Consider the following 56,317-nt stretch of genomic DNA (forward strand, 5'->3'; position numbering starts at 1 on the left):
GCTAGGATTGCGGCGGGCTGACCATAGTGGCTTCGCCCGCCGGTCTCCAGTGGCGACCGCACGCGGGGCGACGACACAACGTTTATGGCTGGACAGGCTGGCGCTTTTTGGCGGAGCGGCGCTCGCCTGCCGATTCCTGGCTTGTCGCGCGCAGCGCCTCCAGGCCGACGCCGCCGAGCGCGGCCGCGCCGCGGGCGTAAGCGATATTGTCGAGGAACTGCCGGGCGCAATTCTCCCAGGTGAAGGTCAGCGCATGCGCCCGCGCCGCCTCGCGACTAATGTCCAGCGCGGCGAGCGCCGCCGACCGCAAATCTTCGTCCAGCGCGCCAGCGCCGCTCGCACCGACGACGTCGAGCGGACCCATGACCGGATAGGCCGCGACCGGCAGGCCGCAGGCCATGGCTTCGAGCAGCACAATGCCGAATGTGTCGGTGCGGCTCGGAAAGACGAAAACGTCCGACGAGGCGTAAAGCGCCGCAAGTTCGGCGCTCGATTTCAGGCCAAGGAACCGGGCCTGCGGAAATCGCGCTTCGAGCCCGGCGCGCGCTGGCCCGTCGCCGGCGACGAGCTTTGTTCCCGGCAGATCGAGCGACAGAAAGGCCTCGATGTTTTTCTCGACGGCGAGTCGCCCGGCGTAAAGGAAAATCGGCCGCTGAAAGGGGAGCGGCGCTGCCGCATCGGGCGTGAACAGCGCGTGGTCGACGCCGCGCGACCAGCGCAAAATCCGCCGAAATCCGCGCTCCGACAATTCGCGGGAAAGGCTCGGCGTCGACACCATGACGCCAGCGCCGGCATTGTGGAAGCGGCGCAAAGCCGCATAGGAAAGCCCGATGGGCAGTCCGAAGCGCGCCTGAATATATTCGGGGAAGCGCGTGTGAAAGCTCGTTGTGAAGCAGCGGCGCGCCCGCAGCAGCACGGCGCGGGTCACAAGTCCGATGGGGCCTTCCGTCGCAATATGGACGTGATCATAGCCATCCTCGAGCCGCCGCCGAACGGCGCGCGGCGAGGCAAGCGCCAGCGCGATTTCGGGATAGGTCGGCATCGGCAGCGAGTTGAAGTCGCGCGGCGTCAGAAAGTCGATTTCGGCGCCCAGCGCGTGGGCTGACTGCGCCATGGTTTCAAGCGATCGGACGACGCCATTCACCTGCGGACGCCAGGCGTCCGTCGCCACCAATATTCTCATCAGGCCGCCACAGCTCTCTCGTTTTGCGAGGCCTTGGCGCTTTCTGCGGCCTCCGCCGCCTCGCGTTCAGCCGCGGTATTATGCCAGCGCAAAATCTCGAATGCGCCGTCCTGATGTTCGGCGATCGCGGTGCAGCTTTCGACGAAGTCCCCGGTATTGACATAAAGCTTGCCGGCGATGGTCTTGATCGTCGCGTGATGGATATGACCGCAGATCACGCCGTCGACATTGCGCCGCGCGGCCTCGGAGGCCAAAGCGTTCTCGAAATCGCCGATGAAATTGACGGCGTTCTTGACCTTCAGCTTCGCCCAGGCGGAAAGCGACCAATAGCCGACGCCGAACATCCGGCGCGCACGGTTGAACCAAGTGTTGACGACAATCGCAAAATCATAGGCCCAGTCGCCAAAGAAGGCGAGCCAGCGGGCGTTGCGCACGACAATGTCGAACTGGTCGCCGTGAATGACGAGCATGGTCTTGCCGTCGGCGGTCTCATGCAGCGCGTCGTCGACGACTTCGACGCCGCCGAAATTGAGCCCGGTGTAATCGCGCGCGAATTCGTCGTGATTGCCCGGCACATAGATGACGCGCGCGCCTTTTCTCGCCTTGCGTAGGAGCTTCTGGACGACGTCATTATGGGCCTGCGGCCAGTACCAGCCGTTCTTCAGACGCCAGCCGTCGACGATATCGCCGACGAGGTAGAATGTGTCGGCGTCGTTATGTTTGAGGAAATCGACCAGCAGTTCGGCCTGGGCGCCGCGCGCGCCCAGATGCAGATCGGACAAAAAAAGCGTCCGATAGCGCTTGACTGCATGTTCATTTGCCGGATCCGACATCTGCGCTGTGTTGGAGCGCACCGCTTGGGAGACCTTCACCCTGGCGTTTCTGTCGAGCATGAGCTGTTCGCCTCTCGCCTTCGCCGCTTGGCCTGATTGACCAGATTCGCATCACAGCCAGATGACATGGCCAGATGACATGGCCGTCTCGGGTTCGAGCAAACGCAAGGTCGGGGAAAGTGGGGAAGGGTTCGCCGTTCGATATTTCGAACGCAGTCGGCTATCTTGCCGATCGATTCTGAAACGTATGGGCGCGGCTGAAGCGCTGGGGATGATGGGCGTCGAAGGTCAGGACAAGCAAAAAATGTTGGAGGCGGGCGCGCTGGCGCTTTCTGGGCAGCTCGGCGCGACCGTGCAGCGCCTGCGCAAGGCCTATAATTTGTCGCTTTCCGAACTCTCTCAGCAGTCTGGAGTCGCCAAGTCCATCATTAGCCAGATCGAACGCAATGAAACCAATCCGACGCTCGCCACCATCTGGCGTCTCGCGCAGGCGCTCGATGTCTCGATCGAGCGGGTTTTGCAGACGACGGAAGACGGACCCTTCCTCGAGAAAACCAGTAAGGCCGACACGCCCATCCTGGTGTCCGACGACGGCAAATGCCGGCTCGAGATCATCGGCTGGATCAAGACGGTCGAGTGGCTGCAGTGCTATGAATTCGCCGCCGCGCCTGGCGGCGTATTGGAATCCGAGGCCCATCAGCGCGGCTCGGTCGAGAGCCTGTCCGTGCGCGACGGCGAGCTTGAGGTCGAGGTCGCCGGAGTAAAATCGAGCGTGAAAGCAGGCGAAACCCTGCGCTATCGCTGCGACCGGCCGCACATTATCCGCAACCTCGGCAAAACGCCGGCACAGGCGACGATGGTGTGCATTCTGAAGGCGGCGGCGATGGAATGACTCGCCGCCGCAGGGCGTGAAAGCGCCAGCGGCGGCCGATGACGCGCTCCGTGCGTCAGGAGTGCAATTCGCCGACGTGCTTTTGCGAATAAAGCTGGACGCCGAGCTGCTTGATCAACTCAAGCTGCGTCTCGAGGAAGTCGATGTGCTTTTCCTCGCTCTTCACCACGCCTTCGAAAAGCTGCTCGGAAACGCGATCGTTGATCGAGAGACAATAGGCCGCAGCTTCGAGATACAGGTCGCGGGCGCCAAGTTCGGTCTCGAGGTCCGCCTTGATGATCTCCTCGACGGATTGGCCGATGCGCAGCGGATCGAGCACCTGCATATTCGGGAAGCCTTCGAGGAAGAGGATACGCTCGGCGAAATGATCCGCGTGATGCATCTCCTCAATCGACTCTTCGCGCCATTTCTTGGCGAGCTCGAGGAACCCCCAATTGTGGAAAATGCGGAAATGCAGCCAGTATTGATTGACCGCGGTCAATTCTGCGCGCAACCCGCGATTGAGATAGTCGATGACCTTCGCGTCACCGCGCATGTCCGCATCCTTTCCATGAAAATAGACTTACGCCGCCAATTCGTCGGCGCGACAGCCTTCACAATCGCCGCTCCCCGAGCACTCATCCAATCCTCTCGCGGCGTGCTGGTCGACGATGGCGACAATGCTGCGCACGCAGCGCCCGCATTTCGCCTCGCAGCCCATATGCCGGAACACAGCTGAAACCGAAGGCCGGTCACCGCGTGGCCCAAGCGTATCGCGCACATCGCGGTCCGACAGGACGTTGCACGAACAGACGATCATTACTTAGCCCAGTTTGGAAAGGTTGCAAACTACTTTCTGGAAAGGTTGCAAATTTCCTTCTTTGGAAAGATTGCAAACTACCTTTCGTATCAGTAGGTTACAACACCTCCTATCGTTTGCCAACTCTCGCGTGTCGCCTTTCGGACAGACCCGCGCCGATGAACTTTGATTGGCAAGGACCATGCCGGTTTATCAAATACATTTTGGACGGATCGGTCTCCCGGCAAGTGTCAAAACATGAGCCGCGAACGACGTCCGCGGCTCATGTTGTTTTGGTTAATCCTTTCTTACCAGTGACGGTGTCCCCGGCCTCCGCCGCCCCAACCGTAGCCAGGTCCAGCCCAGCCATAGCCGGTCCGCCACCAGCAAAAGAAGCGCGGCCAGGGCCGGCTTGACTGGCACCGATAGGGTTTTGACGGCTGCCGCTCTCGTGGAGCATCCTCATTTTGAGCTGAAGCTTGCGTTCATCAGAAGGTTATGATGTCCAAACTCCTGGGGGCGATCGATCAGGGCACGACGAGCACCCGCTTTATCGTCATGCGCAGTCACGGCGGGATCGTCGCCCAGGCGCAGCGCGAGCACCGGCAAATCTATCCCCGCCCCGGCTGGGTCGAACATGACGCCGCCGAGATTTGGCGCAACGCGCAGGCGGTGATCGAGACGGCGCTGGCCGAGGCCAAGGTCTCGGCCGGCGACCTCTCGGCCGTCGGCGTCACCAATCAGCGTGAGACGACCCTCTTGTGGGATGCGGCGACCGGCGCGCCGCTTCATCACGCGATCGTCTGGATGGATACGCGCACGCAAGCCGCCGTCGACCGGATCGCGGCGCAAGGTCTGGGCGATCTGGTCCGCGCAAAGACGGGACTGCCGCTCGCGACCTATTTTTCCGCGCTCAAGCTCGCCTGGCTTCTCGACGAGATCCCCGGCGCGCGCGAAAGGGCGGCGCAGGGCGCGGCGCTGTTCGGCACGATCGATTCCTGGCTCATCTGGAATCTGACCGGCGGCGCCAGCGGCGGCCGTCATCTCATCGACGCGACCAACGCCTCGCGCACGCAGCTGATGACTCTCGAAACCCTGCAATGGGATCAAGAACTGCTGCGGATCTTCGACATTCCCGGAGCCTGCCTGCCGAAAATATGCTCGTCGAGCGAAGTTTATGGGGAATGCGTCGGCGCGCTCGCCGGCGTTCCGCTCGCCGGCGCGCTCGGCGACCAGCACGCCGCGCTGCTCGGGCAAGCCTGCGTCAATGTTGGCGACGCCAAGAACACCTATGGCACCGGCTGTTTTCTGCTGATGAACGTCGGCGAGACGCCGCGCATCTCGACCAAGGGCCTGCTGACGACGCTCGCCTATCAGCTTGGAGACGCTAAACCCTGCTATGCGCTGGAAGGCTCGATCGCGATCGCCGGCGCTCTGGTGCAGTGGCTACGCGACAATCTCGGCATCATAAAAGAGAGCCGCGAGATCGAGACGCTGGCGAGAAGCGTGCCGGACAATGGCGACGTCTATTTCGTGCCGGCGTTCTCCGGTCTGTTTGCGCCGCGATGGCGGGGCGACGCCCGCGGGATCATCGCCGGGCTGACGCGATTCTCCAACAAGGGCCATATCGCGCGCGCGGCGCTCGAAGCCGCGGCGTTTCAGACCCGGGAAGTGCTGGCGGCGATGATCGCCGACGCGGGCGTCGAGATCAGCGCGCTCAAGGTCGACGGCGGCATGGCGGGGAGCGATTTGTTGATGCAGTTTCAGGCCGACCTCATCGACGCGCCGGTCGTCCGCCCCAGCCAGCTGGAGTTGACGGCGGTCGGCGCCGCCTATGCGGCGGGCCTCGCCGTCGGAGTTTACAAAAGCCTGGATGACATCGCCGCGCACACGCGAGAATCACGTCGCTTTGCGCCCCAAATGACGCCGCAGGAGCGGGCGCGGCTGATCGCATCCTGGGAAAAGGCCGTCGAGCGCTCGCTCGGCTGGGCGATCTGACATGTTCAAGCCCTGCGCGCGCTATTCGAAATCGACGCTCAAACCGTGCTTTTCGAACTGTTTTTCGACCGCGTCGAGGATTTTCTGCAGCTCCTCGATGCCGATCGACGTTTCATCGTCGGGCGCGTCCCAATGTTCGAGGTCGTCGAGACGCACGATGAAATCGGCGTCTTCTTCTGCGTCGCCGTCCGGCGGCGCGGCGGGAATGGTGAGCGTTTTCCCGGCGCGGCGCACGCGAATCGCGCCCTCCGTCACCTCGACCTGATAGCCGCCTGCGCGTCGCGCCATCGCTCCCTCCGCCTCGCAGCTCTCATGCGTCGATAAGTCCGGCGTGAGCGGCGGCCTTGCGCATGAGGGTGGGCAATCCTTCTTTACCCAGATTGGCGCGCGCCGCCCAGCGGCAATCCGAGGGCGCCGCTTCGCCGCGCGTATGCGCGACGAACACCGTCGCCTCCAGCGCGAAATGCGTGAAAACATGAGTCACCGGCGCGTCCAGCGCGCGCCACCGCGCCGCGCAAGGCGCGAAACGCGAGAATTCCGCGGCGGCGACATCCTGCGTCAAAGGCGTCGAAGGGAAGGCGTTCATGCCGCCGAGGAGCCCGCGCGGCGGCCGGCGCAGGAGCAACGCCTCGTCGCCGCGCCGCAGGATGAAGATCGCGCCGCGGCGCTTGGGCTTGGGCCGCGTGGCCTCCCGCGCCGGGTAGTCGCTCTGCGCGCCCAAACGCCGCGCCGCGCAATCGGGCGACAGCGGACAGGCGGGACAGTCCGGCGTTCGAGGCGCGCAAACAAGCGCGCCAAGCTCCATCAGCGCCTGGACGGAATCGCCGGAACGCGCGGGGCTCATGAGCGCCGCGGCCTTTTCGCGAACGAGCGGCGCAACCTTGCGCGGCGGCGTCTCGATCGCGTGAAGACGCGCGATCACGCGCTCGACATTGCCGTCGACGGCGACGCAGGGCTGATCGAAAGCGATGGCGGCGATCGCCGCCGCCGTGTAGGGACCGACTCCGGGAAGCCGGCGCAGCGCCGCTTCCTCGCGCGGAAAGCGCCCCTGATAGGCTTCGACGACCGCACGCGCGCAGGCGTGCAGATTGCGCGCCCGGGCGTAGTAGCCGAGCCCCGCCCATTGCGCCAGAACGTCATCGAGCGGCGCGCGCGCCAGATCCTCGATCGCCGGCCAGCGCGCCAGAAACGCCGCATAGCGCTGTTTCACCGTCGCGACGGTCGTCTGCTGCAACATGATTTCGGAAAGCCAGACCCGATAGGGGTCCGGCGCTTCGCCGGCCCGCGCGCGCCAGGGCAGTTCGCGCCGATGGGCGTCGTACCAGGCGAGCAGCGCCGCGCCCGGTTTGGTCGATCTCGCGCGAGGCTTTATCATGAGAGCGATTGATAGAGGGCGAAGCCTCGCCCCGGCAAGGAGGGCGGCGTCGCCGCAAGTCCGATGAGCGTATCTATCCGCGCCAAAGGCTTCAAAGCGCGCTCGCTCGCGGATTACGTTGCGCGCGAACTCGACCCGCTCATCGCCGCGCGCGGCTTTGGCGAAGCCTCGCTGCTGTTATGCTGGCGCGAGATCGTCGGGGCGCGAATCGCGCGAATCTGCGCGCCCGCCTCGCTGCAGTGGCCGCCGCAGCGGCGGGCGAAGCCGGCCGACCCCTCGCCGGGCAAGCGCCGCGAAAGGACCCCGCGCGAGCCGGCGACTCTCGTGCTGCGGGTGGACCCCGGCTTCGGGCTTGAGGCGCAGCATCTCGCGCCGACCATTATCGATCGGGTCAATGCGCATCTCGGCTGGCGCTGCGTCGCGCGGATCGCGCTGCGACAGGAAGCCCTAATTCCCACAGCTGCGTCTCGGCCAAGCCTTGCCCGGGCGCCCAAGCCCGACGCGGCGGCGCGCGCGCGCGCCATCGAGGCGGCCGAGGGCGTCGCCGAGGAAGGCCTGCGCGACGCGCTCATCCGGCTCGGCGAACGCGCGCTCGCCGGCCCAGGCGGCGCGCCCGGCGACGCTTGACGGTGCCCTTGCCAAGGCTTGCAATCGCGAACGCTTGCTTTTAGGTTCGCGCCGCTAAACGCCGCCATAGCTCAGTTGGTTAGAGCACCAGATTGTGGATCTGGGGGTCCCCCGTTCGAGCCGGGGTGGCGGTACCATGTTCTTTAGCCCAGCAATGTTGCGACCCGATTCCGACATGATCCGGTCGCCGCGGAGGCTTCAAGGCAGGCCGACACGCGACACACAGCCGTCGATGTCCCGACAATCGCTGATCTCGGTGGCGAACTTCGCCTTTCCTTACAAAGGCGTGGCGGGAGCCTTTTTCGGCTCCGACCTGATTACGGCCGCGATCCAACGCGCCGATTGAGGCTGACGGGCGCTCTCGCGCTCATAAAAGCCTACAGCAGACTGCCCTCCGAGATCGCCCGAAGGCCAAAGCCCAGGGCGATGATCCCCCATCCTTTGAACAGCAAATCGATGCCGAGGAAGGTGCCGATCGCCCAAAGCCCGGTGAACGGCCAGCCGGTCACCAACAGCGCGCCCAGCAGCAGCGCGACGCCGCCCTGCAGGAGATACATCCACAGACCGTCGATCTGGGAGGTCAGCGCAAAACCGATGACGAGTATGCCTTCGGCAATGAAATAGAAGGCGATGAGAAGCGTGATCGCTTCGGCGCTGATCGCCGGGCGCGTCAGCAGCATGATTCCGACGATCGCCAGAAGAACCGCCCAGAGGACGTGGACGAAGAAGTCTGTCCACAGGCCCGCGGCCGAAAAGGCGAAGATGAGAACCGACACCGCGCTGACGATGAGCAGCGCGCCAAGAAAGCCGACCGCGATGAACGTCGCCATTCTGGCTCGGATGATCGCGAGGATTCCCAGTGCCCCGATCAATATTCCCAAGGCGATGACCCAGCCCCAGTGAACGGCGAGGACATCGGGGGCGCCTGAAACGAAAGAGTCAAACTGTCGCTGCATCTAAGGCTTCCATGGTAAGATGACGAAAGCCGGATCTTTGCCGATTAGGCGCAAATAGCAAGCCGATAATTGTGACCGAACGATTTGACGGTTCGCGGCGTTCTGGTCCGCGCCGAAATCTTCCAATAGCGCGGACTTTGGCCGCCCTCGTCTCGGTCGCAACCCGCCCGCCGCCGCGTCCGACATGCCCATGCAGCCAGGCCAATAGCCGACCTAGCGGGACCCCTCGCGCCTTGCTGGCGAGTGATCATCGACGACCTCCTGCACACGCCGATTCAAAGCGCTGCGGTTACCTGCTTCTCACTCGCGACTATATTCTCCCGCACGGCGTTGAGCGCGCGAGCGCGCATGAGCTTTTGCTTGGCGCGCCGAATGAGAGCAAAGAGCCGTGCCACGCCATTTCGACCCCGCGCTGATCAACGAACCTTTCGACGATCCGGGTCTTTACGTCGATCTCGTTTTCGAAAAGCGGGCGCTGCTGTTCGATCTTGGCGATCTTGGACGGCTTTCACCCCGCAAGATGCTGCGAATCAGCGACGTCTTCGTCACGCATCTGCATATGGATCACTTCGCGGGCTTCGATCAGCTGCTGCGGCGGCTGCTTGGGCGGGAAATGACGCTCGGCGTTTACGGACCGGCGGGCGTCATCGACGCGGTGGAGCATAAGCTCAAGGCCTATTCCTGGAACCTCATCGGCGGCTACGAGGGCAATCTGACATTCCGGGTGACCGAAATGAACGAATCCGGGCGCGCTGCTTCCGCTTCATTTTCAGGTCGAACGCAGTTTGCGCGTCGCGACGAAGAGAGAAGCCAATCGAGCGAGGGACTGCTGCTGAAAGAGTCCGGAATACAGGTTCGCGCCACGACGCTGGATCACGGGCTGCCCGTGCTGGCTTTCGCGCTGGAGGAGCGCGCGCATATCAACATTTGGCGCAACCAGCTGGACGCATTGGGGCTCGCCGTGGGCCCATGGCTGCGGGCGTTCAAAGAGGCGACGCTTCGCGGCGCCGATGACGCGGACCTCATCAAGGTCGCCTGGGCTGACGCGGAAGACAAGAAACCCGACGCCCTGCCCTTCGGAATGCTCAAGAAGGAGATCATGAAGATCTCCTCGGGCCGCAAGATCGCCTATGTCGTCGATTGCGCCTACACCGAGCGCAACATCGAACGAATCGTAAAGCTCGCGGACGGCGCGGACACGCTCTTCATCGAAGGAGGATTTTTGGAGCGCGACTCTGCCGCCGCGTCCAAGCGGCGACATCTGACGGCGCGTCAGGCAGGAACGATCGCGCGCCGCGCCGGCGTGAAGCGGCTCGTGACCTTCCATTACTCGCCTCGCTACAAGGGCGAGGGCGCGGAGCTTGCGCGCGAAGCGCAGGACGCGTTTCTTAACGCTGAATGTTCGGGAGCGGGAAGCGGTCCATGAAGCTTATTCGATCGGCGGGTTTTTTCCTTTTTGCAGCGCTGTTGTTTTCAGTCGCCGCCGTCGGCGCCGAGAGGAGCCGTTCCGTCATTCCGCTGACCTTGACCCAGGATGAATATCTTGGCGGGCGCATCTACCTGCCCGTCCGTATCGGCAACGTCTTGGGGACCATGCGCCTTGACACGGGGGCGTCAAGCACGCGCCTCAGGCTGGCGCCCTGGAACAAGGACCTGCCGGTTCTGGGCGCAAGTCTCTCCACCGGGGCGTCAGGCGCGACAATGCGCTGTGACGATGTCGAAGCGCAGAATGTCGAACTCGTCGCCGATCAGGGAAACAACGTCGCGCGAGCGAAATATCAACTCACGCGATGTCCGCCTGGCGACGCTGACGACCTCTTGGGGCTGGATTTTTTCAAAGGCGCGCGATTCAGCCTCGATATCGATCGCCGCGAACTCGTCTTTTTCGGAGACGCGACGGCGAGCGGTCGCCCCAAGCCGTTTCGGCGGCTGGGACCCGATGGGCGTCTTGTCGGCATCAACCTGCGCTTGGGCAAGACGGCGGCGGTAGGCCTGTTCGACTCGGGCGCGGAAGTCTCGGCCGTCGATCAGCAGTTCATACGCAAGCACAAGCGGCTGTTCACGGCCGTCAAGGCCAAAGCCCGGGCAAGCGGCGTCGGCGGAAAACGCATTTCCTTAAAAGTTTATAAGATCAAGTCGCTTGACCTGGGCGAAGGCGGCGTCCTGCGCGACCTCTATGCGATCTCCTATGACTTCGGGGCCTTGCGCGCCGCGCTTGGCCGCGATGTTTCTTTCCTGATCGGCTACAATCTCATCCGTAGATTTGCCTGGGACTTTGATTTTCGCGCGCCGGATTCGCCGACTTGGGACGCGAAGCTGAAATAGACGATCGCGCGGGCGCCGCGCGAGCGCAGCGCAGCCGATATTGCGGCGCGTCGCAGCGGCGAGCGCGTCTAGAAGTTCACTTTCGACGCGAGATAGAATGTGCGGCCAGGAGAGGGATATCCGTCAGCGAGCACATAATAGTCATCGAAAGCGTTGCGCACGCCGGCGGAGAATTTGATGTTGTCGCCCGGCGTATAATCGGCGTTGAAGTTCGTGAGGCAAAAGGCGCCCGTCCGATAATACCAATTGCCATTTGTTATGGACGTCCAGCGATCGCCGGCGACTTCAATGCTTGGCGTCAAGGTCAGCTGGGGAATGGGACGGTAGCCGGCTTAGAGAAACATCTTGAGGTCGGGCACCCCCGTCGGCTGAAAATTGACGATCGACGGCGAATTGACCCGGCGCCGAATCAGCGTGACGTTGCCGCCGAGCGAGAAATCCTCGCGCACGAAGTAATCGGCCGAGATTTCCGCGCCCCAGAATCTGCCGCCGCGGACGTTCTGAGATTGCGTGACGTTCACGCCGAACTGCGGCGCCGGCACGCTTTGGATGAGATTGTCGACGAGGCTGTAGAAGACGTCGATCGACACCCGGCTGCCGGGCGCAAAGAGGCTTGACCAGCCGAGATCAAAATTGGTGGCGCGCTCCGGCTTGAGCGTGGGATTGGACGTCGCGCCGCCAAAGCGCGTGCTGAAACGCTCGAAGAGCGTGGGATAGCGCGTCCGGCTCGAGCCGTTGAAGTAGACGCGGTCGGTATCGTTGTAGCGCCAGATGGCCGCGCCTTGATAGTTCGGCGCCTGCACGTCGATGGGCCGATAGTCGATAACGCCCTGGGGAACGGCGAAGCCTTGCGCCTGGCGCAGATGCCGCCAGTCGTAGCTAAAGCCCGTAACGACATCGATGTCCTGCCTCGGGTGGAACGTGTTCTCGACGGCCGCCGAATAGGTGTCCTCGATGCTCGAAATCACCGGCTGGGTGAAGCAGGGGACGCTGGTCACGCAGCCCGAGCGCGCGCCGCGAAAATTCTGCCCGAAATTCTCCTGCCATTCGGAATGATTGTCGAGGCGATAGAAGAACAGCGCTTTCAGCGTGTCGATATCGCCGATCTGCGTGCCGGCCTCGGCTTCGGCGCCGAGCGCATAATCGGCATAAGCGCTGTTGAAGGATCGAGGCAGCGACTGCTTGATGAAAGAGGGATCGTCATAGGAGACGAGCGAATTGTCGAATTTGCTCCAATAGCCGCGCGTCTTCACATAGGAGGAATCGCCGAGCTGAGTCTTCGACAGGAAATAAAGGTTCTGGACCCGCCAGTAGGGCCATCGCCAGAAGCGCTGCGTGGAGATGGGATCGGTCGTATGAAGCGGCGCGCCCTTTTGGCCCTCTTGGCGGCTGAAGGTTAGGGAATATTCGTCGGTCGCGTTGGGCGTCACGCCCACGCGCGCATTGATATTATAGTCTTGCGTATGGGATTGATCGCGAAATCCCCATCCTTGAGCGAGAGTCGAGCGATAGCTCGCGGGCAGCATCCAGCCGTCGTAGTTCTGGAAAGTGCCGCTGAGCTGCGCGTAATACATGTCCTTTTTCGTGCCGACGAAGCCGTAGGTCATCGGCCCGAGGAATGTGCCGTCGCGACCGAATTCGAATCGCGTGCGCCACTCGGCTTCGATCTCTCGAGTCGGTCTGCGCGTCACCAGATTGATCTGGCCGCCCATGCCGCCCGGACCGTCGAGCACCGAGACATAGCCCTTGGCGATTTGCACTTCAGCGATGTCGGCGGTCAGAAAGCGCGCGAAATCGAGTCTGTTGTCGACCGGCAGGTAAACGCGAACGCCGTCGACGGTGAGCGGCACCTGCCAGCGATCGAAACCGCGCACATAGATATTCTGCTCATTGCGGGAATTGCCGGAAATCTGACTATTGACGCCCGGCGCGATATTGACCGCGCTGTCGAGCGTCGGCCGCGCGAAGGTCTCCATCTGTCTGTTGGTGATGGTGTAGCCGCCGAAGGCGTCGGTGTGCTGACGGGGCGTCGGACCATTGTCGGTTTTTTCCGACGGGACCCACGCGAGGGGCGGAGCGCCTACCCCGCCGACGCCGGCGCCGGGTTGAGCGACCCTGGTCGGGACTCCAAGACGACGTTCCCCGACTTTAATCTGGCCGAGCTCGAAAGCCTTTGGCGCGCGCACCTCGATCGGCGGCAGCGGCGTCTGCGCGTTCATAGGAGTTGATAGCGAGAGAAGAACGCCGCCTGAAATCGCCGTCGTCGTCAGCAGCCTGGTCATCATTGCCCCCGTGAACTTCAGAGAGAGTTGAGGAAAGCGAGCAGCGCATCGCGCTGGGGTTCGGGAAGATTGCGGAAGGCGTCGGCGGAGGATTGCGCTTCGCCGCCGTGCCAGAGGATCGCCTCTGTGAGCGTGCGCGCCCTGCCGTCATGCAGAAAATCGGCGCCGTCTCCGCCTTTGCCGGCGAGGCCCAATCCCCAGAGCGGCGGCGTGCGCCAGTCTCTTGGACCAGCTTCGAAGTCGTCGCGGCCGTCGGCGAGCCCGTCGCCCATGTCGTGCAGCAGAAGGTCGGTGTAGGGATGAATCTCGACGCCGGTGAGCGCGGGCTGCAGCGAGAAGTCCGCAACATGCAGCGCGTCGCGATGGCAGTTCGAGCAGCCGATCTCATGGAACAGAACGTCGCCGTCCTTGACGCGCGGGTCGTCGAGATTGCGCCTGGTCGGCGGCGCAAGCGCGCGGATGTAGGTCACGACCGCGTCGAGCTGGGCGTCGGTCAATTCCGGCGTCGAAGCGCCACGACGGCATTCGCTGCGAGTCTGCGCGCAGCTCTCGACAGGAAACAGCGACGAGGTGACGCCGATGTCTTCGACGAAGGCGTTGGCGATCTGCTGCTTGAGATTTGGCTGATTGGCTTTGAGTCCGAAGCGGCCGAGCGTTCTCTGGCCGGTCTCGACGCTGAAGACGAAATTCGGTCTTCCCTTGCCCGCGAGAATTTCGGCGTCGGCGACCGCCTCGAGCAGACCCAGGCCGAAAACCGGCGGCGCGTTGCGCAGCGACGTCTTCGTCTCGGGCCCGAGCGGACCGTAAGCGAGATTGCGGAAGAAGAGCGTCGGCCGACGAAGCCTTACTGTCGCGCCATCGGAGAGCGCCACATCGAATTCGGCATATTCGACGATGGCCTGGCCTTCGCCGGCGACACCCGGCACGCCTTCGGGATTGAGCTGAGCGCCGTACTCAGGATGAACGCGCGGTCCGCCATGCGCGTCCTTTCCCTCGACGCTCAGCCTCGCCGCCATCGTGCGCGCGACGCCATTTTCGCGGTCAGGCGCGGCGCCGCGACCATTCTTGACGTGGCAGGCGATGCAGGAAAGTCGATTATAGAGCGGACCGAGACCGATAAAGTCGGGATGATCCTGCGAAGGCCCGATGACCCAGGCTTGGCGGAAGATGCCGCTGCCCTTGCGAAAGCTTGCGGCATGTTCGCCGTCCAGTCCCTCAATCGGCTGGGTGAAGGCTTCGCTCGCAGGGCCGTTCGTCTCGTAACGCGCGGCGCCCGCGAGCAGCACTGCGCATAGAAGGACGCCGAAGCGCTTCATGGCGCCGGCTCCAGGCTTTTGACGAGGTCACGCGCCTGCCGCCGCGCCGCGCCGATCTCCTCGCGCCATTGTGCGATTTGCTGCGGATCGATCGCGTCGCGACGTGCGAAGCGTTCAAGGAAGGCGGTTGCGCCCGCGTCGCTTTCGGACGCCGGAATGAAGCCGGCGAGTCGCTTCGCTTCGCCGAGGACCGCAATGGCTTTCGCATTGCCGGCGAATTTTTTCTCGGCGTCGTGAATCTTGCGCCACAGTTCGGCGCTCTCGGCATGGTCTTCGACGATCGCCAGATCGAAGAGCAGCGCGATCAGCGGCGGGCGCCGGCGGCCGACCTCCGAGTCATAATCCAGTATCGTCGACGCCGGCAGCGCAAAGGGATTCGCAAAGCCCTGCGGCGCGCTCTGATAGGCGTCGGGTCGCGCCGGATGCCGGCGGCTGTCGCGCTCCATCATCAATTGCTGGCCTTCTTTCGACAACAGGAAGTCGATGAAGGCCTGCGCGCCGGCGACATGCTTGGAGGCGGCGGTCATCGCGACATGGGCGGGCAGAAACGCCGTGCGCTGGGGATAGATCATCTCGACCGCCGCGCCATTGGCTTTGGCGATCTCGGCGAAGAAATCGATCGTCAGCGCGAGCGCCGCTCTGCCTTCGCGCACAGAGGCCGTCGGCGCGAATCCGGAATCGAGCAGCGTCGCCTCGCCGGCCATCTCGCTGAGGAGACGCCAACCTGCGTCCCAACCTTCGCTTTGCAAAAGGATGTCATAGAGCGCAGGCGAGAAGCCGACCTTTGAGGCAATCGGCATGGCGAGCTGGCGCGCATATTCGGGCGACGCGAGGTCGCGCCAGCGTCGCGGCGCGGAAAGGCCGGCCGCCGCCAGCGCGCTTGAGTTCGCGACGATCCCATAGCCGGCGACGTCATAAGCTTCATAGAGGCCACCAGGATCGGACAATTGCTGCTGGCCGAGCCGGCCGGGAAGCGCGGCGCGGTCGACCGTTATCTTGCGAAAGGCGCTCCGGTCGCGAAGACGCGCGAAATTCGCCGGCGCCGGAGCCCAATAGACGTCCGCGCCGCCCTGTTCGGTCTTGGCGAGTTCGGCAAGCGCGTCGCGGGACTGCTTCCAGACGAATCGGACGTGGCTTTGCGGGTGGCTGCGCTCGAACTCCCGCTCGTAACGGGTCGTCAGTTCTTCGGGAAAGCTTGTGACGACGACGATCGCCTCATTGTCCGACGCGCTGGACTGCGCCGCGCTGAGAATGCTGAAAAGGCTTGCGAATGCAGCGACGGCGACAGCGCGGATCATGTGATCGAGAACCGTTATGTAGTTAGCTTACATACTGCTTGACTACAAACGAGCGTTATAAAAGTCAACATCCGAACTTTAAGCAGCGCATGATCAGTATATGTGCAAACGCCATAGGCCTATCGGTAATTGATATATTATCTGAGAACATATCGCTTCTTGATAAAATTGTGATGTTTTTCAATAGGATAAACTGAGTCAGTCCAGCGGTGTGCCCGTCGTTGGCGGCTTTTGTCCGTTTTTGTCGACTTCAATACAAGATGCGCGAAACGAGGATTCTCCCGTCGCCCGGCCCGCCGCCCGATTCCCTGCAAAACAAAGGCGTGCGACTTGGCGCGTGATTTGCTGAAATGGCGCGGGAGGGCGCCCCATGCCAGGCTTTTCAGCACAAGAATTCCTCTCCGACTGCAGTGAGCATTTCGTCATCATCCTCGGCACCAACGAGATCGCGTCCGCCGTCGCGGCGCGATTGACATGGGAGCGGCGCCGCGTGGTTCTCAGCCATGACGCACACCCGCCGGTCATCCGACGGGGGATGGCCTTTCACGACGCGCTTTATGGAGATCGCGCCGAAGTCGACGGCGTCGTCGCCGACCTGACGCAAACGACGCTGGATGTGGTCGACGTCTTGTCCCGGCCGGGACGCGTCGCCGTTTCGCCTCTGCCCTTGACGGACCTCATCACTCTGCGCGCCCCCGACGTTCTGATCGACGCCCGCATGCAAAAGCACCGCGTTACGCCGGATCTGCGCGGGATCGCGGGTCTCGTGATCGGGATGGGTCCAAACTTCAGGGCGGGCTGGAACTGCGACGTGGCGATCGAGACTCATCCGGCGCATACGGGCGAATTGCTCGAAAACGGCGCCACGCTGCCTTCAGACGGCGTCGCTCGCGTTCTCGGCGGCGTCGGCAAGGAGCGCTTCATCTATGCGGCGCGCGACGGCGTCTGGCGGACGCCGCTCGACATCGGCGCTCGGGTTTTCAGGGATTATCTACTCGGTCGACTCGACGGCCTTCCCATCCAGGCGCCGATGGACGGATTCCTGCGGGGGATCGCGCGCGACGGGGCGCATGCGGCGCTGGGCGTCAAGCTCGTGGAAATCGATCCGCGCGGACGCGCCTCGAACTGGACCGGAACGGACGAACGCGGCCGCGCCATTGCCGAGGCGGTGGTCAGAGCGATCGCTCAGTCGCCGGCGCGGGGAGGACGGAGACCATCGCGCGCTAAAGTAACGCTCCACTAACCGAACATTCATCTTAGCCGCGGTTGCCTCCGGCCGTCTTGCCCTGTATCCGGGCGATGAGGCGGGACGCAGGACATGGCCGAAGGCAAGATCGATGCTTCACTGGCGCTGCGGAGCGAGGGCCGACTCCTCGTTGGGCGCGACCGCGTGAAGCTTCTCGAGGCCGTCGCCCTTCACGGCAGCATTACGAAGGCCGCCAAGGCCGTCGGCTTCAGCTACAAGGCCGCATGGGACGCGGTGAACGCGATCAACAATCTTTTGCCGACGCCCGCCTTCATCACCAAGGCTGGAGGCCGCAGCGGCGGCGGCGCCGAGGTGACGGAGGAAGGGCGTCGGCTGATCGCCACCTTCCACCGCCTCGAAGAGAAACTTGCGCGCATCTCCGAGACGATCGCCGAAGAGGGTCTCGCGGGCGCCGAGGATTTTCTGCTGTGGACCACGGGCATGACAATTTCCGCGCGCAATGTTTTTCGCGCCGAAGTGACTCAGGTCAAGAAGTGGCCGGTCGACGTCGAAGTGACCCTGCGCGTGTCGGAAAAGGATACGATCCTGGCGATCGTCACCAATGAATCAGCCGAGCGACTGGGCCTTTCTTGCGGCCGCAAGGCGCTGGCGCTGATCAAGGCGTCCTTCGTCAATCTGGCGCCCGCCGGCGACGCGGCGCCGCCGCAGCGCAATTGCTTCCGCGGCGTGGTCACGCAGCGGGTCGACGCCGAACGCAATAGCGAAATCCTGCTTGACGTCGGATTCGGCAAGACCATGACCGCGGTGACGCCGCGCCACCTCGTTGAAGATATGGGACTGAAGGAAGGGGACGCCGCGCTGGCGACCTTCGACGCTGCGGACGTCATTCTGGCGGTGGAATAGCGGGTCTGCGGCGGCGCAAGCTCCAACTGGATGCCGGCTCAATTCCGCAATAGTCTCTCGTCGGCGCTTTTTTCAGAAGGCGTGGACTCGAAGGAGCATCCTATGAAGCCAGTTTATTTCATTGCCGCGGCCGCATTGTCCTTTTACGCAACGAACGGGCTCGCCGAAGCGAAGAAGCCGACGTCCAAGTGGACGTGCGAGGATTTCCTAGCGGTCGACGACCAATTTCAGCCCAAGGTGATCTACTGGTCCTCTGCGCAGAGCAAGAAAGGCAAGCCGCTCGCAACGGACGTCGATATCGAAGGCACGGAGAAGGTCATTCCCATGGTCATCGACGATTGCAAGAAGGCGCCGCAAGAGTCCTTCTGGAGCAAACTCAAGGGCGCTTGGAAAAAGGTCGAGACCGACGCAAAGTCGCTTGGCAAAAAGTTGTGACCCCCCTTGCTGGCCAAATGGAAGGCTGAACAATGCTTGAAACGATCGCGGTCATCCTCGTCATCATGTGGCTACTCGGGCTGGTCTCCTCATATACCCTCGGCGGCTTCATCCACATTCTGCTTGTCATCGCAATCATTGTGATCATTCTGCGCGTCATTCAGGGCCGCAGCATTCTTTAGCGAGCGCCGCGCGAGGAACGCTCACGTTTGGCCGACGACCAAGGCGGGGAAGCGAGCGCAACGCTGTTCGCTGGCTTTCCCTCGCGCCCGCTCCATTTCGACTCGAAGCGCGCGAAGCGCGTCTCGAGCTCCCATTGCCGTCTGGCTTTTTCGGAACCGGCCAAGAAACGACGACACTCGGCGGAAGGCGACGTCCCGCCAAGCTGTGCGTTGAGGCAAGCCGAAACGGGGCGCGCGGCCGCAGGATCGCGCCACAGGCTCTCGCCGGGAAGAAAAGCGTACGTCAGGCTATTTCGAGAGAGCTGTTTCAAGTCGTGGTAGGAAAGTTGGTAGACGCGCGCGGCGCGCTGATATTCGTGCGTGAGATCGATTCGCGATACGCCCTCGTCGTCGGTCGATAACGCCGTCGGCACGCCTGCGTTGCGATAGAGCGGGAATGGATGGTCCGCGCCTTCGACGCCGAGAATTTGCGCATTGGACGTGAGATTGATCTCGACCATTATTCCATCGCGCGCCATTCGCGCCATCAGACCTTTGGCGTCGCGCTCGAAACCGATGTCGACGCCATGGCCGATGCGCCTTGCGCCGGCGACCTCGACCGCCTCGCGAATATGGAAAGTCAGGTCCTTGGGAGGCACGAGCCCCATTATCAGTTCCCCGGCATGGAGACTGATCCGCGCCTTCGGGTGTCGGCGCCCGATGTCGCCGACGATCCGCATCTGTTCGCTATAATTTCCCAGCGTGATTTCATCGTCCTCCGCCGCGACGAGGTTCAGTCCGACAACCGGCCCGTCGAGCGAGGCGAGGCGCGCCGCAAGCGTCGTCTCCGCGAACAATTTCGCGTGGTCGACATTGCGATAGACCTGGGCGAGAAACCGTACCGCGACGTCGCATCCGGGCCGACGATGAACCGCGTCGCTGCAGGCGAGCCGCCGGTCCTTGTCGGCGACGACGGCGGCGACGCTCTCCGCCGCGCGCTGGACTAGGTTGCCGAGACCTTTGCCGTCGAGCGCCGCAAGCATTGCGTCGGGATCGTCCTTCCAGCCGATCTGCTCGCCAAGATCGCGCGCCTCGCCCATCAGCGGACCGATCATCAATTCGAGATACAAGACGTTTTGCGAGGCCGCGCGCTCGACGACCTCGGCGAGGGCGGCGCCGATGTTGTTTCCCGTCACGTCCGAGAACCGAAAGAAGCTGTTGAAGAACTGATCATGACCGCTCACGCGCGCGGTGATGACGTCGCGCATCGACCAGGCGTTGATCGCGTCTCGATAGGCCTGCGTCGAGCGCAGCGCTTCGGCCAGAGGCGGCTTCGACACGGCGTCGCAGGGCGGCGGCAGCGCGGCCTTGCTCTTGACGTCGAAACACCACCCCTCCGCGCGCGCCCAAGCCAAAGCGCTCTCAGCATAGACGGCGCCCGCGAGGTGATTGTGCAAATCGGCGCCTTTCGGCATTTCGACAAGGAAGCTGCGTAGCGCGGCGCCATTGCTGCGAAGGCTTTCCAGCGCCGCGGACGTGTCGCGCACGGCGGCGGCGCTTAAAACTTCGCGCGCATGGACTGCGCAGCCGCCCCATGCGACGGCGAGGGCCGCGCAGACCATCCGCAACGACGCAGAGCCCGGCAGGATTTCAGTAAGCGAACGACTGAGACGCGAGGTCATGAGCAGCTCCGAGACGCGATTCACTGCGGCTTCTTAGCGCACAGCAGAGGCCGTCAGCATTCGACGCCGCAAAATGATTTTTTGTAAAGAAGCTTGCTCATTTCAGTCGATCTATGACAAGAGTGGCGCTCACATTCCGGGGAAGCCGATTTTGGCCAATGTCGATGTCGTCGTCGCGCAAAAACTCAACATACAAGCTGTTTCGCATTCTTTTCATCAACTTTGGCCTGCTCCTCAGTCTCGTCGTCGTCGCGGAGATTGTTCTTCATCTCGTCTACACGGGCGGCAATCCGTTTCTGGCGCCTGCGAGAAACGAGTTGAGGGTAAGCGATCCGCATTACACCCATGGCCTCAAGCCCAATTTTCACGGCTTCGACGCCTGGGGCTCCAATAAATTTCCCATTTTCACCAATTCACTGGGCTTTAGAGACGCCGCCGTACGCAGCGTGCCGATGACCGCGGACCGCAAGCGCGTCGTCTTTATCGGCGATTCCTTCACGGAAAGCCTTGGCGTTCCTTACGAACAATCTTTCGTCGGCCTCTTCGCGCAGGCGTTTCCCGCGATCGACGTTCTGAACGCGGGCGTCTCGAGTTACGCGCCGTCCGTCTACTACGAGAAGCTCAAATATTTTCTCGACTCTGGGCTCACGTTCGACGAGGCCATCGTCTATATCGACATCTCCGACATACAGGACGAAGCCATTCTCTATTCGTATGATCAGAATGGCGTGTTGCAGATGGGCTTGTTTCAGACCGGCTCTGAGGAATGTTCGCCGGTGCCGCGTCCGCCGCTGCCGCGCCCGGAGAAGCGATGGTGGGAAAAAGTCTCCTATGTCGGGGAGTTCCTTGGTCAGATGCGTTATTCGGCGCAGTTGGCGAGAACGATCGAACAGGCGAGCTTCGAGGATTTCGCGAAATCGCGTCGTGCTTATAGTCGGGACTACGCGCGCCCAAGTTGGACGTATAGCGACGATTCCAGCTGCTATGGCGCTCTGGGAATCAAAGCGTCTATCGACAAAGCCAAAAAGCAGATGGATCGCCTGCACGAACTTTTATCGTCGCGCGGCATTGCGCTTTCGGTTGGCGTTTATCCCTGGCCGCAACAGCTTCTCTACGACCGCGAAAATTCGCAACAAGCACAGCTCTGGCGCGACTGGTGCGCGGGCAAGTGCAGAAGATTTTTCAATCATTTCCCCGATTTTTTCCAATACAAGGCGCAGAACGCCGATTTCCTCAAATCGCTGTATTTCTGGGGAGACTTTCACTTCAACGAGCGTGGCAACGAAGTCCTGGCGCGTCGACTCATCGAGAATTACGAATAAGTGCGCGAACGACCCGCGACGGCGTTGCAACAAAAAAACGCGATGGGAGTGACGCTCCCCCGGCCCGCCGCGGCGGACCGGCAGCTTGATACCCCCGGCGATATCCCTTAATTTGCGCCTTCAAATGAGGCGATGTGGAACTTGTTGAAGCATCGCGACGGTTTGCTGTTCGCGAGCCGCGGAGATCGTGAGGCGACCTGGGGGTCTCGTCTGACCTTGGGGCTAACAAGGTTGAAATATCTTTGCTACGGGATTCCTACTCATGATATTGATGCACAAAGAAAAAATAAAGTTTTTCGTTCAGCAGATAGCCTTGATTTTGTTAACGTTAGTTATACTAGACTTTGGACTCTGGCTTTTCCATCCTTTTTTTCTAAATACTGGAGGGACCGTATTAGTACATCAGTCCCTAAGTGGCTTGAAGCCTCAAATAATGTATTCAGTTATAGAAGGAGGAATGCGTTCTCTTTCAATCAAAAGCCTCTCGGATAGGAAGATGGCAAAACGGGTGCTCTGCGTCGGGGCATCGACCACCGATCAGAGCACTCAAGAAACTGGAGATACATGGTGTGGATTACTCGAAAAACTGATTAAAGACAATTCTGACGAGAAGCGTATAAATTTTCAAACAATAAGTTTTGGGCGCGGAGGAATGAAATCAATTGAAACTGCAGGCTGGCTTTTTGAAAACGTTGACCTGATTAATCCAGATATTGTCATCACCCTGCTAGGAGTAAATGACCTGTCTTTGAACGGCGGTCCCGAATATCAAACGAAGAACCCAGTTGATTACATCACAAGAATTCAAGAAAAAAGTGCTAACGTGAGAGATTTATTTGAACAGTACTGTTTAAAATTATCCCAGCTGTGTCGCGTTACGAAACTTGTGCAGGATAAAATTCGCGTATCAAACGCGATAAAAGCTGGCGATATCGTCGAGTGGCATTCCGCTAATCTTCCTACATTGAGACAAAAATACAAGGATTATCCGTTTGTTGATGCGCCTATCAGAACTCCTGATCCAATAGTAGAGTTTCAAGACTCAGTTCGCTGGATTCTCAATTTCTTGAGCGCCAGAGGAGTGCGCGTGATTGTTCTTGGGCAACCTGTCTTATGGAAAGACGCCCTCACCTCTGAAGAAAATGACGTGCTTTGGTTCCCCGTAAATACGTATAAGGGCTTCGTTCGGACTTCTGCAGCATGGCACCAAATGGAGATACAAAAATTCAATGAGGCGCAAAAACAGGAAGCTAGCGCCTTTGGATTTGAATTTATTGATCTCGACAGGATTTTACCTAAGACTTTATCCACTTATTTCGACGACTGCCATTACACGGACCAGGGCAGTGCGGCTGTGGCTCAGGCCGTGGCGCCGTCTCTGCGTCGCATGCTTACCAATATGAGTCCCTGATGCGCTCTAATGTCGGAGCTCTGTGCTGCATAGTTACGAGGGCGACGCATGAGCGTTTATCTAGTTCCTTGTCCACGAGGTTGGTCACCATCATGCAACCGACCGTCAAAAACATAAAGAAAACACCTATCAGCGACCAAGCACCCGCGCGCATTAACAATTTCCACGTCAAGAGGCGTTTCGACGATAAGGCCTCCGCCGGCAAACCGATGCATAAGCCCGGGGAAGGTCGCGCGCATTTGCGGTTCGCCGGCCTTGGGGATAATTTGTTCTCGAGGCGACCTTTGAGGGGAGTTGCGCTGAATGTCGCCTGAGGACTATTCGAGAGAGCGTTCCGCCGCCATGGGGTCCGATCGATCATTCGGTCTGGTGATCGCTGCGGCGATTGCGGTCGTCAGCATGCTGCCGCTTCGGCACGGCGAGGCGCCGCATTTCTGGGGGCTCGCTGCTGCGCTTGGTTTCGCCGCGGCGGCGTTCCTCGCGCCAGCCAAACTGCGGCCGCTGAACCGACTGTGGCACCAGCTGGGCTTGGCGCTGCACAAAATCACCAATCCGATCATCATGGGCGTCCTGTTCTTTGGAGTGATCCTCCCGATCGCAGTGATTTTCCGACTGCGCCGCGCCGATCCGCTCAAACTTGCGTTCGACAAGAACGCGACGTCCTACTGGACCATGCGCAATACGTCCGAAGGGACGAGCGACATGAGCAAACAGTTCTGAGGAGACTGAGAAAATGAGTTTTTTGCTCGAACTCTGGGATTATCTGAGGTCCAGTAAGAAATACTGGATGGCGCCGGTTCTGGTCATCATGCTGCTGATCGGCGCGCTGATCGTTCTGCAGGGCACCGCGGTCGCTCCGTTCATCTACACGCTCTTTTAAAGCGCGATGCGGATACTTGGCATTTCCGCCTTCTACCACGACAGCGCAGCTGCCGTGGTAAAGGATGGCGAAATTATCGCCGCCGCTCAGGAAGAGCGATTCTCGCGCAAAAAGCACGACTCGCGCTTTCCGCGTCACGCGATCGACTATTGTCTTGAGGCCGCCGGCGCGACGCCTCAGGACATAGATTTCGTCGCCTTCTACGACAAGCCGTTCGTCAAATTTGAGCGGCTGCTGGAAACCTATATCGCCTTTGCGCCGCGCGGATTCCAGTCGTTCAAAATGTCGCTGCCGCTCTGGCTGCGCGAAAAGCTCTTTCAAAAGTCGCTGCTGTTGAAAGAGATGAAGGCCTATTCGGCGGATGTCGACTGGGCGAAAAGGCTGCTGTTCGCCGAGCATCACTTCAGCCACGCCGCCAGCGCCTTCTACCCCTCTCCTTTCAAGGACGCGATCGTTCTGACGATGGATGGGGTCGGCGAGTGGGCGACGACGTCGGTCGCTTTCGGCAGTGACAATCAACTGACAATGCAGCGCGAATTGCGTTTCCCGCATTCGCTCGGCCTGCTGTATTCGGCGTTCACATATTACACCGGGTTCAAGGTGAACTCCGGCGAATACAAGCTGATGGGCCTTGCCCCCTATGGCGAGCCGAAATACGCCGACGTGATCCTGGACAATTTGATCGACCTGAAGCCGGACGGCACCTTCCGGCTCGATCAGTCGTATTTCGACTATTGCACCGGATTGCGGATGACCAACGCGAAGTTCGACGAACTTTTCGGCGGCCCGGCGCGCAAGCCGGAGGAACTCCTGACGCAGCGGCACATGGACATCGGCGCCTCGATACAGGCGGTCACCGAGGAGATCGTCCTCAGGCTCACCCGCGCGCTCGCTCAAGAGACCGGCGCACGCAATCTTTGTCTTGCCGGCGGCGTGGCGCTGAATTGCGTCGCTAATGGAAAACTGCTGCGCGACGGCAGCTTTGACCAGATTTGGATTCAGCCCGCGGCGGGCGACGCCGGCGGCGCGCTCGGCGCGGCGCTCGCCGGCTACTATCACTACAAGAAAAATCCCCGAAGCCTCAACGGCGGCGGCGACGCCATGCGCGGCTCCTATCTCGGTCCTTCGTTCCCGCAAGCCGAGATCGAGCGCCGCCTGCATGCCATTGGCGCCAAATTCGAGCCGATGGCGGAAGGCGATCTTATAGAAGCGGCGGCGCGGGACCTCGCCGACGAAAAAGCGGTTGGCTGGTTTCAAGGCCGAATGGAATTCGGGCCACGCGCGCTTGGCGGACGGTCGATCCTGGGCGATCCACGTTCCGACACGATGCAGAAAACGCTCAATCTCAAAATCAAATATCGCGAATCGTTTCGGCCCTTCGCGCCGTCGGTGTTGCGTGAGGATGTCGCCGACTGGTTCGAGCTCGAAGGCGACTCCCCGTACATGCTGCTCGTCGCCGACGTCGCCGCAAAACATCGTCACGCAATGACGACCGAGCAGCAGAATCTCTTTGGCATCGACAAGCTCAATGTTCCGCGCAGCGCCATTCCGGCCGTGACCCACGTCGACTATTCCGCGCGGATTCAGACCGTGCATCAGGAGACGAATCCGCGCTATCACGCGCTGCTTTCGGCATTCAAGCGAATGACCGCCTGTCCCGTTCTCGTCAATACGAGCTTCAATGTGCGTGGCGAACCCATCGTCTGCACCCCGGAGGACGCCTTCGGCTGCTTCATGGGCACGGAAATGGACACTTTGGTGATCGGCGACTGCTATCTGCGCAAGGATGATCAGAACGCATCGCTCAAGCACGACTATAAAGAGAAGTTCGAACTGGACTGACCGAGTGTCTGACGTTTTTTCATGAGCAGGTCGGATAGCGATCAACGTCTGACTTCTGAGCGCGCGCAGAATTTCGCTCTCCGTCAGAATCTCATCTCCAAATATCGCTAAGCGATCGCTGTTGACTTGATAAATGTCATTCGGCGCGGACGGCTTGGCGACGCTGTTCTATGCACAGGAAAGGAACGCCGCTCAGCTTGACGGATTGTTTAAAGCCGCGTCTCTTTTTCGGAGACTGCCTAAACGCCTGTGATTGCATCGAATTTTTTTCATTGATGGAGCGGTAAATGGATTTCGATCGCGTCAAACGGGAAAGTCTGATCCATAGCCTGCGCGACGCCCTGCCGCTTTCCGCTCGCCCCCGGCCAGCGCTCCTCGCATTTCTGCGCGCGCACGGCGCGATCGGGCGAAGCGCGCCGCGGCTCGTCGTCGTCGACATCTTCGATGCGGGCGGAACGCAGGGTCTGATGTGCCGCTTCGAGATCGCCGGTGAAACCGACGCTTCAAGTTTCGTTGCGCAGTTGACGCAACTTGCGCTCGATCGGAGGCACCCGCTGGCGCAGCGGCTCGCCGAGCGTCGACGGCGTGCGCCGCGCACGGGGGCGGCCTGAGACGACTGCGCCTATGTTGTCTCTACCCGAACGACGCCCGCAGCGAACGTCGCCGTCAGCATCCCCGGAGTCGAGTGCGCCCGTCCGCATCTCCCCTCGCGATCGACAAGGATGAGGCCGCCGCGGCCGTCCACTCTGTCGACCAGATAGCGTATCGCGGCGCGGGCGGCTTCTTCAGCCTGCATCGAGCGAAATTCGACGAAGCAGGCGGCGGTGCGCGCCAGTGTAGTGCGGATGAAATCCTCGCCGACGCCGGTGCAGGACACCGCGCAACTGAGGTTATCGGCGAATGTTCCCGCGCCGATGAGCGACGAATCGCCGACGCGGCCGAAGCGCTGGTTCACGACGCCCCCAGTTGACGTCGCCGCCGCAAGATCGCCGTTGCGATCGCGCGCGACGGCGCCGACCGTGCCGAGTTTCGTATCGGCCGGGTCGGAATGATCGAGCGCGGTCTCATGCTTTCGCTTCGCCTTGGCGAGCTGCGCGACGCGTTCCGCCGTTCTAAAGTAGTCTTCGCCTTCGAACTCGAACCGCTGCTCTCGCGCGAAGCGCTCGGCGCCGTCGCCGACGAGCAGCACATGGCCGCTCTTCTCCATCACCGCATATGCAAGGCGCACCGGATTTCTGACGCCGCGAACCGCCGCGACGGCGCCCGCCTTGAGGGTGCGGCCGTCCATGATCGACGCGTCGCACAATGCGGCGCCTTCGGCGTTGAGCACGGAACCCCGACCGGCGTTGTAAAGCGGATCGTCTTCGAGCAGCGCGACGCAGTGAGCGACCGCATCGAGCGCCGTCGATCCCTTTGCAAGAAGGCTGGCGCCCGATTCAAAGATCGCGCGCAAGGAAGCCTCATAACGATGCGGATCGCGGATCGCGCCGGCGCCGCCATGGATCATTAGCGAGACGTCAGTCATCGCCGAACCAGCCGCGTGTCGATGCGTCTCGCGCCTGCGCTATAGTCTCGCGCCTCAAACCTCTGGAGTGAACGCCATGCGCAACACATTGCTTCTTTCCTTGATCTTCGCAGCCCTTGTGGCGCCGGCGGCGTCCGAGACGTCGATCATAGGCAAAAAGGACGGGAAGGACATCGTGACGGTGCGCGTCGGCGAAGCCTCACAATCGAAGCAGTCGCTCCCAATCTTCCCTGGAATTTCTACAAAAACCGCCGGCGCAAAAGGGCTGTCTCTCTTGAAGGTCGTCATTCCTCCCGGCGGCAAGGCGCAGGCCCACACGCACAAGGGGCACGAGTCCGCGATCTATCTGTTGCAAGGCCGTGTCGAGACGCGGTACGGAGAAAACCTGGAAAAGAGCGTCGTGAACGTCGCAGGTGATTTCATTTTCATTCCTGCAGATGTGCCGCATCAGCCCGTGAACTTGAGCGACAGCGAAGCAGCGATCGCAATCGTCGCCCGCAACGACGGCGACGAGCAGGAGCATGTCATTCTCTATCCGATGAAAAGATAGTCGACGCCAATCTTTTGCTCACTGCGCACTGCGCCTTGGCTTTTTGAAAGCAAGCCTCGACAGGAAAGAGCCGCCGAGGCTTTTCGCACAAACCATTCATTTGCAGGAAGACAAGGCGCCAGAAAGCGCGCTTATGAAGTTCGTTATGTTGACGATCGCCTCATGTGTCGTCCGAATGCGTCATGATGGCTCAATGACGATGCGGTTTACCGACATGAAGCTGAAGCCGAGAAATTGCAGGCGATGACGCTCGAGCGTCGCGCCTCTCAAAGCGCGCCAATTCTTTAGGCGCTCCCTTCGGACATAACGCTCAGGAGTAGCTCATGCCCCGGTTTGCGGCTTTCCGAAATGATTCCGCTCAGGAAATCGATTCGTCGGCGCGGAGCGCGTTTGTTTCTGCGTCAGAAAATTTGTCCCCAGATGCGCGCATCTTAATTGTCAGCGACACGCGCCTGTTTAGCGAAGCGCTTGGCTTACGTCTGAGCCAGCATGCGGGAATGTCCGTCGTCTCCGTCGTCGCCTGTGGCGCCGCTCTGGCGGCGGCGGCTCAATCTGAACTTGACATTGTGCTGCTTGACGTTGGCGAACTGGAAGCGCTCGCGATTGCGCAAGCCCTCGGCGCGCAACATCGAGATCTGCAGATCGTCGCCATCGGCGCGACGGCATCGGCTGGCGCAGCATTGGCCGCCGCTTGTCCATCGATCGTCGGCGTCATTCCTCGCGAGGGCTCGATTGAAGACGTCGTCGAACTGCTGGAGCGATTGACGGCGGCGTCGGCGTTTCGATCGGTCGAGGAGCGTCGAGCTATCGGCAAGGAGTCGCACTCGTCCGGCGCGGACGCAAAGTTTGTGCTTACGACGCGCGAGCGCGAAATTCTCGAACTGATCGAGCGCGGGCTGTCGAACAAGGAGATCGCCCGTCGGCTACGCATCGAGCTCGGCACAGTGAAGAACCACGTGCACAATGTTCTACAGAAGCTGCAAGTGCGCGGTCGCGGCGAAGCGGCGCACTCGATGCGAAAGCGCTCCTCCGCACATGACGGAGGAGCGCTTCATTCGCCGATCGATCGAGAACCGCTCGTGCTTGCAACTAAATAAGGCCCGCGGCCCGCAGCTGCATCATGCGCTGGATGATCGCCGGATTGACCCTTTGCATCATCACAGGATCGACGGCCCACGGCGCTGGCGCGCTCAGCGGAGCGAATCCATCGATCATCGCTCCCGCAGGCGCCAGTCCCGCGCCAGCCGGCGCCGCTGCGCCCATCGGCTGAGTTGCGGCCAGACTGGGCACGCGCTCAAAATCCGGCGCGCCGACGCCTTCGCGCGTGGAGTCGCCGAGATAGCGGACGCCGGATGAGGCCAACAGCGAGAAGAGCTGTGCAACGCGTTGCTCATTGCGCGCCGTCCGCGCGCCTGCGAGAAGCGGATGGTGCGCGAGCAGCAGAGCCGCCATGCCGGTGACGTGAGGCGTCGCCATCGAGGTGCCGTCCCACGCCGCATATCCGCCGCCAGGCACGGTCGAGACGATCGCCACGCCGGGCGCCGCGACAGTAATCTGCGGCCCAAAGCACGTGAATTTCGGCGAGAACATCGTCCCCGCGACAAGTTGCGGGACAACCGTCTGAGCGTGGTAGCTGTCGGAAGGAAACTCGTCCAGCTTACCGAGCGCTGCGACCGTCAGCACCGTCGGCAGCATGCCGGGAAACTGCACGGGTCCGCTGGAGTTTCCGGCGGCGACGATGCAGGCGACGCCGCTCTGGCGCGCTTCGGCGATTTTCTGCGCAACGAGTTCGGAAGGATCGCCGCTGCCAAGGCTCATATTGACGACGTCGAGCCGCCGTTCGATGCATTCGTCGAGCGCGTCGATGAGATCGCTGAAACGACCGCCGGGAAATACTTTCAACGCGTGAACTTCCGCCTTCGGCGCAAAGCCGCGAATGCCGGCGACGCCCTCGGAGGCGGCCGTAATGATTCCGGCGCAATGTGTGCCGTGGCCGATTTGATCGTTCGACCAGCCCGTCTTGTCGCCGCCATTGGTGAGATCGACGCCGCGCGTCACATGGCGCAATTGCGGGTGCGCGCTGTCGCAACCCGAATCGATGATGCCGATCTTGACGCCGGCGCCAGTGAATGAAGGATCAAGCCGGTCGAGCTTCATCAGGCGCTGACCCCAGCCGACCATCCCGCTTTGAGGGAAGCCGTTGAAGCTTTCCGTCAGCGGGCGCAACTGCACAGTATTCATCGCGCCGGCCTGAAGCCCTGGCGCGCGCAGCATCCGATCCCAGTGATCGGCGGAAGGTTTGACGTAAATCGCCTGGATCGTCTCGATCGGACCGCCGAAAACCGTCACGACGACTTCGCCGCGCTCATTGGTGACGCCTTGGCCCGGAAAGCCCAGGCCATAGACATAGACCGTCGCCTTGGGCAGCGGCTTGCCGCCAACGCCCACGACGCGCAGCTGCACGTCAACTCCAACGCCCGCGGCGATCGGCATGACTCCGTTGAAGTCGAAGGGCCGAAAATCATCCGAGGCGCGAAGAAAGGCGTCGCGCTCCACAATGACGTTGGGCGGCGCCGAGGCCTGCAGCGCTGCGCCGCGCGCAGGGTCCATCTCGGCGACGAGAATTTCCGGCGTCTGAGACGACGGCCCGCCGGCTGAAAAGGCGGTGAGCCCGCGCGGTTGTATCCGCCGCACGATCTTTACGTCGGGCAGCGCATTGGCCAGATCCATCGCCGAAGCGGGCGCGAATCCGGGCAGGCGCCGCGAGGCGATCATAAAGCGCTCCATTGGCGCAATCGCCATCGGCTCCACGCGCGTATCGGCGCCATTGGGCGCCGGCGCCGCGGGCCCGGAATTCTGACCGTTCGGCGCAGGATTAGCAGTATCGGGACCAGCCATTTCGACTCTCCTAATAAAATCGGGCCAGCCTGCGCATCGCTATGAAGAATGCGGCGCCGGCGCTAAAATGCTTTCAGCGGAGCGTTTGGTTCGATGATCAGGGTCGCGCCAAATTGTTCGCGCAATTGACTTGCGACCGCCGCGGGAAGAGCGACGACCAGCCTCGGTTGACCGGCCTTGCCGGCGCGCTGAAGAATTGCGGCGCCGGGAACAGACTGCATCGCCTGTTCGAAAGCAGCTAAATCTCCTGCGCCCGCCGCATTCCGCGGCGCCACCAAAAATTGATCGATGCCGTTCGTTGCGCTCATGATTTCGCGATCCTGATCTCTTGAGGGCTTCCGGGCCGATGAGTCGGCCCGGAAGCGGCAGCAGATCATCCTTCATGCGTCGCGTCGATTGCGTCGCTCAGAGACGTCAGCCATACATCGGCGCCTGCATCTGCGGCACGTAGTAGACGGGCTGCGGGCCTGCTTCGAATGGCAGGAAGCGCTGGGCCAGTCCGCCCACCGTGCCGCCGATCGTCTGGCCGAGTCCGGCGTTGCCGAAGCGGCCGCCGATGAAGCCGCCAAGCGGCGCGCCAATTGCGCCGAGCGCGTCGCCGACGATCCCCTGCGGGGCGAACCCAGGCGCGGCCGTTTGCGGGACATAATAAGTTCCAGCCTGTGGGCCAGCTTCGAACGGCAGGAAGCGCTGGGCCAGTCCGCCCACCACATTGCCAACCGTCTGGCCAGCGCCGGCGTTGCCGAAGCGTCCGCCGATCCAGTTGCCAACCCGGCCCCCGACCGCGCCGAGCGCATCGCCGATGAAGCCCTGCGGAACGAAAACCGGCTCCGCCTCGAACGGCAGGAAGCGCTGAGCGAGACCACCCACCGTGCCGCCGATCGTCTGCCCCAGTCCAGCGTTGCCGAAGCGGCCGCCGATGAAGCCGCCGAGCGGCGCCCCGATCGCGCCGAGCGCGTCGCCGACGATTCCCTGCGGGGCGAATCCAGGCGCGGCCGTTTGCGGGACATAATACGTTCCGGCGTAGGCCTGCTGCGGGCCGGCGTCGAACGGCAGGAAGCGCTGGGCCAGTCCGCCCACCGTGCCGCCGATCGTTTGACCCAGTCCGGCGTTGCCGAAGCGGCCGCCGATGAAGCCGCCGAGCGGCGCGCCGATCGCCCCAAGCGCGTCGCCGACGATTCCCTGCGGCGCAAATCCAGGCGCGGCCGTTTGCGGGACATAATACGTCCCGGGGTAGGCTTGCTGCGGGCCGGCCTCGAACGGCAGGAAACGCTGAGCGAGACCGCCCACCGTGCCGCCGATCGTCTGACCTAGTCCGGCGTTGCCGAAGCGGCCGCCGATGAAGCCGCCGAGCGGCGCGCCAATTGCACCGAGCGCGTCGCCGACGATTCCCTGCGGGGCGAACCCTGGCGCGGCCGTCTGCGGGACGTAATAGGTTCCGGCGTAAGCCTGCGGGCCGGCGTCGAACGGCAGCAAGCCGCCGAGCACGCCGCCCGCGACGCTGCCGATCTGCCGACCGAGATTCTGGTTGCCCAGGGCGCGGCCAAGCGCGCCGCCGCCCAATCCGCCCAGCGCGCTGCCGAGCGCGCCGCCGATGAAGCCTTGCGGCGCAAACATCTGATCGGCGACCATGCCCATCGGCGCGACCGAAGGCGCTGTTCCATTGTAAGCGACTTGCATATCTGATCCTCCCAAAGGGTCAAAGAAATCTGCGCCGCTCAAACGCATGTCGCATCTGCTCATCGACGCAGAGCAAACGATAGGTTCTTTGGGAAGCCCAATATATGGATCGTTGGGCACAGTTGAGGATACATGCGCGGCAAACGCCCCGCGCCAAAAAAATCAATAAGGCGCAGCGTCGTCGAACAAGTGCCACAGGGATTTTTGCAGCTTGCGGCTCGTGATATGCGCGCCGGCGGCGCGGCGCTCAAGAACGAGTTTCTTGTCGTGAAAATCTTCCATACCAACGCGATGGCCGACGCTGATCACCGTCGCGCCGGCGAGATCTTCATTGAACAGGCGCAGCATCGAAACCTGGCTCTCTTCGTCGAGCGCCGACGTCGCCTCATCCATGATGATGATCTGCGGCCTTTCCAGCAAGAGCCGAACAAAGGCCGTTCGCTGCCGCTCGCCGCCGGAAAGCATTTGGTCCCAGCGCTGCTCTTCGTCGAGATGCTTGACGAGATAACCCAGGCCGCATCGCCGCATCGCGCCTTCGATCATATCGTCGGTGATTTCCTTGTCGGAAATTGAATAGAGCATCGCCTGACGAAGCGTGCCCAGAGGGACGTACGGCTTCTGCGGCACAAAGGCGATGTGGGCGTCTTTCGGCAAGAGGATGCGTCCCGAGCCCCACGGCCATAATCCGGCGAGGGCGCGAATAAGCGTGCTCTTTCCCGTGCCGCTCGGCCCCGACACCAACAGCTTTTCGCCGGTGGGAATGACAACGTTCGCGCCAGCAATCACGATTCGTCCATTGCGATGCGCGACCGCGAGATCCTCCAGGTGAATCGTGTCGTCGTCGCTGACGCCGAAATCGATGAACTCCTTCTCCTCCATGATGACGGCGACATCCAGACTCTCGAGCGCTTCTGCGAGTTCGTCGACCCGGTTGGCTGAGGCCATCCACTCTGCGACGCGCACCGAATTGTCGATGAACCAGTTGAAGGCGATCTGCACCGAGACGAAGGCGGCGGTAAGCTGCATGACCGCGCCGAGCGTCAGAGCGCCCGAGAGATATTTGGGCGCGACGAGCACGAGCGGAATCAGCGGCGTCAGCGCGCCATTGGCGCTCTGCACCGTGGCGATCACCCCGTTGCGATGGATCTGGCGTATCCAGGCGGCGACGACGCGTCGATAGTTCTGCAGGACAGAACTCAATTCGTCGGCGTCGCCACGTATGAGCGCAATGCTTTCCGCGTTCTCCTTCAGCCGTGTGAGTTCGGCGAGGAACTGCGCTTCAGCCTCGTTCTTCTGCGCAACGGCCGGAACGAGGGGACGTCCGGCGAAGTAGGCGAGGCCGCCGGCGATCGGCGCATAAACCACTGCGGCGAAGCCGAGATATCCCGGCAACACGAGGCGCGCGCCAAACAGATTAAGCTCCAGGGCGCCGCCAACGGTCCAGAGAACCCCGACGAAGGCCAACGCCGTCGCCAGCGCGGTCAAAAAGCCGACGGCGAATTCGACCAGCGGCTCAACGGCAAGTTGCACGTCCTTGGAGATTCGATATTCCGGCGAGGTCTGCTCGGCTGCGGCGATCTCGAGACGGTAGTAGCGTTGGTCCTCGAGCCACCAGCCGGCGAGTTTTTCAGTGAGCCATTCTCGCCAGCGCATCTGCAAGGTCATGCGCGCGACGAGCGTTCCGCTAATGGCGAGGCCGCTGAATGCGACGAGGGCGGGCAACAGGATCGTCGCCCAGCTCAACGCTTCGACGTTCTTGCTCGCGAGCGCGTCGAAAAACTTGCGGTTCCATTCATTGATGCTGAGCTGCGCCCCTAGCTGCAGCGCAATGCAAAGAGCGACCAACCCCGTCAGAGTCCATGCCCGTCGGCGGGTCTCGCCAACCCAGAATCGCAGAGCAAGGGCGCAGAACTCGCGCCAACGCGCCCGAGCAGGCCGCGGCGCCTCTGCAGCCGCGTTTGGCGCTATAGCTTGACTGTTCACGGCCTGAGAGCCCCCTCGGCTCGAGCGCGCCGACACCGACGAAGGCTCTTCTCGAGCGGCTCAGCGGAGCCCTGATGCGCGTGTCTTATATGGCGCGCCGAAACAGCTAGACTGCAGCTTTGAAACTGCCTTTTCGTGAAACTTGGGCGTCGCTGATGGGGTATTGCGCGGCGAGCGCTACGCCGCGCGAGACGCCTTACGCTCGAAGAACAGCGCTTGGCTGATCGTCGCCTTGACCGTATCGACCTTGTAGGGCTTGCTGATGAGAAACGCCGGCTCGGGCCGCTCGCCGGTCAGCAGGCGTTCGGGAAATGCAGTTATGAAAATCACCGGGGCGTCGAAACTTTCAAGCATTTCGTTGACGGCGTTCAGACCAGAACTGCCGTCGGCGAGCTGAATGTCCGCGAGAATCAGCCCCGGCCGCTTGCGCGCCGCGAGCTCCACGGCCTCCTGATGGGTGCGGGCGACGCCAATGATGCGATGGCCCAGATCGCGCGCGATGAACTCGATGTCCTGCGCAATGAGCGATTCATCCTCGATGATGAGCACGTCCGTCGCGACGCGTTCGGCGATTTCCCGGCCGGCCTCCGTCACGAGCGCTTCGACCTCTTCTTCCGTCGCGCCCAGGATGGCGGCGGCGTCCGCTACCGAAAAGCCTTCGACCGTGCGCAGCAAAAAGGCCTGTCGCGACCGCGGCGTCAGCAAGCTGATATTCCGCTGTGCGGCGGATATCTCGTCATCGGGCGCTGCTTCGGTATTCAGCCGGATCGACGACCACGACGTCATGAAGAGGTGGTAAAGCCCGACTTTGGGCGACATATTCGGTGGAAATGCATCCGGATCCGCCACCAGCGCCTCGAGCGTGGCGACGACGTAAGCGTCGCCGCTCTTTTGCGAGCCGCAAAGCGCCCTCGCAAAACGGCGGAGGTAAGGCAGGTGCACCGCAATTTCCCGGGAGAGGTTCATGTCTTCATCCTATGGCGTCGAACGCCCAAGTCAATTCAAGCGCCGGTTGATATTTCGCAATGTTCCTCGCTTGCAATTGCGGAACAATTAGTGTTCTTACGCGTTCCAACAAGGGAGGTCGTCGCTCGGCCGCCCCGGGTAGAGGCGGCCAGTCTCGAGGCGGACTCGGGGTCGAGAATGAGCCAACGCGAAAATCCTCACGACAACGATGGCCCCTCCCGCGACGCGGAACCGAACTTGAACAAAAAGGCTGGAGGTCGGGAGGAGGCGGATGCTGACGGCTCCCAGGATGCTGACGGCTGCCAAGCGGACGGCGTTGCGCTAGACCCAAAGGTTCAAGCTCAGCTCGGGCGAGTATTTCGCGCCTATTGCGACGATCTGATCCACCAACCCATTCCAGACAAGTTCACTGTGCTGCTGGCCAAGCTGGAAGCCAAACAGCGCGAAAAGAAATGAGCGACGAGGCCTTCGGAGATCAGATGGTGGCGCAGATGCCCTATCTGCGCGCCTTCGCCATTTCGCTTTGCGGATCACACAGCCTCGCCGACGACCTGGTCCAGGACACTCTGGTCAAGGCCTGGTCGCACGCCGACTCCTTTCAGCCAAACACCAATCTGCGCGCCTGGCTCGTGACCATTCTGCGCAATACCTATTTTTCCAGCTATCGGAAACGCTCGCGCGAAGTGCAGGACAGCGACAATCTCCTGGCCCAGCAGATCCCTGTGAAAGGCGGGCAGGAGTCGGCGCTCACGCTTACGGACGTTCAGGCGGCTCTGGATAAGCTCGCCCCCGAACACAAGGAAATTCTGTTGCTGATCGGGATCACCGAGCTCTCCTACGACGAAGCGGCGGAGATTTGCGGCGTCGCCATTGGCACGGTCAAGAGCCGGTTGAACCGCGCGCGCGCCAAGCTTGCCGAGCATCTGGGCCTGCTCACGCCAAGCGACATTGACACCGATCCCACCGTATCGGACCTCGCAGCGCGCCGACCCTCCCGCGCGGTTTGACAGGCCAAGACTTCACATGGGATGCGCGACTGAAAATTCGCGCTATCTGACGGTTACGCCCTGCAGGTCCGGAGAATTTGGCAGCGTAATGACGCAAGGCCGTGACGGTCACTCAGCCCGGCGGTCGCCGCCCGTGTCGGCGACGGCCAAAGCGGATGCGCGGGCGCAGGGGGTCGCCGCCCTACGGGCTGCGCCGGCGCTCTTCCTGGCGATGACGTCCGGCGCCCGCGCCGCGGAGGGCGCGGCAAACATCGCCGAGGTCTGGCGCCTGGCCGTTGGCGCGCTCGCCGTCGCGCTGGCGATGACGCTTGCGGTGATTTTCTGTCTGGTGAGACAGCGTCGGGAGGCGCAACGGGCGCAACATGAACTCGCCGAATTGACTCTGGCCGTGGAAGCGCGCGGCGCCTCGCATTGGAGCGACACCGGAGTTCCCGAGGTCGATGCGATCGCGCATAGCATTCAGGACATGGACGAGCGCCTGCGCGAAAAGCGCAAGAGGGTGTCCGAGCTGAATGATTTACTGATGAAAAGCTCGACGATCGTCAGCCGCGCCGGGGCAAATCTGCAACTGCGCGCGCTGCTTGACGCCGTACCGGTCGGAATCATCATCGCCGAAGCCCCAAGCGGACGAATCGTCGAGGGCAATCACGTCATTGAAACGATTCTGCGTCGCCCTGTTCGCTACTCGGAAAGCACCCAAGCCTATTCCGAATGGCACGCCATTCATCAGGACGGCCAACCGGTCGCGAATGAGCAATATCCGCTCGCGCGCGCCCTTGCTGGGGAGAACCATCCGCAGCTCGAGTGCAAGATCGAGCGCGGCGACGGCGCATACATTTGGATTAACATCGTCGGCGCGCCGATCCGCGACGACAAGGGCTCCGTTATCGGCGCGATCGTCGCCATTACCGACATCGACGACATCAAGAACACGGAGATGCACAATCAGATGATGAATCGCGAGCTGCATCACCGGGTGAACAATTCACTGGCGATGATCCAGGGAATCGCCAATATTACGGCGCGCACGGCGCAGGACTTTTCGAGCTTTCAGCAAGGCTTTTCTCACCGCGTGCAGTGTCTGAGCCGCATCTCCACGCTGCTCGTGCAGACCTCTTGGGAACGAACGCCGCTCAAAGACCTGCTCATGATCGCGCTGTCTTGTGGCAGCCACGACTACGCCGACCGCATCTCACTGTCGGGCGAAGACGTGGAATTGCGCTCAGCGGTCGCCTCCGCCCTGGGTCTGACCATAAACGAACTGCTCGCCAACGCCGAGCAGCACGGAGCGCTGTCCGATGACGACGGCCGAATCGCGATCAGCTGGCGTATCGATCGTGAAGAGGATCGCCCGCGTCTCATCTTGAATTGGACAGAAATGGGGGGACCAAAGGTCGAAAGCCCGGAGCAAACGGGAGTCGGGCATTTCCTGATCACCAATGTGCTCGCGCGCCAGATGGGCGGCGACGTCAGGCTCTCGTATCGCGCCGAAGGCCTGCAAGCCGAATTGTCCGCCGAAATTTAAGAATCGGTCCTCTGCGCGTTTCGTCACGCGGCTTGCTGCGGCGTCACCCGCAGGGCGGTAACGCGATTCCTGATCTTGCGCATCACCTCGAAACGGAAGCCGTGATAGGTGAACACCTGTCCCGCTTCCGGAATCGCCCCCGCCTCGTGGATCACGAGGCCCGCGATCGTTGTCGCCTCCTCATCGGGCAGATCCCACGCCATGACGCGATTGAGATCGCGCACCGGCACGGCGCCGTCGACCAACACCGACCCGTCAGGCTGCGGACGCACGCCCTGCACCGCGAGATCATGTTCATCGCGTATATCGCCGACAATCTCTTCGAGAATGTCTTCAAGCGTGACGAGTCCCATCACCTCGCCATATTCGTCGACGACCAAGGCGAAATGCGTCTTGCGCTTGAGGAAGGCTTCGAGCTGATCCTCGAGCGTAGTCGCCTCAGGCACAAACCATGGGGCGAACATCACCACGCCGACATCGAGCTTGGAGGCGTCGCCGCCTGCGGCGTTCAGCGCCCGCAGCATGTCCTTCGAATGCAGGACGCCGACGAAATTATCCGGTCGCTCGCGCCAGAGCGGCATGCGGGTGAAGGGCGACGACAGCACCTCGCGCACGATCTGGGCCGGCGGCAGATCCGCGTCGATCGTGCGCATTTTGGTGCGGTGGATCATGACGTCCGAAACATGCAGCACCTGCAAATCGAGGACGCCGCCGAACATGTCGCGCGCGGCGCGCTCGACATTGCCCTCGTCATGCAGAATATCGACGGCGCTCTTTAGCTCGTCATAGGGCGAGCGAACCGTTCGGCCATGGCCGACCTCGACGCCCGCCAACGCGAGCACCGTGCGCACGATATATTCGACGCCCGCGAGGAGCGGCCCGACGACTCGCACGAAGGGCGCAATAAACTTCGCGACGCGCAGCGAAGTTTCGTCGGGATGGTTGATCGCCAGCGTTTTTGGCAGAACCTCGGCGAAGACGAGCAGCAGCACGGTCATGATGACGGTCGCATACACCGCCCCATTGTCGCCCGCGACAACGACCAGCACGCTCGTGGTGAAAGCGGAGCCGCCGATGTTGACGAGGGTGCCGCCAAGCAACAGCGCGGCGATCATGCGATTGCGCTGCCGCAGCAGCCGATTGACGGCGGCGGCGCGCTTATCGCCCTCTTTTTCCAGCGAGTGCATCCGGGCGTGCGACGCGGCGGTGAGCGCCGTCTCCGACCCAGCAAAGACCGCCGACAGGAACACGCAAACGATGACGATGCCAACCGCAGTCCATATGTCGACCTGCGGCGCGCCGGATTCGAGCCCATGCATGGCGCTATGTCCGCTTTAGCTCGTCTTTGAGAAAGCCGAGCACCTCATTGGCGTCGACGGATTTTGCAATGAACGCCTGGCCGATGCCGCGCAAGAGAATGAAGGTCAGCGCGCCGCGCTCGACCTTCTTGTCCTGATACATGGCGTCGAGAATGGCCTGGGCGTCGTCGCGCCAACCCGGAATGTCGTGGATCTTCGTTGGCAGACCGACGCCCTTCAGATGGCGTTCGACGCGCTCCGCCGCCGCCTCGGCGCACAGACCGCGGCGCGCGGAGAAGCGCGCGGCGCAAGCCATGCCGATCGCAACGCCCTCGCCGTGAACCAGGCGGGCGCTGTCGTAACCGGTCAGGCGCTCGAAGGCGTGGCCGAATGTGTGGCCGAGATTGAGCAGCGCCCGTTCGCCCTGCTCCGTTTCGTCGCGCGCGACGATCGTCGCCTTGGTCTCGCAGCTCACCGCGACGGCGCAAATCTGTTCCGCCTGACTATGGAACACCGCGTCCGAGTCGGCGTCGAGCCAATCGAAGAACCGGGCGTCGCCGATCAGGCCATATTTCACGACTTCGGCGTAGCCGGCGCGGAACTCGCGCAGCGGCAATGTCCGCAGCGAGTCGACGTCGGCGAGAACCAGCGCGGGCTGGTGAAAGGCGCCGATCAGATTCTTGCCGTGACGCGAATTGATCCCGGTCTTGCCGCCGACCGAAGAATCGACCTGCGACAGCAACGTCGTCGGAATTTGCACGAAGCGCGAGCCGCGCCGCACGCTCGCGGCGACGAATCCGGCGAGGTCGCCGACGACGCCGCCGCCGAGCGCGACGATCAGATCGCGCCGTTCGATCCTCGCGGCCAGCACATCGTCGCAGACGCGGCCATAAACCGAAAGCGATTTTGACGCCTCGCCAGGCGGAACGATGATGGTCGTCGCACGCAGGCCGGCGTCCTTCAGACTCTGCTCAACTGTCGGTAGATGCAGTCGAGCGACATTCTCGTCCGTGATGATGGCGCACGCCGCTCCCGGCGCGATTTCCGCAATATAATCGCCGGCGCGCTGCAGCAGCCCGTCGCCGATGATGATGTCGTAGGAGCGTCCGCCCAGCGCGACCCGGACAATTTCCTGGCGGCGGGCGTCGCCTTCCGCGCGCGCGGGATACAGATGCGTCATGGCCTTGGCGAAACCTCTGCTTTGCGCCCGCTGTCGCAAGTCTTCCAACATCGGCAAGCCTGCAGCGAGAACGGCGAGCGTATCATCCACCATCGCATCCTGCGGAACTTCGCGCGACTCGACACGAAGATCGGCGAGTTCGTATAGGGGGCGCCGCGCCTCCAGTAACTGGCGCAGCGTCTCCTCCGGATCCTCCGTCTGCAGCAGGGGACGATCGTTTTTACGGCGCACGCGCTTCAGCAGGGTCTTCAGATCGGCGTCAAGCCACACCGATACGCCCCGCTCGGCGATGCGGTCGCGCGTGCGAGGGTCGAGAAACGCGCCGCCGCCGGTGGCGAGCACGACCGGGCCGCCGTTCAGCAGGCGCATGATGACCCGCCTCTCGCCGTCGCGAAAATAGCGCTCGCCATATTTGGCGAAAATCTCGGGAATGGACATGCCGGCCGCCGCGGCGACGATCTCAGCGTCCGCGTCGACGAAGGGAAGGCCGAGTCGCACGGCAAGCCTCTGGCCGATGGCGCTCTTGCCGGAGCCCATCATGCCGACAAGCACGATGGCCCTGCCGTTCAGGGCGGCGCGCACGGCCAAAGCGCGCTCGTCATTCAGCGCTTGCGGAGCTGGAAGGACGACGCCGAAGTGTTGCGGTCGAGTCATTGGCGCAAATCTAACCCGCGCGGCGCGGAATTTCATCCGCGCCGGCAAGGGCGCGCGAAAGATACGCGACCATGAATGCGGGCAGGCGCGGGTCGGCAAGCGCCGTCAAGCTCGAAACCATATGCGCGTCCGCGAGTTCGGGCGCGCTTTCGGCTGCGATAAAGGCTTTCACCCTGGCGAGGAGGGCGTGCGACGGCGCGTCGAAATCCAACCTCTTAATACAGGCGACACGCTGGCGATCGAATATCGCCGTCCAGCCGGCCGACGCTTGCGCGTCCGAGGCGGCGAGGCCCGTCTCTTCGGCGAGCTCGCGCACGAGACTGCCGGCGAGATCGACGCGGCCGCCCGAGACGACGTCGGAAGGGTCGGGGGTGCCGCAGGGAAAATAGAGCTGGCCGGCGAATGAGTGGCTTGGCCCCATTTCCCCGAGAAGATAGGCGCCGTCGCGCGCGCGCGCCGCCGGCATCGAGAAGCAATTATATACGGCTTGGTCGGGCCAACCGAATTCTCGCCAGGCAAGAAAGCTCGAGAAAGGCGTCTCGAAGAACGCCATGCGCAAGATGCGCGCGCCATCTTCGCCCGTCGTCCGCTCGACGCGACAGGCGAGCAGCGCCGAGCCGTCGTAGAGCGCCGGATTGGCGCGTCGGCGCTCCTCCCAATGGCGCTCGATCTCGGCGGCGCGCTCCTCAACGAAGCCCCATCGATGATCGACAAGGCGACATTCGAGGCGATCAATCTCCGCAATTTCGATGGTCACAGGCGGGTCGCCGTTTCGCTCAGTTGTATGACGTGGTCAATCGTCCTGTGATGCTGCGATCACATGATCGGCGTCAACGAGGTTTGCTCACGCGCTCCCCAGCCTCTGACCTTACTCATCGGCTCCCCGGCCGGCCAAACGGGAGCGGACGCCCTCCCGCGATCTCTCATCGGTCGCCCCTCCCCGAGGCCGAGGCAGGCGCCTCGCTGACCTCAGCGAGCCCCGGATCAACCGCCCCTGGCGCTTGGGGCGGCGTCCAGATGTTCGCATTATTGAGCGAAGGCATCGTCAATTGCCTTTCCCAAAATCCAACCAGAAGACGAGACATAGAGGGTAGAAAATGAGGACTAGTGTCTGCATAGATCAGGTTCGATGCCCCTTCCAGGCCAAGACTACAGATTCCTGCCCTGCATAGCTCTCCGTGCGGATCAACATAAAATACAAAATTATCTGTAATTGACTTATATAGCCTTGTTAATCCAATTCGATCTTCTTCAGACGTCTCTACTGTTGTCTTGCATATACCCAGATTTCCTCGCTGTGCGATGTCAATCTCAAAAACGACTGACCCATCGCATATCTTCGGAATATCGTCCACGAGCAGCAGAATTGCATTTCTATTTTTGACTACCGTCCGTAAGAGACCAAGCTTTTCTCTCAAAAAACTCAATGCGGCAGTGTCAGGCTCCCGCGGGAGCGGCCCACGTTGATCGACACGATCGCGAGCCCAAGAGAAAACTACGATATCTCCGGGCCTCAGAGTGCGGTCGAAGAACGCAATATGCCTTGCTAGACTATCTTTAATGCAATTACGCGGCGGCCTGCATTCTTTCCCAGACAGATCTTGGATAAATCCCCACTCAACCAAGTACGATACCTCAAATAAACCCAACTTGTCAGACACTTCTGTTATACTAGGTACGTGGTTGCTTGCGTGGCTGTCGCCGATTATAAATATATGCCTTTTTGAAGCATTACTTTTAGTTAGGCACGATGCAATTGGATCTTCGACGCCGGGGAGATGGCATTTTAGGTCGTATTGAACCAGCTTTAAATCTTCAAACACTGCTGGATTCACGCTACGATGGATTATGTCTATATATTTACCGAGAGTTATCGAGACTGTAAGGAGAAGCGCAGCTGTGACACACGATCCCGCTAAGCCGTATGCTAATACGGATGTCTTATGGCGGGCCCATTGATGCCTACGCAGCGGGTTTTCAACATACTCATAGGAGATGATCGCGACGCCAAAAATGATTATCACCTGAAAGGCCACTGTAGCCAAGTTTGTAGGCATGGTCCATCTGGCCAAGCTGATCACTACCCAGTGCCATAGATATAGAGAATAAGAAATAGAGCCAATAAATTGTATCTTCTTCTGAGTTAAAAATTTAAAAGCGATATTGTTAGGGGTCGAAAATGCAATAATTGCTGCCGACACGGCCACAACCAAGATCGCAGCAATCAATCCATACCGCTGTGGGGAGAAGAGAAGAATTATCAAGACTGGAAGCAGAAGACTATAAAGCTTCGACGCGACTCTGTCCGGAATCCAAAATCTGGGCTGGCACGCCACCAATAGGCAACCCGCGCCCAGCTCCCACCAGCGCGTCAGTGTTAGAAAGTAGGCTATTGGATTATCGCTGAAATAATAATAAGCAAACCCAAATAATGAGACAACCGAAATCGCACAAATTGTAGCTATAAAAAGCCTAAAATTGTTAAGAAATTTAAGTTCAAACCAAACTAGTAACGGAAAAACGAAATAGAACTGCTCTTCAACTCCAAGCGACCACGTATGCAAAAAGACGTTTGTTTCTGCCGACGCCGCGAAGTAATCTGTTGACTGCCTCAATAAATACAGATTTGATACCCCAAATATAGCTGCTATGGCGGTTCTGATTGAAGCTTGTTGATTTCCGACAATGATTAATGTAAGTGCTGACGAGATGATAATGCAAACTAAGAGCGCGGGCAGCAGTCGCTTAACTCGTCTGACGTAAAACGAGGTGAGAAACTCTTTTATCGTTTTTGAATCTGATCTGGCCAAAGACGACGTGATGACGAAGCCGGATATAACGAAAAATATATCGACCCCTAGATAACCGCTAGGCGCCCAATTCCTATTGAAATGGTTCGCGATTACAGCAAGGACAGCGATTGCGCGAAGCCCTTCTATGTCGGGCCGATAATGTTCGGTCGCAGCGGGATTCTGAATACGTTTCATAAAGCTAAGCCTAAGAAAAAGGGATAGGTCATTCAGCGGAAATTCGATGATATTGTCTCAAGAAACTCGAAAAAGTGAAAGCTGCTTCGGGCGCTCTATACCATGCTCCGTAAGGAAAAAATTGCTGCTCCTCGTGAACTCTTTATGAAAAATGCGAATGACGCATCCTATAAAGTTACAACCGCCTCATCAAGAAGCGCCGACCGATCACGATGAATGAAGAACGATCGCAGATCGGCGAAAAACCTTGAGGTGAGCAGTATTCCCTCCTCGATCGTCCAGTCCAACGCTTTGATGAAGCTGGAATAATCTCCGAACATGGGATCCCGGCCATCGCTCCGCTCGGTCTCACGACGGAAATCATCGCTTTGGGGAAAAAAGTTAAAACTTGCCGTCGGGAGCCTCACCCCTTCCCAGCCGTGAGCGTCACGGCGCTTCGTTACGCCTGCATCTGCAGAAGCGCCATGCTGTCGCGAAACTCGACGATCTCGACGATGCGGCCGTCTTCGAAGCGCACGAAGTCGGCAAGCTGAACTTGGCCGCAACGGCCTGTGCCGCGATGACGCCATTCGACGATTCGACGCGCAGCGGCGGCGGCGCCGTCGACGATGACCTCGGGCATAGCGGTTCCGAGTTGCTCGAATTCGACCTCGATGCTGCGCACGATATTGATCAGCGCCTCTACGCCGCGATGTCGTCCGGCGTGCGAAACCGTCGTGCGGTCGCCAACGAATTCGCACACGACGTCGGGCGAGCACAGCTTACGGATCAGGGCGATGTCGGGGCTGCGGGAGAAACTGCCCATGGCGATCAGCCGGCGCGCCATTTCATCGCGCGCCAGTCCCGGGCTGCGGGGATTGAGAATGTCGTCGAGGCTTTGCAGCACGAAATCGGCGCCGCGCGCAACGCAACGCTGATCCCTGAACTCGTGCATTTCCGAAACGAGTCCGTTCCGCCAGCGCAGAAAATGCGCCATGTCCATGCGATGGATGTGGCCGGTGGCGCGGTGGCGCCAACTGCTGATCCATCGTACCACCGTATTGTCGCCTTCGACGAGAACCGCGAGAATTTCCGCGTCGAGCGGTTCATAATCGATATCGACGCGACGCAAATGCGCGCGCAGCGCATCGCGCCCGCGCCATTGTCCCGGGGGAAGCACGCCAAGTCGGGAGCAGCTGTAGTTCAACTCGACGTCTTCGACGAAATGTTCGACCAATGTCGAGACGTCGTACGTCATGCGGCTCCGTACAATCTCATGTACGCGCCGACGCGTTTCGCTCTCGATAAGCTGGCTCGACCGCCCGCCCGGCCCGTGCATTCATCCCCCGCTATGGCGATGCCCGATGCGCCGACTGCGCCTCGGCAACGCCCAAACCCGAATGCGCGCTCGCCTTTTTGGGGATCATTATGCGCTAATTGCGGTCCTTGTCGACCAACTTATTCTTGCCGATCCAGGGCATCATGCCGCGCAGGCGAAGGCCGACGTCTTCGATCGGATGCGCGTTATTTCGCGCGCGAGTGGCCTTAAAGGAGGTCTGGCCGACTTTATTCTCCAGCATCCAGTCGCGCGTGAATTTGCCCGATTGAATATCGTCAAGCACACGCTTCATCTCGGCCTTGGTGTCCTTGGTGATGATGCGCGGACCGGTGACATATTCGCCGTACTCGGCCGTGTTCGACACGGAATAGTTCATATTGGCGATGCCGCCCTCATAGATGAGGTCGACGATCAGCTTCACTTCATGAAGACATTCAAAATACGCCATTTCCGGCGCATAGCCGGCTTCGACCAGCGTCTCGAATCCGGCGCGGATCAATTCCACGAGACCGCCGCAGAGCACGACCTGCTCGCCGAAAAGATCGGTCTCGCATTCTTCGCGAAAGGTCGTTTCGATGATGCCGGCGCGGCCGCCGCCGATCGCCGCAGCATAGGACAGCGCAATCTGCTTGGCGTTGCCGGAAGCGTCCTGATGCACCGCGATCAGGCAGGGCACGCCGCCGCCCTTGAGATATTCGCCGCGCACGGTATGGCCCGGGCCTTTCGGCGCGATCATGGCGACGTCGATATCCTTGCGCGGCTCGATCAGGTTGAAATGGATGTTGAGGCCGTGGGCGAAGAGCAGCAGCGCGCCCGGCTTCAGGTTCGGCGCCATCTCATTGGCATAGATCTCGCCCTGCAGCTCGTCGGGCGTTAGCATCATGATGACGTCGGCCCATTTGGAGGCCTCGGCGACGGTCATGACCTTCAGGCCGGCGCCTTCCGCTTTGGCGGCCGAGGCGGAGCCGGGGCGCAGCGCGACCGCCACTTCCTGGACGCCGGACTCCTTGAGATTGAGCGCATGCGCGAAGCCTTGGCTGCCGTAGCCGACGATGGCGACTTTCTTGCCTTTGATCAGATTGATGTCGGCGTCCCGATCGTAATAAACGCGCATGTGCTCTGCTTCCTTGATGTGCGTGCGCTCGTAGGGGAACGGCGCGCCCCGCGCCGTCGAATTCGCTGGCGGGCTCCTTCTACGCGGGCCGCCGGGCAAGGTCAAAATTCTCGCGCCTTAGATCGGATCGGGCCCGCGCGAGATGGCGGCGACGCCTGTGCGGGAGACCTCGACGAGCCCGATCGGACGCATCAGGTCGATGAATTCATCAATCTTGTGCGGTTTGCCCGTCAATTCGAAAATGAAGCTCTCCGTGGTCGCATCGACGATGCGGGCGCGAAAGGCTTCGGCCAGCTGTAGCGCGAAGGTGCGGTGGTCGCCGCGACCTTTGACTTTGACCATGGCGAGTTCACGTTCGAGCGAGCGCATCGACATGGTGAGGTCGGTCACCTGATGCACGGGGACGAGTCGCTCGAGCTGATGATGGATCTGGTCGATCGTCTCCGGCGCGCCGGAGGTCAATATGGTGATGCGCGAGAGATGTTCGGCGTGGGCGACTTCGGCGACCGTAAGGCTCTCAATATTGTAGCCGCGGCCGGAAAACAGCCCGACGACGCGCGCCAAGACGCCGGGCTCATTGTCGACGAGCACGGAGAGCGTATGCGACTCGACCTTGGAGTTCGTCGTCGCGGCGGCGTAGGGCGATGGCGGAGAAGCGGGGGCGTTCATTTCGGTCCTTCGGCAATCGGCAGATCGGCAGTCAGCAATCGGCGTTGTTCCTACGACTGCCGACTGCCGAAGCCCGACTGCCTAAACGAGCATCTTTCCTTTTTCGTCGATGATCGCGCCGATCTCTATCCCAGCGTCGTCGGAAAGATCGGCGAGCAGCATGTCGTTATGCGCCTTGCCGGAGGGGATCATCGGGAAGCAATTTTCGACCTTGTCGACGACGCAGTCGAAGATCACCGGTCCGTCATAATCGATCATCTCCTGGATCGCGGCGTCGAGCGACGCGGGATCAGCGCAGCGGATGCCCTTGGCGCCGAAGGCTTCAGCGAGCTTGACGAAATCGGGAAGCGCCTCGGAATAGCTATGGGAATAGCGCCCGCCATGCAGCAGCTCCTGCCACTGGCGCACCATGCCCATATACTCGTTGTTGAGGATGAAGATCTTCACCGGCAGGCGATATTGGATCGCCGTCGACATTTCCTGAATGCACATCAGGATCGAGGCTTCGCCGGCGATGTCGATCACGAGCGAACCGGGGTGCGCGAGCTGCGCGCCGATCGCCGCCGGCAAGCCATAGCCCATGGTGCCGAGCCCGCCCGAGGTCATCCAGCGGTTCGGCTCTTCGAAATGATAATGCTGGGCGGCCCACATCTGATGCTGCCCGACTTCGGTGGTGACATAGACGTCACGATCCTTGGTCAGCGCATAGAGCCGCTGCACCGCATGCTGTGGCTTGATCGCCGTTTCCGAATTGCGGAAGGCCAGCGATCTGCGCGCCCGCCACTCGTTGATCTTCGCCCACCAATCGTCGAGCGGCTGCTTGTCGGCGCTCATCGCCTCGGCGCGCCACAGGCGCACCATGGCTTCGAGCACATGGGCGCAATCGCCGACGATGGCGAGATCGACCTTGACGTTCTTGTTGATCGACGAACGATCGATGTCGATGTGGATCTTTTTCGAGCCCGGCGAAAAGGCGTCGAGACGTCCGGTGATGCGGTCGTCGAAACGCGCGCCGACCGCGATCATCAGATCGCAGTCATGCATGGCGTGATTGGCTTCCCAGGTGCCGTGCATGCCGAGCATGCCGAGCCAGTTTTCGCCCGACCCCGGATAGGCGCCGAGCCCCATCAGCGTCGAGGTGATGGGAAAGCCCGTCAGGCCGACGAGTTCGCGCAGCAGGGTCGACGCCGCGGGTCCGGAATTGATGACGCCGCCGCCGGTGTAAAAGATCGGACGCTTCGCCGCCGCCATCATGCGCACGGCCTGCTGCATCGCGTCCATGTCGGCGTCGAGCTTGGGATGATAGGTCTTGTGCGCGGCGCTGCGCGGCGGGGCGTAGACGCCGCGCGCAAACTGCACGTCCTTGGGAATGTCGATGACCACGGGTCCGGGTCGGCCGGACGAAGCCACATAAAAGGCTTCGTGCAGCACGCGCGGCAGATCGGCGATGTTCTTGACGAGATAATTGTGCTTCGTGCAGTGGCGGGTGATGCCGACCGTGTCGCATTCCTGGAAGGCGTCTGAGCCGATGAGATGCGTCGGCACCTGCCCGGTGATGCAGACGATCGGGATCGAATCCATCAGCGCGTCGGTGAGGCCGGTCACCGTATTGGTGGCGCCAGGTCCCGAGGTGACGAGCAGCACGCCGACCTTGCCCGAGGAGCGCGCATAGCCCTCCGCGGCATGGGCGGCCCCCTGCTCATGGCGCACGAGAATGTGCTGCACCTTCTCCTGCTGGAAGAGCACGTCGTAGATCGGAAGGACGGCGCCGCCCGGATAGCCGAAAAGAATCTCCACGCCCTGGTCGTTCAGGGCTTCGACCACCATTTCGGCGCCGGACATTTCCTTCGACATCATCATTTTCCGTCTTGCTTCTCGCGGCGGGCGACTAGGATGTTTTTCGTCTTCGGGCAACAAAAAAGGCCCTCTTGGGGCCTTGGGTCAAGCGCCATTGGCGGAGGCCGGGCCTAGCCCTGCTCCGTCCCCGGCGCTTCAAATACGAGAATTGCGCGCATTCCGCGTTCCGCCCTTTTGTTCACAGCCGACGTTACGGGAGGCGCGGCGGAGAATCAAGGGCAGAGAGTGACTCTTCAGCGGGCGATCCATCCGCCATCGACAACGAGGAGGTGGCCAAGGATGAAGCGCGCCTGTTCGGAGCACAGGAACAGCACGGCCTCTGTCAGCTCCTCGGCCTTGCCCATCCGGCCGATCGGAAACAGCTTCCCGGCCTGCTCAGGGCTGATGTGCTCCTTCTCCATCCATTGATGGAAGACGTCGCCGGGTGCGTCGATCCCGCAGGCGCAGATGGCGTTGACGCTGATATTGTCCTTGGCGACCTCGAGCGCGACCGTCTTGGTCAGACCGTCGACGCCGCCCTTGGAGGCGGCATAGGCGCCCTCTGCAGGGTTGCCGGTGAGGCTGCCGGTAATTGAAGACTGGTTGACGATGGCGCCGCCGCCGTTTTGGCGCATCTGCCGGATCTCGTGCTTCATGCAGAAGAACACGCCGCGCAGATTCACATCGATGTGGAAGTTGAAGCCCTCCTCGCTCTCCTCGGCGATGGGCTTGAAGCGCACGACGCCGGCGTTGTTCACCGCGCAGTCGAGGCGGCCATAAGCCTTGACCGTCTCCGCGACCATGGCTTCGACGTCCCGCTCGATCCGCATATCTGCAAGCGTGAAGAGCCCCTCGCCGCCTTCGGCGCGGATCATGTCGAGAGTCTCGCGCCCGCCAGCCTCGTCGATATCGGCGAGCGTGACCCTCGCCCCCTCGCGGGCGAAGGCGAGCGCCGTCACCCGGCCGAGACCTCTTGCCGCGCCGGTGACGAGCGCAACTTTTCCATCAAATCGAGCCATGAGCCTCTCCCGAGCTGCGCGAAAGCTTTCACCCGCCGCCGTCGCGGTCAAGCTCGCAAGAGGCGATCATCGCAGGCCGTCACGCCCCTTCGGCGGCGAGCACGCGCTTGACCCCTTCGTCCGCCGCCATCATGTCGTGGTGTTTCTTAATATTGGCGTATTTCGACAGCCCGTCCTCCAGCAGCGACGCGCCCCAGCGCTCCATCGGGAAGAGATAGGCGTCGAGATAGCTACGCTTGTCGCCGACCATGTAGCGGCGATCCGCGAGATGCGCTTCGATGATATCGAACTTCTTACGCACGAGCGCCTTGGCGGCTTCGCGCACATTGTCGAACTCCTCCTTCTCGCGGGAGCGCGTATAGCGGTCCGGCAAAAACAGCGGGAAAAAGGCCGGGTGGAGATCGCCGGTGATGAAGGAGGACCAGCGGTCGGCCTCGGCCTCGTCGCGCGGCGAACCGTCGGCGCCGATCCCGGCCTGCGGATAGCGGTCGGCGAGATAGCGCAATACGGCCGCGGCCTGGGTCAGGATCCAGCCTTCGCCGGTGTCGAGCGCCGGCACCGCCCCGGCGGGATTGATCTTCAAATATTCCTTGTCCCCGAACTCCACCGCCTTGGTTTCGTAGGGTTCGCCAATCCATTCGAGCGCAATGTGCGGCGCGAGCGAACACGCGCCTGTGTGATAGTAGAGCGTGAGCATGAGGGCCTCCGGTTGAGAGCGTCGCTCTTAGAATAGGGCGGCGGCGCGCGAGAGGGTCGCGCCTATCCCTCGCCGCAGTCGAGAATCCAGGTCTTGTCGCAGAAGGCGACATAGAGGCGCTCCTGCCCGAGCGCCGCTCCGAGCTCGCCGGCGAGTTCGTTCAGCATCGCCTCGACCTGCGCGTCGGGAAGGCCGCCGAGATAGGCGTGCACCGCTTCGCCGGTGAGGATCGCGACCGGCTCGCGGTCCGAACCGACCGTGCCGTCCTCCCTGGGCCAGGCGTAGGTCACCTCGCCGCGCGTGAACATGCCTGAGAGCGCGGGCTGGCCTGCTTCGACGCGGCGGCGCATCCAGGCGTGCGCGCAGCGCACCGCTTCGGAAACGTCATAGACGCGGCCCTCCGCCTCCCAGCCCTCGCGCAGCCCGACGGTGATGCGGAAATCCCGCCGCGGCCCGCGTGAGCCGTCAACGAGGCGATAGACGCGCTTGCTCATGAGCGGAAGGTAAGGCGCCGGGTTCGCGCAAGAAAGGCTGGCGACCGAGATAACGCCGCGCGCCTATAGGTCTTCGAGAGCGCCCGTGGGCGATGTCGAACGCGATTTACCCTTCGTCGAAGTCGCGTGGTCGCGCTGGCTGGTCAGCGCTTGCCCGTCCATGTGGACGCAAGCTTTTGCAAAGCCTTATCCGCTTCCTGCTCAGCCTCGCGCTTGGTCGCGTAGGAATGCGGCGACCGCAGATGAATCTGTGATCCCTCGCAGACAGTCCAACGATACCGCTCCGCGTAGAGGGGGTCAGGCTCAATTCTGGATGTAAAGAGATCTGTTTCGCGCATAGCAACACTATGCGCGCGGCCGCCGGTTTATTCCAGAGCGCTGACGAATTTCGCAATCAAACTGTTAGACGATCTCGATGCGCGTCATGGGTTTGGCGAAAAAGAATAGTTCGTTCCGTCAGCGCTACTCGCGCCTACTGCGCCGCGACCGGCGTGTGTCGCGTCTCGTCGCCGCGGCCGGCGAGCAGCCCTTCGATGGAGACATCCTCGTCGAGTTCGTCCCAATGCAGCCCTTTGCGGCTGATCTCGTAAGCGAGTCGTTGCGCCCGTGTCGCATGCAGAAGACGCGGGAACCAAACGAGCGGCACGCCGAGCGTGCGTCCATCCGACAGTTCGACCCACATGCTATCGTCGTCAAAGCGTAGGGACTTAGCCGAAATGCTCATGCCAGGCCCTTTCTATGAAGGTTGCGCGATCCTGGACGATTTTCTCTAGTTGGCGCAAGGTCCGCGCGTCGAAACCATCGCTGGCGGCGAGGCTGACGGGCGAAAGCCAAAACTTCGCGTCGCCATCGCCTTTTCGTACATGCACATGGATCGGCTCGAGCGGGCTGCCTTCGTTCGAATAGAAAAAGAAGCGAAAGCCGTCCTGTCGAAAGATGACCGGCATTTCGCCCCGCTCCCCATTCTCGTCCGCCGCCCTTACCCCTCCAGGAGCCGCCGCGCGATGACCTGCGCCTGAATCTCCGCCGCGCCCTCGAAGATGTTGAGGATGCGGGCGTCGCAGAGCACGCGCGAGACCGGATATTCGAGCGCGAAGCCGTTGCCGCCGTGGATCTGCAGGGCGTTGTCCGCCGCCGCCCAGGCGACGCGCGCGCCAAGCAGCTTCGCCATGCCGGCTTCCAAATCGCAGCGCTTGCCCTCGTCCTTCTCGCGTGCGGCGAAATAGGTGATCTGGCGGGCGATGTGGATCTCGATCGCCATGGAGACGATCTTGTTGAAGACGCGCGGGAAGGAGAACAGCGGCTTGCCGAACTGAATGCGCTCCCTGGCGTATTTCAGTCCGAGGTCGAGGGCGCATTGGGCGACGCCGAGCGCGCGCGCCGCCGTCTGGATGCGGGCCGACTCGAAGGTCTCCATGAGCTGCTTGAAGCCCTTGCCCTCCTCGCCGCCGAGAAGGTTTTCAGCCGGCACTTCGAAATTGTCGAAGCCGATCTCGAACTCCTTCATGCCGCGATAGCCGAGGACTTCGATCTCGCCGCCGGTCATGCCCTTGGCGGGGAAAGGATCGCTGTCGGTTCCGCGCGGCTTCTCGGCGAGCAGCATGGAGAGGCCCTTGTAGCCCTTCTCATTCGGGTTGGTGCGCACGAGCAGCGTCATCAGATCGGCGCGGACCGGATGGGTGATCCAGGTCTTGTTGCCGAAAACCTTGTAGACGCCGCCCTCCAGCGTCGCGCGGGTGCGCAGCCCCGCGAGGTCGGAGCCGTTGTTGGGCTCGGTGAAAACCGCGGTCGGCAGGATGTCGCCAGCGGCGATCTTGGGGAGATATTTTTCCTTCTGCGCCTCTGTTCCGCCAACCAGGATCAATTCCGCCGCGATCTCCGAACGCGTGCCGAGCGAGCCGACGCCGATATAGGCGCGCGACAATTCCTCGGAGACGACGCACATGGCGATCTTGCCCATGCCGGAGCCGCCAAATTCCTCCGGAATCGTCAAGCCGAAGACGCCAAGCTCGGCGAGGCCGGAGATGACGTCCAGCGGGATGTAGTCATTTTTCGAGTGCCAATCGTGCGCATAGGGCGTGACATTGGCGGAGGCGAATTTGCGCATTTCGCTGCGGATCGCCTCGAGCGTCTCGTCGAGGCCCGACGCGCCGATGGTCTCCGCCGCCGCGTGATGGTCGATGAGTTCGGCGAGGCGGGCGCGGTTCGCCGGCGTATTGCCGGTAAGGATCAGCCGGTCGACGGCGGCAGGACGTCGCGCCAGGACCTGCTGGCCCGTGAGCCCGAAATCGCTGAGCCGGACGATCTCGCCCTGACTCATCGGAATGCCGCCGTAAACTTGAGCGAGGAATTCGGCGAAGCCGATCTGATTTAAGAGTTCCTCGGTCTCGCCATAGGCGCCCTCGGCCGAGAGGCGCTCGGCGTAGTCGATGAGTTCGCGCAGCCCCTGCACATAGGTCGCGAGCCAGGCGAGCCCGTGGGCCGCGTGCTGATCGGCTTCGAACAGATCATTGGCGATCTTGCCGTCGCGGGAGTCGCGGGCGCGCACGCTGGCGAGCGCGTCCTTGTAAAGCGCCTCGACGGCGGCGAGCGCCTCTTTCGCGTCACTCGTCCAATCGGCGGCTTCAAGTTTCGTCGCGACGGCTGCAGTCATTCTTTACTTTCCGGAAGTCAAAGCGCGCGTAGGCGCTGGGCGAATTTGCGCCTTACATGCCGCCATTTGGCCGGAGACGCAACCGCGCAGGCGGGGATAGTGTCTCAGTTTGAATTTCGGCTTTGGGTGAAACACTGAAACTTTTGGCTGGCAGGCGGAATGGCCGCTTCGCGCCAGGAGCAAACAATAAGGATACTGCCTCAGACTGGCCGCTCCTAAATGTTGGCCGCCGATTAGTTGCACCCTCGGCGGATGGCAGATTGGAGTGCCTTACGTCGCGATCCAAAATGTTGCATGTTCCTCTATGACTAGATTTTGGAGGCAATATTGTCGGTTCGGTGGCTTCATATCTCCGACGTGCACGAATGCTTGCGCGAAGAGTTCCATCGCGAGGGGATGTATAACGCCATCGTTGAAGAGGTCAGGCGGAGACTGGAGAAGCCAGACTTGGTGTTCTTCACCGGTGACCTTGCCTTTGCTGGGACGGCCTCGGAATACGAGCTCCTACAACGACGGTTCCTGACGCCGCTGCAAGCGGCTTTGCCCGATGGGTGTCCCATCTTCACAGTTCCAGGCAATCACGACGTCAACCGCAAACGCGCCGGAAATCCGCGCAGCTGGATGACAGACATCGATCAACAGCAAGCTTTCCAGCAGGTTGATGCTGACGGTCGCCAAAAGCGCGTAGACATGATACTTCCGCGGTTTGAGAGCTACCGTGCTATCGAAAAGTCGGTTGGGGCATGGGGCGACGACTGGCTGGCGTCCGAGATGGGGGCTATCTGCGCTGTCCGCGAGATCAGCGGCCGCCGTCTCGCCATCGTCGGCATCAATACCGCGTGGCTTTGTCACGATGAGAAGGATTGGGGCCACCTAACGGCCGGAAAAACAATGGTAGAGGCGGCGCTGAAAAAGGCGCATCAGGCGTCGCCAGATTTAACGATCGTCCTCGGCCACCACCCGCTCGCCGCCATGATGGGAGAGGAAGAATGGTCCGACGGCGAGCGGATCAGGATGCGCCTCGAACAGGCGAACGCCGTCTACCTGCACGGTCATATGCACCGGTCCGGCACTCAGCGTGCGGGCGACTCGATGCAATCGGTGCTCGCGATCCAGGCACCCTCCGGCTTCCAGGGCGGCGACAGTTCCATTTGGCGCAATGGCATCATGTGGGGCGAGGCCAATTTCGACACCGGTCGGCTAATTGTCGAACCGAAGCGTTGGAACGACGATCACCGCGAGTATGTCTTCGATAGCGATACCGCCGCCTCCAATTATCGCGTTAAAGGGCGGGACGCCTTTGCCTATCTGTTGCCCGGTCGGCTGCCGGCTTCCGAAGTGCCTTTTCCGTGGCCACTCGAGCCGCCGGTCGAGTCGCCTCCTGAGGGCTGGCAAATCATCGACGCCGCCCAGCTAGCAGATCTAACCGCGACGCGTCCCACGGCCAAGCAAATGTCCGACTGGTTCGATGGCAGTTTTCCACGCTGGGAGGTGGCGACGGCCGAGGGCGTTCATCCCCGACAGGTCGTGGACAATTTGGTGCGCTGGTTCGAGGCGGCGCATCACGCCGCGCCACGGTCTCTGGTGCGCCTGTTGACTGGAGCAGGCGGTGAAGGAAAGTCGGCCGCCTTGCTGCAGACCGTTGCGGCGCTCCTGCGAGGCGGGCAGTCTTGGAGCTGCCTTTGGAGACAGAGTTCGATCGGCGAACTTCCTGCCGAATGGCCGAAACTGATGCCGCGCAAGGATGGCCACGCCTGGATCGTCGCAATCGACGACGCCGAAAATGTCGGCCGCAAGCTACCCGACGTTCTACGCGGTCTTGGGGCGCGAACCGACGTGCACCTGATCCTCGCGGCGCGCGAGGCCGACTGGACATTGCGAGGGCTTCAGGACGGTATGTGGCATGGCGTGGCAGACTACCGACGTGTCCAGATCGCCGGCCTTGACGAGATGGACGCACGTCGCGTTGCTGATGGCTGGGCCGCTTGGGGCGACGAAGCAATGGGGAAGCTGCGCGGCCAGACACCCGAACGTGCGGCGAAGGTGCTGCTGGACAACGCCCGCGAACTTGCCGCAAACCGCGAAGAGGGCGCGCTGCTCGGCGCACTTCTGATCACTCGCGAAGGCGAGGCGCTTCGTGAGCGCGTCATTCGTCTAATGACGCCGTGGCAAGTTGCGGAGGGTGTTGGCGGCAGGTTGCTACTGGACATTTATGCCATGATCGCGGCGATGCATGCGGAAAATCAGCTCTACCTTTCACGCACAGTCCTCGCCTACGCCCTCGAGTGCGAGGAGGTCGACCTCGAACACGGCCCGCTCCGCACTCTCCGTCGCGAAGCGATGGTTGATGGCGGGACAACTTATATCCTTACGCGCCATCGTAAGATCGCCGAAGTCGCGCGCGACTGGCTGGTCGACAGCGGGTATAACGTCGATCAGTGGTTTCCGTTTCTCGCTCGGGCTGCGCTTCTGGACTTCCTGAAGCGGCGTCCAAGGAATTCCGACATCAACAGCTGGCAATGGGATCTCACGAAGTATTTCCTTGACAGTGGACCATC

The 56,317-nt window shown here is 61.6% G+C and carries 53 protein-coding genes and 1 tRNA gene (1 of these 54 cut by a window edge); 22 read left to right on the forward strand and 32 right to left on the reverse strand.

Going from position 1 to position 56,317, the window contains the following annotated elements:
- Positions 1-82: 82 nt before the first annotated feature.
- Both ACR65W_RS18345 and ACR65W_RS18350 read right to left on the reverse strand, forming a co-directional pair.
- A complete protein-coding gene (locus ACR65W_RS18345) occupies positions 83-1,183 on the reverse strand; it encodes a glycosyltransferase family 4 protein (RefSeq protein WP_434499788.1) in 1,101 nt (366 codons plus the stop codon).
- Complete coding sequence (locus ACR65W_RS18350) at positions 1,183-2,016, reverse strand: UDP-2,3-diacylglucosamine diphosphatase (protein ID WP_434499818.1); 834 nt, start codon at positions 2,014-2,016, stop codon at positions 1,183-1,185. Before ACR65W_RS18350 ends, ACR65W_RS18345 begins: the two co-directional genes overlap by 1 nt.
- A 274-nt stretch (positions 2,017-2,290) precedes the next feature.
- Between ACR65W_RS18350 and ACR65W_RS18355 the strand changes: the two genes are divergently transcribed.
- Complete coding sequence (locus ACR65W_RS18355) at positions 2,291-2,908, forward strand: helix-turn-helix domain-containing protein (RefSeq protein WP_434499819.1); 618 nt, start codon at positions 2,291-2,293, stop codon at positions 2,906-2,908.
- Between the two features lie 55 nt (positions 2,909-2,963).
- On the opposite strand, the gene bfr is transcribed toward ACR65W_RS18355, so the two are convergent.
- Together bfr and ACR65W_RS18365 are read right to left on the reverse strand one after the other, a co-directional pair.
- A complete protein-coding gene (gene bfr / locus ACR65W_RS18360; RefSeq protein ID WP_123174254.1) occupies positions 2,964-3,443 on the reverse strand; it encodes a bacterioferritin in 480 nt (159 codons plus the stop codon).
- Positions 3,444-3,470: 27 nt separating this feature from the next.
- Complete coding sequence (locus ACR65W_RS18365) at positions 3,471-3,707, reverse strand: (2Fe-2S)-binding protein (protein ID WP_014891379.1); 237 nt, start codon at positions 3,705-3,707, stop codon at positions 3,471-3,473.
- A gap of 480 nt (positions 3,708-4,187) precedes the next feature.
- Here ACR65W_RS18365 and glpK point away from each other — a divergent pair, with 480 nt between their 5' ends.
- Positions 4,188-5,684, forward strand: a complete 1,497-nt coding sequence (gene glpK, locus ACR65W_RS18370) for a glycerol kinase GlpK (protein ID WP_434499789.1) — start codon at positions 4,188-4,190, stop codon at positions 5,682-5,684.
- Positions 5,685-5,705: 21 nt separating this feature from the next.
- Here glpK and ACR65W_RS18375 read toward each other — a convergent pair whose 3' ends face one another.
- Both ACR65W_RS18375 and mutY read right to left on the reverse strand, forming a co-directional pair.
- On the reverse strand, positions 5,706-5,972 hold the full coding sequence (locus ACR65W_RS18375; protein WP_434499790.1) for an Imm74 family immunity protein: 267 nt from the start codon (positions 5,970-5,972) through the stop codon (positions 5,706-5,708).
- Between the two features lie 22 nt (positions 5,973-5,994).
- Entirely contained in the window at positions 5,995-7,059 is a 1,065-nt protein-coding gene (gene mutY / locus ACR65W_RS18380) for an A/G-specific adenine glycosylase (RefSeq protein WP_434499791.1), read from the reverse strand.
- A gap of 63 nt (positions 7,060-7,122) precedes the next feature.
- Here mutY and ACR65W_RS18385 point away from each other — a divergent pair, with 63 nt between their 5' ends.
- Together ACR65W_RS18385 and ACR65W_RS18390 are read left to right on the forward strand one after the other, a co-directional pair.
- Positions 7,123-7,686, forward strand: coding sequence for a DUF721 domain-containing protein (locus tag ACR65W_RS18385; protein WP_434499792.1), 564 nt, complete (start codon positions 7,123-7,125; stop codon positions 7,684-7,686).
- 60 nt (positions 7,687-7,746) lie between these two features.
- A tRNA-His gene (locus tag ACR65W_RS18390) sits at positions 7,747-7,823 on the forward strand.
- 240 nt (positions 7,824-8,063) lie between these two features.
- On the opposite strand, the gene ACR65W_RS18395 is transcribed toward ACR65W_RS18390, so the two are convergent.
- Entirely contained in the window at positions 8,064-8,642 is a 579-nt protein-coding gene (locus ACR65W_RS18395) for an HdeD family acid-resistance protein (RefSeq protein WP_434499793.1), read from the reverse strand.
- Between the two features lie 388 nt (positions 8,643-9,030).
- On the opposite strand from ACR65W_RS18395, the gene ACR65W_RS18400 reads away from it, so the two are divergent.
- Both ACR65W_RS18400 and ACR65W_RS18405 read left to right on the forward strand, forming a co-directional pair.
- Positions 9,031-10,068 carry a ribonuclease Z gene (locus tag ACR65W_RS18400; protein WP_434499794.1) on the forward strand — a complete coding sequence of 346 codons (1,038 nt, stop codon included), beginning with the start codon at positions 9,031-9,033 and terminating at the stop codon, positions 10,066-10,068.
- Positions 10,065-10,967, forward strand: a complete 903-nt coding sequence (locus tag ACR65W_RS18405; RefSeq protein ID WP_434499795.1) for a hypothetical protein — start codon at positions 10,065-10,067, stop codon at positions 10,965-10,967. Before ACR65W_RS18400 ends, ACR65W_RS18405 begins: the two co-directional genes overlap by 4 nt.
- Before the next feature lie 68 nt (positions 10,968-11,035).
- On the opposite strand, the gene ACR65W_RS18410 is transcribed toward ACR65W_RS18405, so the two are convergent.
- Genes ACR65W_RS18410 through ACR65W_RS18425 form a run of 4 tightly spaced genes read right to left on the reverse strand, consistent with a single transcriptional unit; the run spans position 11,036 to position 15,863 of the window.
- Positions 11,036-11,269, reverse strand: a complete 234-nt coding sequence (locus ACR65W_RS18410) for a hypothetical protein (protein ID WP_434499796.1) — start codon at positions 11,267-11,269, stop codon at positions 11,036-11,038.
- A gap of 30 nt (positions 11,270-11,299) precedes the next feature.
- Positions 11,300-13,252, reverse strand: coding sequence for a TonB-dependent receptor plug domain-containing protein (locus ACR65W_RS18415; protein WP_434502991.1), 1,953 nt, complete (start codon positions 13,250-13,252; stop codon positions 11,300-11,302).
- A gap of 14 nt (positions 13,253-13,266) precedes the next feature.
- Positions 13,267-14,565 carry a di-heme oxidoredictase family protein gene (locus ACR65W_RS18420; RefSeq protein ID WP_434499798.1) on the reverse strand — a complete coding sequence of 433 codons (1,299 nt, stop codon included), beginning with the start codon at positions 14,563-14,565 and terminating at the stop codon, positions 13,267-13,269.
- On the reverse strand, positions 14,562-15,863 hold the full coding sequence (locus ACR65W_RS18425; protein ID WP_434499799.1) for an ABC transporter substrate-binding protein: 1,302 nt from the start codon (positions 15,861-15,863) through the stop codon (positions 14,562-14,564). Before ACR65W_RS18425 ends, ACR65W_RS18420 begins: the two co-directional genes overlap by 4 nt.
- Positions 15,864-16,233: 370 nt before the next feature.
- On the opposite strand from ACR65W_RS18425, the gene ACR65W_RS18430 reads away from it, so the two are divergent.
- From ACR65W_RS18430 to ACR65W_RS18445, 4 genes are all read left to right on the forward strand, one after another.
- Positions 16,234-17,106: a xanthine dehydrogenase gene (locus tag ACR65W_RS18430; RefSeq protein ID WP_434499800.1), complete on the forward strand. Its 873-nt coding sequence runs from the start codon at positions 16,234-16,236 to the stop codon at positions 17,104-17,106.
- A gap of 75 nt (positions 17,107-17,181) precedes the next feature.
- The gene (locus tag ACR65W_RS18435) at positions 17,182-17,973 is read left to right on the forward strand and encodes a TOBE domain-containing protein (protein ID WP_434499801.1); all 792 of its coding nucleotides are present in this window, start codon (positions 17,182-17,184) and stop codon (positions 17,971-17,973) included.
- 102 nt (positions 17,974-18,075) lie between these two features.
- Positions 18,076-18,408, forward strand: a complete 333-nt coding sequence (gene hdeA, locus ACR65W_RS18440) for an acid-activated periplasmic chaperone HdeA (RefSeq protein ID WP_434499802.1) — start codon at positions 18,076-18,078, stop codon at positions 18,406-18,408.
- Positions 18,409-18,440: 32 nt separating this feature from the next.
- Entirely contained in the window at positions 18,441-18,590 is a 150-nt protein-coding gene (locus ACR65W_RS18445) for a lmo0937 family membrane protein (protein WP_014891393.1), read from the forward strand.
- On the opposite strand, the gene ACR65W_RS18450 is transcribed toward ACR65W_RS18445, so the two are convergent.
- Positions 18,587-20,251 (reverse strand): adenosine deaminase family protein, encoded by a 1,665-nt coding sequence (locus tag ACR65W_RS18450; RefSeq protein ID WP_434499803.1) that lies wholly within the window; start codon positions 20,249-20,251, stop codon positions 18,587-18,589. The genes ACR65W_RS18445 and ACR65W_RS18450 overlap by 4 nt on opposite strands.
- 158 nt (positions 20,252-20,409) lie before the next feature.
- Between ACR65W_RS18450 and ACR65W_RS18455 the strand changes: the two genes are divergently transcribed.
- The 6 genes from ACR65W_RS18455 (at position 20,410) to ACR65W_RS18480 (ending at position 26,317) form a co-directional block, all read left to right on the forward strand.
- Positions 20,410-21,573, forward strand: a complete 1,164-nt coding sequence (locus ACR65W_RS18455; RefSeq protein WP_434499804.1) for an SGNH/GDSL hydrolase family protein — start codon at positions 20,410-20,412, stop codon at positions 21,571-21,573.
- Positions 21,574-21,835: 262 nt separating this feature from the next.
- A complete protein-coding gene (locus ACR65W_RS18460; protein ID WP_434499805.1) occupies positions 21,836-22,984 on the forward strand; it encodes an SGNH/GDSL hydrolase family protein in 1,149 nt (382 codons plus the stop codon).
- A gap of 303 nt (positions 22,985-23,287) precedes the next feature.
- On the forward strand, positions 23,288-23,704 hold the full coding sequence (locus tag ACR65W_RS18465) for an SxtJ family membrane protein (RefSeq protein WP_434499806.1): 417 nt from the start codon (positions 23,288-23,290) through the stop codon (positions 23,702-23,704).
- A gap of 13 nt (positions 23,705-23,717) precedes the next feature.
- The gene (locus ACR65W_RS18470) at positions 23,718-23,864 is read left to right on the forward strand and encodes a DUF5989 family protein (RefSeq protein WP_196393524.1); all 147 of its coding nucleotides are present in this window, start codon (positions 23,718-23,720) and stop codon (positions 23,862-23,864) included.
- Positions 23,865-23,870: 6 nt separating this feature from the next.
- Positions 23,871-25,706, forward strand: coding sequence for a carbamoyltransferase family protein (locus ACR65W_RS18475; RefSeq protein ID WP_434499807.1), 1,836 nt, complete (start codon positions 23,871-23,873; stop codon positions 25,704-25,706).
- 287 nt (positions 25,707-25,993) lie between these two features.
- Positions 25,994-26,317, forward strand: coding sequence for a hypothetical protein (locus tag ACR65W_RS18480; RefSeq protein ID WP_434499808.1), 324 nt, complete (start codon positions 25,994-25,996; stop codon positions 26,315-26,317).
- A gap of 11 nt (positions 26,318-26,328) precedes the next feature.
- Here ACR65W_RS18480 and ACR65W_RS18485 read toward each other — a convergent pair whose 3' ends face one another.
- Positions 26,329-27,231: an isoaspartyl peptidase/L-asparaginase family protein gene (locus ACR65W_RS18485; protein ID WP_434499809.1), complete on the reverse strand. Its 903-nt coding sequence runs from the start codon at positions 27,229-27,231 to the stop codon at positions 26,329-26,331.
- A 118-nt stretch (positions 27,232-27,349) separates the two neighbouring features.
- Between ACR65W_RS18485 and ACR65W_RS18490 the strand changes: the two genes are divergently transcribed.
- The gene (locus ACR65W_RS18490; RefSeq protein WP_434499810.1) at positions 27,350-27,781 is read left to right on the forward strand and encodes a cupin domain-containing protein; all 432 of its coding nucleotides are present in this window, start codon (positions 27,350-27,352) and stop codon (positions 27,779-27,781) included.
- Positions 27,782-28,278: 497 nt separating this feature from the next.
- The gene (locus tag ACR65W_RS18495) at positions 28,279-28,878 is read left to right on the forward strand and encodes a LuxR C-terminal-related transcriptional regulator (RefSeq protein ID WP_434499811.1); all 600 of its coding nucleotides are present in this window, start codon (positions 28,279-28,281) and stop codon (positions 28,876-28,878) included.
- Here the strand turns inward: ACR65W_RS18495 and ACR65W_RS18500 are convergent.
- The 5 genes from ACR65W_RS18500 to ACR65W_RS18520 all read right to left on the reverse strand — a co-directional run bounded on the left by ACR65W_RS18500 (position 28,871) and on the right by ACR65W_RS18520 (position 35,308).
- Entirely contained in the window at positions 28,871-30,679 is a 1,809-nt protein-coding gene (locus ACR65W_RS18500) for a S8 family serine peptidase (protein ID WP_434499812.1), read from the reverse strand. The two genes, ACR65W_RS18495 and ACR65W_RS18500, sit on opposite strands and share 8 nt — an antisense overlap.
- Before the next feature lie 62 nt (positions 30,680-30,741).
- A complete protein-coding gene (locus ACR65W_RS18505; RefSeq protein WP_175093991.1) occupies positions 30,742-30,987 on the reverse strand; it encodes a hypothetical protein in 246 nt (81 codons plus the stop codon).
- A 106-nt stretch (positions 30,988-31,093) separates the two neighbouring features.
- Entirely contained in the window at positions 31,094-32,359 is a 1,266-nt protein-coding gene (locus tag ACR65W_RS18510) for a hypothetical protein (protein WP_434502993.1), read from the reverse strand.
- A 162-nt stretch (positions 32,360-32,521) separates the two neighbouring features.
- The gene (locus tag ACR65W_RS18515; protein ID WP_434502995.1) at positions 32,522-34,378 is read right to left on the reverse strand and encodes an ABC transporter ATP-binding protein/permease; all 1,857 of its coding nucleotides are present in this window, start codon (positions 34,376-34,378) and stop codon (positions 32,522-32,524) included.
- Positions 34,379-34,519: 141 nt separating this feature from the next.
- A complete protein-coding gene (locus ACR65W_RS18520) occupies positions 34,520-35,308 on the reverse strand; it encodes a response regulator (protein ID WP_434497619.1) in 789 nt (262 codons plus the stop codon).
- A 177-nt stretch (positions 35,309-35,485) separates the two neighbouring features.
- Between ACR65W_RS18520 and ACR65W_RS18525 the strand changes: the two genes are divergently transcribed.
- The 3 genes from ACR65W_RS18525 (at position 35,486) to ACR65W_RS18535 (ending at position 37,840) form a co-directional block, all read left to right on the forward strand.
- On the forward strand, positions 35,486-35,764 hold the full coding sequence (locus ACR65W_RS18525) for a NepR family anti-sigma factor (protein WP_434499441.1): 279 nt from the start codon (positions 35,486-35,488) through the stop codon (positions 35,762-35,764).
- Positions 35,761-36,315 carry a sigma-70 family RNA polymerase sigma factor gene (locus ACR65W_RS18530; RefSeq protein WP_014891409.1) on the forward strand — a complete coding sequence of 185 codons (555 nt, stop codon included), beginning with the start codon at positions 35,761-35,763 and terminating at the stop codon, positions 36,313-36,315. Before ACR65W_RS18525 ends, ACR65W_RS18530 begins: the two co-directional genes overlap by 4 nt.
- 133 nt (positions 36,316-36,448) lie before the next feature.
- Entirely contained in the window at positions 36,449-37,840 is a 1,392-nt protein-coding gene (locus ACR65W_RS18535) for an HWE histidine kinase domain-containing protein (protein WP_434499442.1), read from the forward strand.
- A 23-nt stretch (positions 37,841-37,863) separates the two neighbouring features.
- Here ACR65W_RS18535 and ACR65W_RS18540 read toward each other — a convergent pair whose 3' ends face one another.
- From ACR65W_RS18540 to ACR65W_RS18605, 14 genes are all read right to left on the reverse strand, one after another.
- Positions 37,864-39,159: an HlyC/CorC family transporter gene (locus ACR65W_RS18540; RefSeq protein WP_434499443.1), complete on the reverse strand. Its 1,296-nt coding sequence runs from the start codon at positions 39,157-39,159 to the stop codon at positions 37,864-37,866.
- A gap of 4 nt (positions 39,160-39,163) precedes the next feature.
- Positions 39,164-40,972, reverse strand: a complete 1,809-nt coding sequence (gene aroB, locus ACR65W_RS18545; protein WP_434499444.1) for a 3-dehydroquinate synthase — start codon at positions 40,970-40,972, stop codon at positions 39,164-39,166.
- A gap of 10 nt (positions 40,973-40,982) precedes the next feature.
- Complete coding sequence (locus tag ACR65W_RS18550) at positions 40,983-41,729, reverse strand: NUDIX hydrolase (RefSeq protein ID WP_434499445.1); 747 nt, start codon at positions 41,727-41,729, stop codon at positions 40,983-40,985.
- 166 nt (positions 41,730-41,895) lie between these two features.
- Entirely contained in the window at positions 41,896-43,959 is a 2,064-nt protein-coding gene (locus ACR65W_RS18555; RefSeq protein ID WP_434499446.1) for an acyltransferase family protein, read from the reverse strand.
- A gap of 439 nt (positions 43,960-44,398) precedes the next feature.
- Positions 44,399-45,196 carry a nuclear transport factor 2 family protein gene (locus ACR65W_RS18560; RefSeq protein ID WP_434499447.1) on the reverse strand — a complete coding sequence of 266 codons (798 nt, stop codon included), beginning with the start codon at positions 45,194-45,196 and terminating at the stop codon, positions 44,399-44,401.
- Positions 45,197-45,371: 175 nt separating this feature from the next.
- Positions 45,372-46,391 carry a ketol-acid reductoisomerase gene (ilvC, locus tag ACR65W_RS18565; RefSeq protein ID WP_434499463.1) on the reverse strand — a complete coding sequence of 340 codons (1,020 nt, stop codon included), beginning with the start codon at positions 46,389-46,391 and terminating at the stop codon, positions 45,372-45,374.
- 117 nt (positions 46,392-46,508) lie between these two features.
- On the reverse strand, positions 46,509-47,060 hold the full coding sequence (gene ilvN, locus ACR65W_RS18570; RefSeq protein ID WP_123174283.1) for an acetolactate synthase small subunit: 552 nt from the start codon (positions 47,058-47,060) through the stop codon (positions 46,509-46,511).
- An 81-nt stretch (positions 47,061-47,141) separates the two neighbouring features.
- Positions 47,142-48,914: an acetolactate synthase 3 large subunit gene (locus tag ACR65W_RS18575; RefSeq protein WP_434499448.1), complete on the reverse strand. Its 1,773-nt coding sequence runs from the start codon at positions 48,912-48,914 to the stop codon at positions 47,142-47,144.
- 236 nt (positions 48,915-49,150) lie between these two features.
- Positions 49,151-49,915, reverse strand: coding sequence for a glucose 1-dehydrogenase (locus ACR65W_RS18580; protein WP_434499449.1), 765 nt, complete (start codon positions 49,913-49,915; stop codon positions 49,151-49,153).
- 79 nt (positions 49,916-49,994) lie between these two features.
- Positions 49,995-50,612, reverse strand: coding sequence for a glutathione S-transferase family protein (locus tag ACR65W_RS18585; protein ID WP_434499450.1), 618 nt, complete (start codon positions 50,610-50,612; stop codon positions 49,995-49,997).
- A 62-nt stretch (positions 50,613-50,674) separates the two neighbouring features.
- A complete protein-coding gene (locus tag ACR65W_RS18590; RefSeq protein ID WP_434499451.1) occupies positions 50,675-51,106 on the reverse strand; it encodes a hypothetical protein in 432 nt (143 codons plus the stop codon).
- A 472-nt stretch (positions 51,107-51,578) separates the two neighbouring features.
- A complete protein-coding gene (locus ACR65W_RS18595) occupies positions 51,579-51,830 on the reverse strand; it encodes a DUF2442 domain-containing protein (RefSeq protein ID WP_434499452.1) in 252 nt (83 codons plus the stop codon).
- On the reverse strand, positions 51,814-52,053 hold the full coding sequence (locus ACR65W_RS18600) for a DUF4160 domain-containing protein (RefSeq protein ID WP_434499453.1): 240 nt from the start codon (positions 52,051-52,053) through the stop codon (positions 51,814-51,816). The genes ACR65W_RS18595 and ACR65W_RS18600 overlap by 17 nt, the downstream gene beginning before the upstream one ends.
- 32 nt (positions 52,054-52,085) lie before the next feature.
- Positions 52,086-53,759 (reverse strand): acyl-CoA dehydrogenase family protein, encoded by a 1,674-nt coding sequence (locus ACR65W_RS18605; RefSeq protein ID WP_434499454.1) that lies wholly within the window; start codon positions 53,757-53,759, stop codon positions 52,086-52,088.
- A gap of 327 nt (positions 53,760-54,086) precedes the next feature.
- Here ACR65W_RS18605 and ACR65W_RS18610 point away from each other — a divergent pair, with 327 nt between their 5' ends.
- Positions 54,087-56,317, forward strand: partial view of a metallophosphoesterase family protein gene (locus ACR65W_RS18610; protein ID WP_434499455.1) — the 5' portion only. 652 nt of this gene lie beyond the right edge of the window; only the first 2,231 of its 2,883 coding nucleotides appear in the window; it begins with the start codon at positions 54,087-54,089; the stop codon falls past the right edge of the window.

The sequence above is a fragment of the Methylocystis sp. genome, from assembly GCF_051062815.1.
Taxonomy (GTDB): Bacteria; Pseudomonadota; Alphaproteobacteria; order Rhizobiales; family Beijerinckiaceae; genus Methylocystis.

Excerpts from the sequence above, each read along its gene's own strand:
- ACR65W_RS18555 (WP_434499446.1), bottom strand. The coding sequence starts at position 43,959 with ATGAAACGTATTCAGAATCCCGCTGCGACCGAACATTATCGGCCCGAC.
- ACR65W_RS18405 (WP_434499795.1), top strand. The coding sequence starts at position 10,065 with ATGAAGCTTATTCGATCGGCGGGTTTTTTCCTTTTTGCAGCGCTGTTG.
- ACR65W_RS18455 (WP_434499804.1), top strand. The coding sequence starts at position 20,410 with ATGTCGATGTCGTCGTCGCGCAAAAACTCAACATACAAGCTGTTTCGC.
- ACR65W_RS18475 (WP_434499807.1), top strand. The coding sequence starts at position 23,871 with ATGCGGATACTTGGCATTTCCGCCTTCTACCACGACAGCGCAGCTGCC.
- ilvC (WP_434499463.1), bottom strand. The coding sequence starts at position 46,391 with ATGCGCGTTTATTACGATCGGGACGCCGACATCAATCTGATCAAAGGC.
- ACR65W_RS18465 (WP_434499806.1), top strand. The coding sequence starts at position 23,288 with ATGTCGCCTGAGGACTATTCGAGAGAGCGTTCCGCCGCCATGGGGTCC.
- ACR65W_RS18450 (WP_434499803.1), bottom strand. The coding sequence starts at position 20,251 with ATGACCTCGCGTCTCAGTCGTTCGCTTACTGAAATCCTGCCGGGCTCT.
- ACR65W_RS18600 (WP_434499453.1), bottom strand. The coding sequence starts at position 52,053 with ATGCCGGTCATCTTTCGACAGGACGGCTTTCGCTTCTTTTTCTATTCG.
- ACR65W_RS18495 (WP_434499811.1), top strand. The coding sequence starts at position 28,279 with ATGTCCGTCGTCTCCGTCGTCGCCTGTGGCGCCGCTCTGGCGGCGGCG.
- ACR65W_RS18420 (WP_434499798.1), bottom strand. The coding sequence starts at position 14,565 with ATGAAGCGCTTCGGCGTCCTTCTATGCGCAGTGCTGCTCGCGGGCGCC.
- ACR65W_RS18585 (WP_434499450.1), bottom strand. The coding sequence starts at position 50,612 with ATGCTCACGCTCTACTATCACACAGGCGCGTGTTCGCTCGCGCCGCAC.
- ACR65W_RS18580 (WP_434499449.1), bottom strand. The coding sequence starts at position 49,915 with ATGGCTCGATTTGATGGAAAAGTTGCGCTCGTCACCGGCGCGGCAAGA.
- ACR65W_RS18385 (WP_434499792.1), top strand. The coding sequence starts at position 7,123 with ATGAGCGTATCTATCCGCGCCAAAGGCTTCAAAGCGCGCTCGCTCGCG.
- ACR65W_RS18575 (WP_434499448.1), bottom strand. The coding sequence starts at position 48,914 with ATGTCGAAGGAAATGTCCGGCGCCGAAATGGTGGTCGAAGCCCTGAAC.
- ACR65W_RS18605 (WP_434499454.1), bottom strand. The coding sequence starts at position 53,759 with ATGACTGCAGCCGTCGCGACGAAACTTGAAGCCGCCGATTGGACGAGT.
- ACR65W_RS18485 (WP_434499809.1), bottom strand. The coding sequence starts at position 27,231 with ATGACTGACGTCTCGCTAATGATCCATGGCGGCGCCGGCGCGATCCGC.
- ilvN (WP_123174283.1), bottom strand. The coding sequence starts at position 47,060 with ATGAACGCCCCCGCTTCTCCGCCATCGCCCTACGCCGCCGCGACGACG.
- bfr (WP_123174254.1), bottom strand. The coding sequence starts at position 3,443 with ATGCGCGGTGACGCGAAGGTCATCGACTATCTCAATCGCGGGTTGCGC.
- aroB (WP_434499444.1), bottom strand. The coding sequence starts at position 40,972 with ATGACTCGACCGCAACACTTCGGCGTCGTCCTTCCAGCTCCGCAAGCG.
- ACR65W_RS18375 (WP_434499790.1), bottom strand. The coding sequence starts at position 5,972 with ATGGCGCGACGCGCAGGCGGCTATCAGGTCGAGGTGACGGAGGGCGCG.
- ACR65W_RS18415 (WP_434502991.1), bottom strand. The coding sequence starts at position 13,252 with ATGATGACCAGGCTGCTGACGACGACGGCGATTTCAGGCGGCGTTCTT.
- ACR65W_RS18345 (WP_434499788.1), bottom strand. The coding sequence starts at position 1,183 with ATGAGAATATTGGTGGCGACGGACGCCTGGCGTCCGCAGGTGAATGGC.
- ACR65W_RS18525 (WP_434499441.1), top strand. The coding sequence starts at position 35,486 with ATGAGCCAACGCGAAAATCCTCACGACAACGATGGCCCCTCCCGCGAC.
- ACR65W_RS18435 (WP_434499801.1), top strand. The coding sequence starts at position 17,182 with ATGGCCGAAGGCAAGATCGATGCTTCACTGGCGCTGCGGAGCGAGGGC.
- ACR65W_RS18560 (WP_434499447.1), bottom strand. The coding sequence starts at position 45,196 with ATGACGTACGACGTCTCGACATTGGTCGAACATTTCGTCGAAGACGTC.
- glpK (WP_434499789.1), top strand. The coding sequence starts at position 4,188 with ATGTCCAAACTCCTGGGGGCGATCGATCAGGGCACGACGAGCACCCGC.
- ACR65W_RS18505 (WP_175093991.1), bottom strand. The coding sequence starts at position 30,987 with ATGAGCGCAACGAACGGCATCGATCAATTTTTGGTGGCGCCGCGGAAT.
- ACR65W_RS18355 (WP_434499819.1), top strand. The coding sequence starts at position 2,291 with ATGGGCGTCGAAGGTCAGGACAAGCAAAAAATGTTGGAGGCGGGCGCG.
- ACR65W_RS18425 (WP_434499799.1), bottom strand. The coding sequence starts at position 15,863 with ATGATCCGCGCTGTCGCCGTCGCTGCATTCGCAAGCCTTTTCAGCATT.
- ACR65W_RS18590 (WP_434499451.1), bottom strand. The coding sequence starts at position 51,106 with ATGAGCAAGCGCGTCTATCGCCTCGTTGACGGCTCACGCGGGCCGCGG.
- ACR65W_RS18530 (WP_014891409.1), top strand. The coding sequence starts at position 35,761 with ATGAGCGACGAGGCCTTCGGAGATCAGATGGTGGCGCAGATGCCCTAT.
- ACR65W_RS18480 (WP_434499808.1), top strand. The coding sequence starts at position 25,994 with ATGGATTTCGATCGCGTCAAACGGGAAAGTCTGATCCATAGCCTGCGC.
- hdeA (WP_434499802.1), top strand. The coding sequence starts at position 18,076 with ATGAAGCCAGTTTATTTCATTGCCGCGGCCGCATTGTCCTTTTACGCA.
- ACR65W_RS18365 (WP_014891379.1), bottom strand. The coding sequence starts at position 3,707 with ATGATCGTCTGTTCGTGCAACGTCCTGTCGGACCGCGATGTGCGCGAT.
- ACR65W_RS18595 (WP_434499452.1), bottom strand. The coding sequence starts at position 51,830 with ATGAGCATTTCGGCTAAGTCCCTACGCTTTGACGACGATAGCATGTGG.
- ACR65W_RS18470 (WP_196393524.1), top strand. The coding sequence starts at position 23,718 with ATGAGTTTTTTGCTCGAACTCTGGGATTATCTGAGGTCCAGTAAGAAA.
- ACR65W_RS18430 (WP_434499800.1), top strand. The coding sequence starts at position 16,234 with ATGCCAGGCTTTTCAGCACAAGAATTCCTCTCCGACTGCAGTGAGCAT.
- ACR65W_RS18395 (WP_434499793.1), bottom strand. The coding sequence starts at position 8,642 with ATGCAGCGACAGTTTGACTCTTTCGTTTCAGGCGCCCCCGATGTCCTC.
- ACR65W_RS18445 (WP_014891393.1), top strand. The coding sequence starts at position 18,441 with ATGCTTGAAACGATCGCGGTCATCCTCGTCATCATGTGGCTACTCGGG.
- ACR65W_RS18500 (WP_434499812.1), bottom strand. The coding sequence starts at position 30,679 with ATGGCTGGTCCCGATACTGCTAATCCTGCGCCGAACGGTCAGAATTCC.
- ACR65W_RS18350 (WP_434499818.1), bottom strand. The coding sequence starts at position 2,016 with ATGTCGGATCCGGCAAATGAACATGCAGTCAAGCGCTATCGGACGCTT.
- ACR65W_RS18460 (WP_434499805.1), top strand. The coding sequence starts at position 21,836 with ATGATATTGATGCACAAAGAAAAAATAAAGTTTTTCGTTCAGCAGATA.
- ACR65W_RS18510 (WP_434502993.1), bottom strand. The coding sequence starts at position 32,359 with ATGCAAGTCGCTTACAATGGAACAGCGCCTTCGGTCGCGCCGATGGGC.
- ACR65W_RS18540 (WP_434499443.1), bottom strand. The coding sequence starts at position 39,159 with ATGCATGGGCTCGAATCCGGCGCGCCGCAGGTCGACATATGGACTGCG.
- mutY (WP_434499791.1), bottom strand. The coding sequence starts at position 7,059 with ATGATAAAGCCTCGCGCGAGATCGACCAAACCGGGCGCGGCGCTGCTC.
- ACR65W_RS18520 (WP_434497619.1), bottom strand. The coding sequence starts at position 35,308 with ATGAACCTCTCCCGGGAAATTGCGGTGCACCTGCCTTACCTCCGCCGT.